This window comes from Streptomyces sp. Ag109_O5-1, from assembly GCF_003814875.1.
Taxonomy (GTDB): domain Bacteria; phylum Actinomycetota; class Actinomycetes; order Streptomycetales; family Streptomycetaceae; genus Streptomyces; species Streptomyces sasae.
The window spans coordinates 57,023-114,693 of sequence record NZ_RKQF01000003.1 but is presented as its reverse complement, the minus strand read 5'-3'; the positions used below and the strand labels follow the sequence as shown (position 1 = coordinate 114,693).

Here is a 57,671-nt window from a genome sequence, read left to right as displayed (position 1 = left end):
TTGCGCTCGATGCTGTGCGGGGGGTGCTCCCAGATCATGCCGAGGGTGTCCAGTGCTGCGATGCGTTCGGGCAGGAGCAGGCCGTTCTTGCGCATGGAGCGCTGTGCGCCGATCCACCAGCCGAGGTAGAAGCGGCCGTCGTGGAGGTAGCGGCTGGGGACGTCCAGGTGGCCGTTTTGGAGGTAGAAGTCTGTGGCGACCTCGAAGGCGGCCTCCCATACGCGGTTGGGGGCCATGACGTCGTTCAGGTCGAGAACGGGGATGATCTCGTCGGCACGTTCCGGGCGCGGGGCGATCTGGGGGGTGGCGGTGGGGTCGCTCGGGTACCGGAAGTGGTCGACGAGGTGGAAGGTGTGCTCGTCGTAGACGTCGAGGTCGATGAGGACCCGGTAGATCAGGTGGAAGGCGGTTTTCTTGACGGCCTCTTCGAGGGTTTCACCGGGTGCCATGTAGATGGGGATGACGATGGTGGAGATCTTGTTGTCGCCTGGGGTCTGGCGCAGTGCGCGTCCGATGGACTGGATGATGTCGATGCTGCTGGTCTTGGGGTGGGCGAAGAGCAGGGAGTCGATGGCGGGGATGTCGACGCCTTCGGCGCAGCAGCGGCAGTTGGTGAGGACGGCCCGGCGGGGCGGCTGCTGTGAGGCGGGAGTGTTGAGGGGCGCGGAGGCGAAGTCGGTGTAGTTCTTGTGGCGTTCGAAGGGGGTCTGCCTGGAGCTGACGGTGCCGACCTGCAGGGGCGCGTGGTAGGCCGGGGGCATCAGGGCCGCGGTCTCGTGGAGTGTTTCGGCGAAGACGTCCGCTGCGGCGATGCAGGGGTGGAAGGTCAGCGTGCGTCGCAGGTCGTAGCGGTGCTGCGCGACCAGCAGGGCCACTTGAGCGGCTGCGGCACGCAAGGCTTCGCCGGTCCAGGTGTTCGCGGGAAGCCGGTTCAGGAGGCCCCGCAGGTCTTCGTCTCTGATCACGACGCCGGCGATGCGGTAGTCGGCGAGGAGCCCCTCGTCGATCGCCTCTCTCAGGGAGATGCGGTAGACGACGGGTCCGTAGATGTTCACGTCGTCCATGGAGGCGATGACGGTGTCCGCGTTGATGCCCTTTTCGCGGGCTTTCTTCTCGTCGAAGACACGGGGCGTCGCGGTCATGTAGAGACGGTGGCGGGCGGGCAGCTTGTCGTCGTGGTGGATGCGGGCCCAGGGCTTGTCGTAGTCACCGGCGGTGCGGTGAGCTTCGTCGGCGACCACGACGTCCCAACGGGGCAGATGGAAGTCGCGGTGGGCTTCGACGACCTTGTCCAGGGAGTCGTAGGTGCAGAACACGTTGAGCGGTCCTGGGGTGTCGGCTGCCTGCCAGGCCAGGTCATCGGCGGTGTCCACCATGGTGAGGACGTCGGCCAGGTACGGGTCTGCCGGGTGGCTTGAGGAACAGACACCGAGGTAGCGGCCGGGACGTCCTTCGCTGTGCCATTTCGCGGCGGTCTGCTCAAGCAGTCGCAGGGAGGGGACTGCCACCAGGGAGGTGCCTTCGGGTGCGGTTTCCTGGACGACGTGCAGGGCCACCAGGGTCTTTCCGGTGCCGGTGGCCATGTAGACGCTGACACGGCGGTAGCCCTCGATGAAGCTGCTCGCGGAGGTGTCGACGGCGATTTGCTGGCCTCCGCGCAGGCGGGTCTTCAGGCGCGAGGCGGTCGCGGGGGCGGTTGTGTCCGGGCGGATGCGTGTCGTCGTGGCCATGGTCCTCCCCCCGGGTGACGGTGTGCACAGGCACCTGGTTCACAGGGTGGAAGGAGTGTGCGAGGCCGTGGCTGGGCGTTCGCCTGGGTTCACCTGAACGAGTGTCGGTGCTCTTGACCGCCTGCTGGCGGGCCGGTCACGGTGACCCGTGGTGACGGCTTCGGCGGAAGGGCAGCGGTGCTGGACGATCCCGGTCTGTACGGGCCTCGCCGGCCGCTGCCGCTGCGTGTGCGGCCGGTGCCGGGTGAGTCGACGGGGTCGTTCGTGAACCGGCTCGCGCACGCCAACGGCCTGAGCCTGGCGGCGTTCCTCGACCGCGTCGGGCAGGGCGAGGCATCCGCGTACCCCGAGCGGGTGGAGAAGTACCCGCAGTCCACCGAGATGTATGTGAACGAGGCGGGGCTGCGCTATCTGGCGGTCCTTGCTGACCGGGCGGCTGGTCTTCTGCAGCAGGATCTGCCCAGTCTGGGCGCGGAGCACCTGCTGCCAGGCCAGGAGGCGGCGGAGTGGAGGTGGCGCTGGGAGCCCGTGGCGGGGTACCTCGTGCGGTACTGCCCGCTGTGCGCTGGTGCCCTGGGTGTCGGCGAGGCGGTGTGGCTGATGTCGCCGGACAGCTGGCAGGTCTGTCTGCGGCACGGTTACTGGTCGGACGACTCCCGCGGCCGCGGTCCGGACTTCGTGCAGCTGGCCGAGCTGCCCGAGACGGTGACGGCGCACCAGGTGCGGCGGCAGCTGGCCGAACGGTGGGGGCCGGCCGGCGAGGAGTTGTTCGCCGATGCCTTCCAGGTGGCGGTGTACTGGTGGACGCGGATGCCGGACACCGTATGTTGGGTGCGCCGGGCCTGGACGGCTGGACTGGACGCGCGGGAGATGCGGGCGGCCCCACTGGTGATCTACCCGGAGGCCGCGGAACTCGCGCACGCCATGGTGGACTTCGAATGCGCGGGGCGGCGGGATACGGCGGACCGGTCCCGATGGCTTGCGGGCGTGGAGCAGTTGATGGCCGGGTGGGGGGTGGACGTGACTGAAGGGCGTCAGGCGCTGCTGATGTGGCTGGGGCGCCACCGCAGGGGGATGCCCGCGCCGTCCGGCCCGGCGGGCGGAAACGGGCTGGTGCTTGGGGCGGGACACAGCCGGATCGCGTCCCCGACCGGTGCGGTGAGCCAACGCTCTTGCCTGACCTGGCAGTTGGGCATGGCAGCCGCCGACATGTAGGGGTCATGAGAGTGGAGAGCCGAAGCGGCCCGTTTCCGGTACGGAGCCTATTGGCCTGGCAGTGGCGTACGGTCTGGCCATGACACTGGCTCATGCCGCCGACGGTCGGCCTGTCGTGGATGTAGACGACCCCGCCACGTGGCCCCGGTCGCTGGCGGACCTCATCTACACGATCGCCGACGAAGCCGACCTGGACGAGCCGGATCTGTACGTCGACCTGGAGTTGACGGACAGGGAGGAGCAGGTCCGCGACCTACTGCGTGGCCGCCTTCTGCGGGCGCAGCACGCCACCAGGCTGCTCGACCACGAGGCCGATGCGATTCGTGCGCATGGCCTGCGCCCCTTGGATGCCGCTCTCGTTGACGATCGTCTGGAGCAGGCCCATGAGCGGGGCTGCCTGAGCGACGCTGAGCGGGAGGTGCTGCGCTCCCAGAGCATGGTCGTCGCGGGCAGGCAGAGGGTGGCCAGCCGGGAGGGCCAGGTCTGCCTGACCCTCTCCGCCGAGGCCACCTCCCACGGCATCAATGGGGTGTGGCGGCTGCTGTCCTTCTGGGGTGGCGAGGCGATCTACTGGCAGCACTGCGACGACGCTGACGGCATGGCTCAGAGACTGCGTTGCCTGGGCCGGCCCGCACTGGTCACCGCTTACGTGGACCTCGCCAGTCCCGGCAGGCACCTCGTCTTCAAATCGGTGGTACACACCTTCGTTGGCAAGGCCATCGGCTACGCCCCCGCCAACGCCGACGTCCTCTACCGCAACGCGATCCCGCCACAGCACATCGAGTCCATCGCCTTCCCCGGCGATCCCGCCTACGACCGGCTTCCGGGCCTGCCCAGCGCGTGATTGACCGCTCCGATCGCCCCGGTGGAACGTCCGGCGTCCGTCCCCTGGGCCGAGGGGGCGGCTTCTACGCGGCGAAGCCGATGTTTTTGACGTACTCGTACTGGCCCCACTGGGAGCCCAGGTCGGGCAGGACATCGGCGGTCCAGGCGTCGTCCAGGCCCTGATGATCACCGGCCGCCCAGGACGCGACGATCTTGTCCCAGCGGCGCACGTTCATCGTCCGGTGTGCCACCACCCGCTGGAGCTGGCGCGCCACGCCGGACTGGTCGAGGGGGTGGATCTCCACGCGAGTGCCGCGGCCCTTGCGGTTGAGGCGGGCGGTGAGGTGGCGGGCGACGTTGCGGCGCCGCACCGCCCGGTAGGCGGCGTCGATGCGTTCCAGGTTGGCCTTCGAGGGACGGCGGGTGCCCTGCATCCATGCCTTCAGCGTCCGGTCGCTCACGGTCAGTCCGGCGTCCTTGGCCGCCTGCCAGGCCCTGTCCGACGTCGTCAGGTAGTGCAGGCGTGCCATCAGGCCACGCCTGGCGGTCACCGGGGTGGCGATGTGAGCGGCGAGCCAGTCGAGCTGGCGAGCGACGGCTTCGCTGCCCTTGATCCCGCTCGCGCCGAACTTCCCGAAGTCGATGTTCTTCTCCGGCATCTACTGCATCTCCCCCGTGCTGGCTTCGGCATCGATTCCGGCGGTGTACGTGTCCTTGACCTTGACCTCGGTAACACCGCGGCCTTCAGGGAAGACACGGCGCCAGTCTCCGACGACGTGGAGCTCGTCGGTGCCCATCGCCCGTACGACCGTCAGTGACGCGTCGTGGGCCTTGAGTGCCTTCATCCAGAGGTTGGCGAAGGCCTGGGAGCGGATGATGTGCATCCAGTCCGGGCGGTAGAGCTCCCGGTTGTAGTTCGACTCCCCCATCGTGGAGACGAACTTGGAGTACATCGCCTTCACGTACTCCAGCGTCAGCTCGTCGCCGTCTGCGATCGCGGTGTCGCGGGCGTCTTTGAGGGCGATCCGGAACTTCTCCAGGAGGTTCTCGGTGGCACCCGAGGTGTATGACTCGTGGATCTCGGGCGGCTCGCACAGGCGGCGCTTCGGGCCGGACAGGCGCAGCAGCAGGCGCAGGGTCGGTTCGGTGACCCACAGGGGGCCTGGTTCGTCGCGCTGGCCGATCGGGTTGGGCAACACCGCGTCGTGGTCCCAGGCGGGCGGGGTGATCAGGTGGACTCCGGCGCGGCGCCGGTCGTGTGCGAAGCCCGTGGAGTGTTCCAGCTGGCCGAGCGGGAGGTGGGTCTTGAGGGCCGAGAGGTAGGCACCGTTGATGTCGAGCGCGGTGACCTCGTGCCGGCCGGGCGGCAGTTCCGGCCGCGTCCACTTTGGGCGTGCCTCCCAGATCTGGTCGGCGCCCCTGGAGGTCTGCTTCTTGAGGATGTCGGGGATCCAGGGGTGGGCGATCACGTCGTAGCGGGCGCCCTTGCGGGTCTCGTCCAGCAGGCGCATCGCGTCCGGGATGGCCCGCTTCAGCAGTACGGCGCTCGCGGCTTCGACGTCGCCCTGGTGCTCGGCGAGCACGGCGTGCACCGCTTCGTGGATCAAGTCGGCGGGTCCGGACGGTTCCTGGAACGCCCGCCCGCGCGGGGCCGTGTCTTTACGGCCGGCCGGACGGGGCGGGCGGCCCGTACGCGGCACTTGGGCTCGGGCAGATGGGGCGGTGGGCGAGGGCTTCGGGGTTTGTGCAGGGTCTGCCTGACAGCCGGAGGGGTCCAGATGCTGAGCGAACCCCGCCACACGCTGTTGGGCCGGACGCCCGCACAGCACACATGGCTCGGGCACGGCGAGCAGCTCCACCTCGTCCTCGTCCTGGCCGGGTTCCGTCGAAGGCGGAGAGGCGACGGCCGCAGCAGCAGTGCCTGATGCCACAGGCCCCTCCTCAGCCGGCTCCGCCGTGGTGGTCTCGGTCTCGGTGGTGAGCTTGGCGTTCAGCCCGTCCAGCAGATACGCGTACTTGGTGCGGACCTCACCGGCCGGGTCCCGGCCGCTCTCCCATCCGCTGAGGGTGGAGGGGCTCACCCCGAGCGCACGGGCCACCTGCGCCTTGGACAGCCGGGCTCGCTCCCGCAGCTCGCGGCGTACCCGGCAGGGCGGGAGTTCGGCCTGCGGGCCGACGGCGTCGAGGAGCGAGTCGATCGCGTCGAAGTCACTCACCGGCTGGCCCCCTTCGTATCAACCCGGACGGAACGGCGCCGGTCGGCGGGCAGCGCCTCGCATGCTCTGGTCGGACCCGCAAGCAAGTCCAGGGCGCCGATGCCGTAGTGCTCGGCCAGGACATCCACGTCGCGCAGGCTCCACGAAACGGCACCCGACTGCCGGCGCGACACCTGCGTCTGCGTCAGCCCCAGTACTGCCGCGACCGACCGCTGCGAGTCACCCGTCACCTGCATCAACGCGGCCACCGTCAGCCGCAGCGACTCTTCCAAGGTCAATCCCACGCCCTCATTGTATCCGAGTCGATGCAAATTACGCATGAATATCAGCGAATTGCTTTCAGTGATGCACAGAAGCTTCATCACCTTGCTCGCGCGGGCCCTTGCTACGGGCCTCTCCTCAGGCCTGCAGGTCAGCGATGGGGACGGTCTTGTTCACGCGGAATCCGGCGGGCCGCGCGCCGCGCGTCCCGCTTCGCCTGGCGTGCCTCTTCGACCGCGCGGTCGGACAGACACCGCGGGCACACGAGGTCCAGGACACGGCGGCGCAGGGCCCGGCGCAGCCGGGGCCCGGGAGGCAGCGGCCACCCGCGGCAGTGACGGTGCACCGTGCGCGCGGGTGCCCAAGAGCGCGGCGACCACGGAGGCGTTGCGGGTGTAGGCGGCCAGGAGGAATGCCATCTGCGCCTGGTGGCCAGCCGGGAACCGTGCGGCAAACTCGGCCTGCTCCTCCGGATGGAGGAAGGCATCGTGGCGCTCGCAGCGCGGCGCCTTCCTGTTGGTGCGGGCGGCGCCCGGCGAGCTGGTGTTCATGACTTCAGGAGCCTGCCCGGGTCCGTCTGTGGACAGCGGGCGGCCGGTGGGGCCGTTCCGCATGCGGTGGTGACAGCGCTTTTGGTGCGTCACTCGGGCTGATGCTGGGTGGCTGTCCGCATGGTGCACAGGTTGGCGTCCGGGTTACGCCTGTGCCGTTGTGGCGCGATGATGGCGTTGCGGTGCGGCAGAGGTGGCCGTGCGTACAGCCCTCTTACGTTTGCGGAGTCACCGGTGTACGAGACTGCGAGAGCCGCTCTGCAGGAGCTCGAGAACGATCAGGTTTTCGAGCGGGTGGCGTTGCATGTGCTGCGGGTTCGTTTTCCGCAACTGCGGATCACCAGTTCCACGGGGGATCTGGGTCGGGATGCGTTCGGCCGTCCCTTGTTCGGCGAGAACGACCAAGTCGTGCTGTGGGCGAGTCTGCAGCAGCGGTGGACGGACAAGCTGAAGTCCGAGCTGGTGAAGAACGCCAAGCACAGCAGGCGGGCCAAAGCGATCTACGTGATGAACCGCTCGACCAACGAGATCACCAAGGAGAGGTGGAGACAGAAAGCACGCACAGAGTACGGCGTTGAGATGGAGATCGTCACTCTGGCTGAACTGGTCACCGAACTGGAAACAGACGGCTTGCGGTGGGTGGCCGAGCTCGAGCTTGGTGTACGTCCACGGGCTCCACGCAGGCTGTCGACGTGGGCGCAGTACATCGACGCTCTGTCCGTGTCGGTGCCCGGGATGACCGCGCCCTTGGTGGGACGCGAGGCGGAGATGCAGGCGCTCAGAGCGGCATTGGCTGACAGGAGTCCGGCGGCGCGGGTCGTGGTGGTGGAGGGTGCGGGCGGGGTCGGAAAGACCCGTCTGGCGATCGAGGCGTCGCGGTCGGTGTCGGCGGTTCTCGTCGCGCCCACGGGTGTGTCGTTGGAGGCCAGCGCGTTCACGGAAGCGCCGGTCGATGCTCCCCTGCTTGTTCTCATTGACGATGCCGACCGTGCCCCGGATCTGAGCGGGCTTCCCGCGCTCCTGCACGACGGCCGTTTCGACCGTGTGCGTCTTGTCCTGACAGTGCGGCCCGGCCGTCACCTGGGGGTGCTGCAGCGCTGGAACATCGAACGCTGGGGCGGTGCTGTCGTCCCGCTTCGTTCCCTGGACAGAGGAGGCATCGACGCGCTTGTCACCGGGCGGGGGATCATGAATCCGGCCTTCCGTGAAACCGTCATCAATATGGCTCAGGGCAACCCGCTCATCGCTCATGCGGCCTGCGAGGCGGGGCTTGCCGCAAACCGGTTCGACTGGCCGAGCGCGGCCGATCTGCTGCGGGTCACCGTCGGGAGGCGTCTACCGGCCGACGACCCCGCACAGGAGCACCGGGCCGCGGCGGTGGCGCTGTCGGTGCTGGGCACGGTCACCAGTGGGGAGGATCTCGCCGTGCTGGCTGGTGCGGTGTCGACGCTTCCGCCGGAGCCGCACCGGTTGTCCGTCCTGCTGGATGAGCTGGCCGATGCCGGGCTGGCCGATTCTTCGCCGTACTCGGTGCGCCCTGCCCTGCTTGCCCCGGTTCTCCTCGCCGACGCGCTCGATCCTCACGCCCGGGTCCGGCTGGACGTGGACCGGGTGCTGCAAGCGGTGCTGGGGATGGCCGGGCTCGAGCTGGACGGGCGGCCCGTCACGTCCGCTGGCCGGCACCTGGAATTCGGGGCGTCCCGGCTCGGTCCTCAGTTGAACGTCCTGGCGCAGGCAGCACACGACCGGGCAGACCATGTGGTGGGTGCCCGGCTGGCTGCGGCTGTCCGCGCGCTGCTGCCGTCCGAGGCGCATCTGGGCGAGTGGGCGGCTGTGGTCGGCCTAGCCGGTGAAGTGGCCGTGGCCGCCCCCACTATCTTCGCGGACCTGCACGAGACGCTGGTGAAGCGGTGGCCGCCGGATCCTGCACCCCGCTTGCTGGACGGCGGAGACCCGGTTGCCCACTACCGGTACGGTCTGCAGCACTTGGGCGAGCGGTTCGCTCAGCTCGCCCACCGCATCGGGCTCGATGCGGTACCCAGTCCGGTCAGCCTGCTGCTCGATGTGGCCTGGTTGATGGAACCGGCCCTCCCCGTAGAAAACTCTGACCGGCGCGAGGGGGTTCTGCGTGCCATCGGGCAGTGGTGCTCCGCGCCGGCCCACGCCCTGCCGCAGCAAATTGACGCACTGTTCGAGCGGCGTCGCGAGGTCCTGCGGGTCATCGCCCAGTGGCACCGGGACCGGGCTGCCTACCCTCCGCAGGAGCTGGACGCCGGGGAGAGCGCCATCCGTGGCCCCCTCAGCCTCGCGCGCGTGCTTGTAGTAGCCCTCCAGCCGCTGCTATGCCTGACCGTGGAAAGCACTGGCGGCACACCCGAGTCAGCGAACACCATCTCCCTGCACGCCGCTGTGCTGCCTGACCGCCCCGAAACCCTCACCCTGCTACGCGAGGCGCTCACGCTGCTCGCCCCGCTGCTGGACGAACCCACAATGCGCAGTGGTGAAGGCTTGCCCGTACTGCACACGCTCGTCTCCCTGCCCGGTCAGTTGCGTGGCGAAGGAGCGCGGCCGATGGCGTTCTCCGGCGTGCCCATGCCCAGCCACGCGGTCGCCGTATTGGACATCGCAGCGGGAGAGTTCACCGAACAGATCGCCGCGCGGTGGGACTCGCTTCCTTTGGCGGTGAGGCGCAGCGCAGCCCAGGCTGTGCTGGGACCTGATCCACGGCCTCGTTCCCTCGCCGGAGCGGCCGAAGCCGGGGATGCGGTGGCAACCGTGGCGCTCGCCGACACCCGACTTGGCCGTCTCCTTGTGCTGCAGCCGCTGCGCAGCCGCGCTCCCTGGCGTAAAGCGCTTGAAGATCAGCAGCGCGCCGCACAGCAACTGGGCAGCGAGATGGATCTGCCGGATGCGCTCCAGCTGCTGGAGGAGACCGGCCCGAATGTCACAGGCGTAGCAGTCAGCGCGCTTCCTGCCTTCACTCGGGCGGTCGGAGCTGCGGCCCCAGATCCCCAGCCCGCGTTCGAGCGGATAGCCCAGGCGCCGATGGCCGGCGAAGATGCTCTGCTGGCGGGACTCGCACAGCGTCACCCCGATGCCCTGTGGTCCTGGATGGAGGAACGGCTGGGCGAGCCGCGCCTGGCCGCTGCGGCGCTGTCCTTCGCCCACGAGCACCCAGCGCGCGAGCCCCGCCTGTTCGACTTGATCCTGCAGGCCGCCTCCGCTGCCTCGGCGGCAGGGGACGAGGGCGCGGCCCGCTTGGCGGGGAACCTGACGTGGCATTTGGTCGCGTGCAATCAGCCGCTCGCCCAACGCATGGCCGTCCTTGCCTTGCTGGCGGAGCAGTGCCCTGCCCCGGCTCTTCCCACCACGCTCGAGGTGATCGGTTTCTTGCTCCAGGAGGCGCGCAAAAGCAGCTTTCGCATCGATACCGCCGTCGCCGCGAAGTACGCGGATGGGCTGCGCCGTCGGTTCAGCGAGTCCGATCAGATTGCCGCAAACGTCGACTTCGACGAGGACACGGCCTACGGTGCCGCCGAGATCGCCTCCTCCCTGCCGGAGGAGTTCGCCGCCGTCGCATCCGGGCAGCTGCTGGCCGTCGACGGCAGATCCGGCCTCCCGCTCGCTTGGAAGCGGTCACTCGAGAAGCTCCCTCCGTCAGCGCGCGAACGGCTCGTCATCGCCTTCCAACGGAGGATGGACGAAGCCCGCGCTGCGGCGGGAGTCAGTGCCCGTGTCGATCTGACGGCCGCTGGGGTTCTGACGGTGCTCGGTAACGGAACGACAGCCTGGGCCGACATCCTGCGGCAGTGGGCGTCCGGGGCACCAGCCCAGCGTCGGCAGGCCGCGGCCGCCCTCCAGCACTCATGGCAGGATCCGCTGTGGGCAGAGATCATCTCGGTGCTTCTGTCCGCAGGCGTCGACGCAGCCACTAAAGACGCCCTGCTGGCGGGTGTCGTCCTGCCCGGTATGACAACCGATCTTCCTGATGCACTTCAGCCCCGCCGGGAGGCATTGTCCCCGCTGCTCACAGACCCGACCGCTGCTGTCCGCGCTTTCGCCGCCGACGCCCTGCACAGCCTCGACGTCCTCGAAGAGGAAGAGCGTCGGCGGGAAGCCGACTTCGACCGCGGATACCGCACCTGAACCATCCTGGGTCGGTGCGGTCCTGCGTCCCGCCTGTAGCTGTCGCGCCCGCCGCTCCGCCCTGCACTCCTCCAGGCGAACCACCAACCGCCAGAGCCCACAGGGCGTGATCACTGCAGCGACCGAGAACTGGCCAGGACTCCTTCCGGATGCTCGTCGATCCAGGACAGGCCTCCCAGGTCAAGGCGTCGGCGGGTGCGCGTGACGGCGACGTAGGCGAGACGGGCCTCGGCGTCGTCGACAGGGTCGGGGGCGAGCGACGGTGTGCTTCCTGCCGGGTCGTCGGCGGTGTCGTTCGGGGAGCGGGCGAAGTCCTCGGCGATGAGGACGCTGGGCCATTCGCGTCCCTTGGCCTTGTGGGCGGTGGAGACGGTGACGTGTGCGTGCGGTTCGGGGGCGAGTTGGGTGATGGCGGCGAGGATGGCGTCGGCGCCGTGGGTGTCGACAAGGTTGACCAGGGGCTGGAGGTCGCGGCCGGCGGGGTCGTGGGCGGCGTAGTCCTGCAGATCGCCCCAGCAGGGGAAGAGGAGCAGTTCGGGGTGGTGAGTGCGGCGGCCTTCCTTGAGGTGGCGGGCCGCGAGGGCCAGGGCGTGCAGGTTGTCTCCTCCCCCGGCCAGGGCGACCCGGTGTCCGGCTGCCATGTGGGTCATGACCTGGGCCATGGCGCCGACGTTGGTGCGGCACAGGACGGCGTCCGGCTGTGTGACGAGGCCGAGTTCGGTGGGCACGGCGGGGGTGCCGGTGAGGCGGATCGGCGCGTCGGCCAGGTGCAGCCAGCGGTTGGCTTCGGCGGCGAGGTCGGGGCCGAAGCGGAAGGACTGGGACAGGGCGAGCTGGGTGCCGTCGAAGCCGGTCATGATGTCCTTGGCGCCGCGCCAGTGGTAGATGGCCTGGGCGGAGTCGCCGACCATGACCAGCTGGGCGTGGTCGCGCTGGGCGAGGAAGATCTGTTCGACGACGGGGTTGGTGTCCTGGGCTTCGTCCAGCAGCAGGAAGTCGGCCTGGATGCGCGGCCGGGTGAGGGCCCAGATCTTCAGGTAGTGGTCGTGGTCGAAGCGGACGGCGCCGTCGTCGGGGTGTTGCAGGTCGGCCCACGCCTTGTGGGCGAACGGCACGATGTGGGCGGCGAGTTGGGTGTGGAGGTCGGTGTCGTCCAGGCCGCGCAGCCGGGGCACGTGATGGGGGGTGATGGCTTCGTCGGCGGTGTGGCAGAAGCGTGCGACGGTGCGCAGGGTGGCGTTGGAGAGGGCTCGTTGCGTCACCTCGCGGTCGCCGATGCGGACGGCTTTGTTGATGCCGAGCATCTGTCCGGTCTGCCAGGCGGGGCGGCGGGGTGCGTTCAGGCGGTGGGTGTAGCGGTGGCCGACGGCCGCGTAGGCCAGGGCGTGGGCGGTTTTGCACTGGACGGTGTTGGGGAAGCGGGTGCGGGCGTCCTGGGCGATGGCCCGGTTGTAGGCGAGGTAGCGGCCGCGGCGTGTAGTGGTGCGGGCGAGCAGGGCCAGGGTGGTGGTCTTGCCCGTGCCGGCGCCGGCCTGCAGGGCGAGGTGCTGGCCGGCATGGAAGGCGTCAGCCGCTGCCGTCTGTTCGTCGGTCGGGTTCATGCGGGGGCTGCTCCGGGGGTGCGGGTCAGGGCGTGGCCGACGGCTGCCAGGAGGTGTGCGGCCGTGGTGTGGGCGAGCAGTTGCTGCACGGCCCGGTCGAGCCGGTGGGCCTCGTCGCTGGCGTGTTGGGCCAGCGCGCGGTGCAGGGCCAGCTTCACGAAGACTTCCGGGCTCTGCCCCGCTTCATGGGCAGCCTGGCGGATCGTGGCATCGACGGCGGGTGGGAAGGCGAGGTTGAGCAGGACCTGTCCTGCGGCATCCGGGTAGTGGGTGGTGATCACGTCCACGGGAAGCCGTGCGGCGAGGCGTTGGCGCAGCCGGTGCGCGGCGCGGTGGGGGGTTTTGGCGCGTACGAGGGTCATGAGGCGGGTGGTGTCGTGGTTGGTGGCGAGCGGCAGCACGCGGACGGCTTCGCGGAGTTCGGCTGAGCTCAGGGGGCGGGTCAGGACGACTTCCAGGGCGTGGTGCGGCATCGTCACCGCTCTCTGCTGTCGTGTGCCGGTGGATAGGGCAGATCGGTACGCAGGTGCTCGGCGTGCAGAAGGGGATCGAAGACCTGCCATCCGGCCAGTGCCAGATCGGCGGTGCCGTGGGGGAAGGCGTGCGCGGAGCAGCGCTGGATGCGCCAGCGTCGTTGTTCGGCGTGAGGCAGCCGGCTGAGGTCGTAGACGGCCATCATCTGTTCGGGCAGAGCAAGCTCGCCGCGCCGGGGGCCGACAGGCAGCAGGCTCCAGGATCCGGCCGGGCCGTCCGGACCGAGGACGGAGCGGGGGCAGCGGCGGCGGTGGTTCGTCTGGGCTACGCAGCGGACGGCCTCCACGGGGCCGTCGGCGAGGTAGAGGCACAGCAGCATCCGTACGACCGGGTGGTCGGGGGAGCCGGTGCCGGTGGGCGCTGTTGTGGTGGGAAAAGCCGTGGGCGTGAAGGCGCCGGTGTCGATCAGGCGGCGGGTCCGTACGGCGAGTTGGCGGCGCGCCGACTCAAGGGGCCGGCTGATCCGGCAGATGGGGGTGCGCTGCGGGCAGAGCACGGCGTGCGGAATGCGGCACCAGGTACGGCCGTCGTCGTGCGGGTGGGCGATGCCGGAACTCAGGTGCCAGCGGCAGGGGGCGGGGACCTGGGCAGTGGCGAGTTCGGCGGGATGCAGGGCGATGGGCCGCCCGTCCGTACGTGGGTAGAGGTCGATGCGGTTGCCGCATTGGGGGCAGCGGCGGCTCTGGCCGGCGCGCAGCAGGCGGCTGGGGCTGGTGGTGGCCACCCGCAGCGGACGGCGCACCGGTGCGGTGCGGGGGCTGCCGTCCCAGTGGCAGCCGGCGGGGGCGGTGTTGGGGCGCATGGCGAGGACCGTGCCAGGCGCCCCCTGCCGGAGGCGGGGCAGGCGGGCCGACAGTCCCCCGGCCAGCCCAGCGGTATCGAACGGCGACGCGGTTCTGCGAGTGTGCGTTCTATACGTGCTCGCCGGTTCGGGTGATTTATGCCGCGCTGCAGGCCTGGCGCGACCGGAGTCAGGCGCCCTTGGATCCGGGCGGGGTGTGGCCTTCACAGAGCGAGCCGAGCAGATGCTCGATGGGGACGTCGAAGGCGTGCGCGAGGGCATGCCAGGTGGTGACGGTGCCGGCGGCTCGGCCGTGTTCGAGGTCGATCAGCGTGCGCCGGGCCAGGCCGCTGCGGCCGGCGAGTTCGTCGAAGGTCCACCCGCGCTCATTCCTCAACCGCGCCAGCGTCACACGCAGGGCGTCGCGGTCCGGGTCGGGGGGCAAGATCGTCACTCCACCATCCGACGGTGCAGACACCTGCCCTGTCAGTGCGGATTTCTGCACTATCAGTGCAGGTGAGCGCACCGGGCCCCCACTTCTGCGCGAGTGCAGGAATCTGCACTACGGTGCGGGCGGCTCCCGCGTGCGCACCGGGAGACCACCGCGCGACGCCGGCGCAGACCAGAGCGGAGGGACAACGAACCGATGCGGCTTGCCAGCACACACGCCACGGTGCAGCGCATCTGGACAGTGCGCCTGCGCCCGCAGACGGGCGGACCGGCCCTGGCCTGCCCCCGCTGCACGCACAGCCCCGTCCTGCAGGCCGTCTCCGCCCGCTCGGCCGCCCTCACTCATCTGGCCCGCCATGCCCGCGCCGACACGTTGCCCGGGCATCTGCGCACCTGCCAGTGCCGGGCGCTGGGCTGCCGCTGGCACCCCCGCCACCGCGGCTGTGCGGGGCCCGTTCTGCTCGCCCTGACCTGCGACCGCGGCGGCCGTACCTGGCGACTGGCCGATGCCTGCGCCGCCTGCGCGGCGGCGATGAGCCGCACCGCCGTCGTACCGCCCACCCTGCTCCGCGCCGACCGCACCCCGACGCACTCCAGTACGTCGCGCTCTGCGCGCATCGCACCGCCATTCGGCCCGGCAGAGCAGCAACGCGTACGCGAAATGCTCACCTACCTCGCCACAGCACTGCCGCGTTTCTCCTCCCCCGCGGCCCGGCTGCTCGCCCTGCAGTGCGCACTGCGCGCTGACCGCCAGGGGCAGATCCGCCTGCCCCACGGCTTCCTGCGCGGCATGCGGCTGCACGGCCGCGCAGAGCTGTGGCTGGAGCTGGAACACGCCGGCTGGCTGCACCGCTTCAGACGCAGATGCTCTCCCATCCAGGCGCAGTTGCTCGATGCCCCCGTCCTCCACCAGGATCCCGGACGCGCCGCGCGCGTCCGCGCCGCCCAATGGGCGCTGCGCCCCGCCCCGCTGATCCTCTCGCCCGCCCTGCCCTCCGCTCTACGGCTGGCCGCACTGGCACTGGCCGCCCACAGCACCGCTGGGGCGGGCGGGGGTGAGCTCGATGCTCTCGCCCGCCAGTGCGGGCAGCCGCCTCAGCAGTTGGAGGACCTCCTCGACCAGTTGGTCCGCGCCCGTCTCGTGACCACCTGGCGCCTCCATCACGACGGTGACGAGGTGCGGTGGGAGCTGCCCGGGCACTCCTGATCGGGCAGAAGTCGTCCAGCGGGCCGAAGTCGGCTTCTTGGCAGGCGAGTTCAGCAGCCGCTCCGCCGCGCGGGATGGCGACCGGGCAGCGCCCGGCGTCCTTCGTTGTCGCCGACTTGTTCACCCTTTCAGGTGTATCCGGCAGGCGGGAAAGTCCTCGCAGCGCGGAGCGGAGCAGCATGGGCATGCCGGGCTACGGCAGCAGTCATCACCGAAAGAGGCAGGGGCGGGTGAACAGGTGACGGGAGCTTGGCTGTCCGGCTCCTGCCAACCCGTGCCGGTGCGGGGGCAGTCGACGGCGGGCGGGTTTCGTGGGGCGGCCGGTGCAGGTCAGGGACTGGGCCCAAAGGGGCTGCCGACCGGACAGGTATGCGGGACCCTGCGGCGGCACGGCAAGGGGTGGGCGGCGTGAACGCGGCGGAGGGTCCCGGCGGCCTGATGGAAGGCGAGGCCGCGCCGAAGGCGGGGCAGGGTGTCGTGGTTTTGTACCGCGAGCCCTACGGGCCGGTGCGCCTGCGCAGCGCGGCCGGGCTTCGGGGCGTGGCACTGGAGGAGTTCGGGCCGGTGAGCGAACCGGTGCCCTACCGGGGCCGCAAGGGCATCATCACCTACTGGCCGGTGGCGACCCGGGAGCAGACCGTGGTGTGCGGCAGCCTGCGGCAGTGGCGGCTGGCGATAGAGCTGGACTTCGAGCCGGCCTGGGCGGCGTTCAGCGCCGGCCCGGTGGAACTGCGGTGGCGGGCCGGAGGACGCCTTCGCCGCTGGCGCCCCGACTTCGTGGCGCGCACGGCCGAGGGCGAGCGTGAGGTGCTGGTGCTGAAGCCGCCCCGACAGGAGAGCCTGCCCGCGGTGAGACTCGAGGTGCTTCAGGAGGTGGCGCAGGCGGCCGGGTGGCGGGTGCGGCAGGTGCGTGAACCGTCGGGGCTGCGCGCGCGGAACCTGGGCTGGCTGGCCGGTTACCGGTTTGCCGTGGGCGACGAGGAGGGCCTGGGGCGGGCGCTGCTGGAGGCGTTCAGGGCGCCGACCGGTCTGCGGGCGGGGGTGGCGGCCAGCGGGCTGGACGAGCTGACCGGGCTGGACCTCGCCTACCGGATGCTTTGGCAGCGGCGGCTGCTGTTCGATGCCGCGTATCCGCTGCTGCCCGACGCCGTGGCCTGGACGGCCTGAACGACCAGGAGGGGGCACATGGCGGGAGCAGACGAGGGCCGGTCTGCGGGGTCGCTGTCCATCGGGGCGCTGGTGCGCTGGCACAGGCACGAATGGGAGGTGGCGGAGTGGCAGGGACCGCTGGTCACGCTGGTGCCTCGGGACGGCGCCGAGGCGCCCCGGGCGGTGTCGTTCCGGTGGCTGGTGGGCGCGGAGGACTTCGCTGTCCTCAGTGGCGGTGCGGCACCGGCCGCGGGTGGGACGGCTCTCGGCGGGTGGGGCCGGCCGGAGGGGCGGGAGGAGGAGGCCGCGCTGTGGCAGGCCCGCATGGTGGAGATCGACACCGGTCTGGCGCCGGGCCGAAGCGAGCATGCGTGGGGATTCGGGCCGGAAACGACGCTGGCCCAGCGGTGCGCCGCGATGTCGGCGCGGCTGGCCGCCGACGGCATCCGCTGCTCCGCCCACACCCTCGCCGACAAGCGGCGCAAGTGGAAAGCGGCCGGGGAGAACCCGGTCGTCCTGCTGCCTCAGCCGCGGGAGGGGCGGCCGGGGGGCTTCACTGATCCGCGGTGCCTGGCCGCCATGCAGGAGGTGGTGGCCCGGCGTGCGCATGCGTCGGACGTGACCATCGACGTGATCCGCGAGGAAGTCGAGGACCTGCTGCACTCGCGGTACGCCGAGGAACTCGGCTCGGCGGCCGTGGCGGCCCTGCTGCCCTCCCGTTCCACCTTCTACCTGCGGATGAAGGAGTCCGGCCTGGCCGATGCGCTGGGCCAGCCGACACGGGCCCGGGCCGCCCTGGCCTCCACCCCGCCGCTGCCCCATGGCGGGCGCGAGGTCGTGCTGCGGCCGGGACAGGTGACCCAGACCGACACCACGCCGCTGCGGATCCTGGCCCGCGGCGACGACGGCCGGCCCACCGCAACGGAGCTGTCCACGCTCATCGATGTGGCCAACCACAACGTGTGCGCGCTGATGATCACGCCCAGCCGCCCCCGGGACGCCGAGAACGGGCAGGTGGGCCAGGCGACCCGGGCGATCGACCTGACCCTGATGCTGGCTCAGGCCTTCGCGCCCTGGCCGGTGATGCCCGGCTGGGACCCGCTCAGTGGGGCCGCCGCCTCCAGTCTGCCGTTCGGAGCGCTGCGGGCGGCGGACGAGCGGTTCACCGAGGCCACCGCCGCCCGCCCGGTCATCCGCCCCGAGCTGATCATCTACGACCAGGGCAGCCCCTATGTGAGCGAGCACTTCACCGAGGTCTGCGACCGGCTGCGCATCGCCCGCCGCCCGGCGCGCAAGAAGACCCCGACCGACAAGCCGCTGCCCGAGCACTTCTTCGTCACCCTCGCGCACCGCTTCAGTCAGCACGTCACGCACGGCTGGCAGGGCCGCAGCCACAAGAAACGCGGCCGCGGCATCGACCGGATGCCGCTGTACACGATTGCCGAGCTCCAGCAGATGGCCCAGGAGTGGGTGGCGCTGGAGTACCAGCAGACCCCCGACGCGGGGCTGCGCGACCCGTTCCGGCCAGGCGTCGTGCTGTCGCCCAACGAGATGTACGCGGTCCAAGTGGCCCGCAGCGGCTACCGGGCGGTGCCGCTCTCCCCCGCCCAGAACCGCTTCTTCCTGCTGCGGCAGTGGGTCCGCCCCGGCAAGGGCGGCTTCATGATCGACTATCGGACCTATCAGCCCATCGCGCAGGACGCCGGGCACTACCGGGAGATCCTCCTGCGTGGCGGCTCGAAGCTGCCCGGCCGGGAGAAGCAGTGGGAATGCCGCTTCAACCCCTACCGTCCCGAGCGGGTGTGGTTGTACGACCACACGGCCGACACCTGGGTGACCTGCGATTTCCGGCTCCGGCACCTGCTGCACGATCCGTGGACCGCGGACATGTGGCAGGAGCACGCCGAGCGGCACCAGGCGGCCGGCGGCAGCAAGCAGGACGAGGAGGCGATCGCCCTGTCCCTGGCGCAGCGCGACCGGCGTCGACGCAGTCGCAGGCCGCCACCGAAGCGCACCGGGTCCGACCGCCTTTCCAGGGGCTGGAGTTGGAGACGGAGCAGCCGTCCCAGGACCCGTACGCGGGTCTGGAGGAGTTCGACCTGTCGACCCTGCGGCCCTACCCGGCGCTGCCCATCTCGCCCATGGCACCCCCCTCTGCACCCGCCAGGTCGTCGCTGCCCGTGGGCAGCGACGACGTGGGGCGGACTTCGGGCAGCGGGCCGGCTCCGCATCCGCTCGCAGCGCTCTTCCCCGACGACGGCGACGGCCGCGGGCCGCAGGCCCTCACGGCCGAAGCATCGGCATCTGTAGACGAGGTCGTCGACGCAGAGCTCCTCGACGACCCCGATCCGGACGATGACGAGGCCGAGAACGACGTATGGGATGTGTAGGCGACCTGGGGGCAGGGGCCGTGAACGACGCAGCCGCAGTCCGGCACCCCTGGGGGCGGACGCGTCCTCCGGCCCGGGGCCGGTCTGCCGGTGCCGAGGCAGGAACCGCGATGAGGGAGAAGCGTGATGAAGGCATCCGTTGAACTGCGTGATAAGCGTGAAGCCCGCCTGCGCCAGCAGCTGAGGGACACCCCGATGCGGCCTCTGCCGCTGTTCCAGCTCACCGGCTGGACCCACTTCGTCGACGAGGAGGTGAACCCGCCCGTCCTGGCGCCAGGCACCAGTCCCACCGAGGACAGGAAGACGGACGAACAGGCCATCGCCTACCACCGGCACCTGCGGATGGTGCCCACCGACGCGATGACGCACATGCAGAAGACGGTCGTCGAGGCGGTCCACCGCAACAGCGGGAGCCGTGAGGGCCTGATGGACCATGTCATCGACGGGCCCGCGGGCACCGGCAAGACCTGCCTGCTGCGAGCGATCGGACGCACCGCCCAGCAGGAGATCGAAGTCGCCACGAACGGCCGGCAGCCCAACACGATCCCGGTGGTGCACATCACCACCCCCGCGGACCCGGAGCCGAGGGTGAACTGGATCTGGGAGATCGGCTCCTACCTGGGTCTCAACCCCGAGCCGAAGAGCCTCACGGAAGTCCTGGAGATGCGCAAGCACCAGGATGTGACCCTGCCGGTCAACTACGTCCTGGAGACGGCGCAGACCCGTCTGCTGCTCGTCGACGACATCGACCGGTCCTCGCCACAGCAACTGGCCAACGTGCTGCCCTACTTCGACTACCTGCGCGACAAGCTGGGCATCTCGCTCATCTTCTGCGGCACCGGCGCCAGCCACCTCCTGCACCAGGCCCGCATCCTGGCCCAGGACCTGACCCGGGTCAGCGCGGAGAACCGAGTACGGCTCGCACAGGCGGGCCGCCCGGCGGATCCCGTCTCGCCCTCCCCCACCGCGCTGCTGCCCGTTACCTGGCTGCACCCCCTGCCCCTGGGCCCCAAGGCCGAGGAACAGGAGATGTTCCGGCGCGTACTGGCTAGCTTCGAGGCCGACTTGAGCCTGTACCGGCTCGAGGAAAACGCCCTCAGCAAACACGCCGCCACACTGCACCAACGCACCGGCGGCTACTTCAAAGCCCTCACCTACGTCATCTCCACCGCCGCCGTCATCGCGATCCACAGCGGCAGCGAGAACATCACCGAGAAAGAGCTCAAAGCCGCGACAGCCCAGCTCGGCCCCTGGCAACCAGCCGCAAACCAGCCATGAAGCCGGGCCGGCCTCCACCGCCGCCACCGTCACCGCGACCCGAAAGCGCTGCAGCTGCTTGCGGATCGCGCTGGAGGAGATCGACGCCGCAACGGCCCCGCTCGCCCCTGAAACATGGCGGGCAGCGGGCCGTTCGCCTCGTGGCATGAACTACCCAGTGGATCCGGTTTCACCGTCGCCCGCACGAGCGCCGTCTGTCGGCACGTTGGCGTAATCGACCCCGGGAAAGAGCCGGATGCGGCTCTCATCGACGCGGACCCTGGCCGGCCGCGGAGCGTCGTCCGAGAGGCGGCACAGCACGTCCGCTTCACGGCGGCCGTCCCTGGTGGTGTGCCAGGATCGCAACTGGCCGAAGCGACGTTTCCCGTCGGCGGCCTCTACGAACACAGGCGGGTCCGGGGCGCGTCCCGGCCCCTCGGTGACCTGGGCGAAGAAGCCTTCCTGGCGCAGCCGGGTGCACAGGTCCACCAGTGAGGAAGCCTGGGTGCTTCCCAGTTCCATGCCGATCTCGAAGTGCTCTTGAAGACCGAGGGAGGACAGGTTCGCGCTGCCGAAGTAGCCGGTGGCGCGGTCGGCGACCACGAACTTGGCGTGCATGATGCCGGGGTTGGCCCCGGTCCACCAGTACAAGGACGTTCTTCCGTAGTCGGCGCAGTCTTTGACAAGGTCGTTCAGGGGTTGGGCCCGGCTGCTCGGGTCGTGGGCGTAGAAGTGGACGGCGACCTGGCGCTCGGCGACGGCGGGCAGCAGGACCTCGCGCAGTAGGTCGCAGCCGTGGCGGTTCCAGAAGGGGCCGCCGATGTGGAGTTCGCTGTTGGCCCCGGCGATGACGTCCTGGACTAGGAGGTCCAGGCGTCGGACGGGGGGCGCTACCAGGTGGGCGGCGGCTCGGGGGGTGGTGAACACCAGGGGGCGCTCGGATGGTGGTGCTGCGGGCGGTGGGTCAAGGCCGTCCAGGACGTCCAGGAGGACCTGGAGTTGGGAGAGGCGGGCGGGGACGAGCCCTGCGTGTCGGCCTGAGCCCAGTAGGCCGCACTCGGCGGCGAGCTGGCGTACGGCGGTAGCGTGATCGTCTGCGACCCCGTGGACGCGGAGGGCGTCAAGGGTGTCGGCTCTGGCGATCTGCCGTGTCCATTCGGCGGCTGCCGCGTAGCTGCCCGCGAGGCGCTCCAGTAGCTGGGCTAGCGGGACCAGCGGTCGCAGGTCGTCGGTCATGTGTGGCTCGAGGCGGCGGTGTGGCGGAGGAATTCAGCGGCGAGGCCCCGGTCGAGGTCGTCGTTGAACAGCTGGCAGCCGAACGTGAGGTAGACGCAGCGTTCGCAGCAGCGTGGCGAGGACTGATGGCACAGCGGGTCGTTCTCGCAGCTGAGCACCGAGTCGGCGGTGCTCTCCAGCCAGCTGAGCACGCGGTTGCTGAGCAGGGTCCACAGTGATCCGAGGGTGAACTCGCGGACGTTGTCGGCGTAGATGGCTACGGTGAGTGCCTTCGTGACGACCCATTCGGCGAGCGTGTTCTCGGCCAGTCCTACTTGGCCGTCGTCCAGGGACCGAAGCAGGAGGTGGCCGAGGGTGTGGATGACCGTGTGCACGGTTGCTGCCGCGCGGGCGGCTTCCGGGTCGTCCTGGTGTGTGAACAGTTGCAGCAGCCGCCGGCGGGCCGCCGATTCGTCTTCGGCCGTCCCGGCGGTGAGTCCTTTGGCGTTCAGGAACGACAGGACGGAACGTGCGGAGAAGGTGACCAGGAGGGCTTCGGTGTCCGATGCTGCGACGTAGACCGGGTACTTTCCGTCGTGGTGGTACTTGTTGTGGAAGCCGGTCAGGACGCCCCGCTCGGGCTCGTGCTCTTCTCTGGTGTAGCCGAAGGCGACTCGGGCTACGGGGAACTCCCAGGTGACGGCGATCTCTGCGATCCCCAGGGTGCGGGCCTGCTCGCGGGCGCGTTCCGTGGTCTGCTGGGCGAGGCGGTCCTGGAGCTCGGCGAAGCGTGCACACTGGTCGTCGAGGGTGATGCGCTGGATCTGGGCGGGGTCGAAGACGGCTGCGCGTTCCACGAAGGGGCGGTCCGCGCCGAGCAGTTCCCACCGCGCGTTGTCGGCGTCCGTACTGGGCAGAGCAGCCAGGCCGCTCTCCTCGGGGCCCATCATTCTGCGGAACTGCTCGATCGCCTCCTCCCCCATGTGGATCTGGCGCAGTTGCTGTTCCCTCTGCTGCCATTCCTGTGGGGACAGGCGCGGCACCGTGACGCTCTGGGAGGCGTCGCCAAGGCCCTGGGCCAGGGAGTCGATCAGGTTCAGGTAGTGGGCGGCCGCGATCCGGCCGCGCTGGGGGTGGCGCTGGTACTGCCGGAACTCGGAGTTGTCGATGTTGACGAGCTGGAGGGCGTGGACCTGGTAGGCGCGGGTGTCGTTGAACGTCCTTGCCCGCATCATGGCGCGGCCGGCTGGATCCTTCCATTCGCAGCCGCAGGGGGACTGCGAGGTCCCCTGGAGCTTCACGCCGCCGCAGCCTGGGCCGACGCAGCGCCAGAGGGCGGTGACGAAACTTCCCGTGTTCTCAAACACGATGTGGTCGTAGCCGTGCGCGGGAACACGACACTTGGGCACGTACATGGGGCGGACGCGTCCGCAGTTGTGCGCGTTGAAGTACGGGAGTTGCCGCAGCGGTGCGCCGCAGGTGCGGCACCGGGGGTCGGCCGCGAGTTGCTGGGGCTTCACGTAGGTGCGCACCCGGCGGCAGGAGCGGCGGACGCATTCGAGGACGAGCGGGAACACCTCGAAGCGGACGAGGTCGGGGCTGACCAGGACGAAGTTCTGCCGCAGTCTGCCCTGCGGCACGGGCAGAGCGGCTCTGGCGTCTTCGCTCCAGCGCTCCAGGTAGCGGGAGATCTCGTCGTAGATGACGTCCTCGTTGAGCTTTTTAACCACGTCCCCGTCGACTGCCTGGACTCTGCCTCGCAGCCGCTGTTCGTGGCGGAAGACGGCACCGGGCAGGAAGGCGGTCATGGCCTGGCTACGGCTGCGGTTCATCCTCGCCCCCCTTACTGTCGGCGGTGTTGGTGGCGAGCGCTTTGAAGGCGTCCTGGCTGCTGGTCAGTGACTGGAACGAAGTGCTCTTGTCGATGTCGCGGAAGCTGGTGAGCGGCTGCTGGAGGAACAGGTAGGCGGTGCGCCTTTCCTCTGCGCCCTTGTTGAGGTTGGGCCGTTCCTCCTGCCGCCAGGTCTCCATGATCCGCTCAACGAGGTCGTTCTCCAGTCCGCGCCCGTTGACGCCCTCCACGCGCTCGCGGTAGCAGGCTGGGATGCGTCGTTCCAGCCAGGGGTCGAGAAGTGGTCGTTGGGCGCTCCACCAGCGCTTGAAGTCTTTGGAGTAGTCGGCTCCTTCCGGTGGTGGCTTCAGCGCGGGGTCGCGGGCGGCGTCGTGAAGCAGCGCCAGCACGATGCCAGGCAGGGTGCGTCGGGCTGCGAAGTAGGCGTACTTGTTGACGGGCACGGGGGTGACCATGCGGTCGAGCAGGCGGTGGTAGCTCAGGAAGTTGGAGAACATGGAGCGTTCGCGGCGCGAGATGGGGTCGTAGACGGTGACGACGAGGCCTGCGTGGGTTCGCCCGGCCCGGGCGGTGACCTGGATGTAGTCGGCGGCGGTCGGCGGCATGCCGGCCAGGACCAGGAGGTTGAGGCGCTCGAGGTCCACCCCGTGGCTGAGCACGCTGGTGCCGACCAGGGCGCGCAGCCGCTCTCCTCGCGGGGTGTCCAGGTGCTCGCGTTGGACCCGGGCGATGGCCGCGGCCAGGTCGGGGACCGGGACTTCGCCGGTGAGCACCGCGTGCTCGACGCGGTCGAGTCCGGCGTGCTGCAGGTCGTCGGAGAGCTGGCCTAGCTCCTCGTCGAGCTGGGTGCCGTGCTGCTTGCTGTTCACATAGGCCAAGGAGACCTCGTAGGGGAAGAGGAGCCGTGGGAGGTCCGAGTCAGGCAGCCCGTGCAGAGCGAGGCGCTCGCGCAGGGCCTTGGGCTCCTCCTGGAGCCGGGCGATCTCGGTGAGGAGCTCGCCCTGGACGATCGCGGCGACGTCGGCTTTGCGGCGCTTGTGCGGGAGCACTCCGATGTGAACGCGCCGGAAGTCGGGCCGGGTGGTGGTGTAAAAGCTCTCGCCGAGTGTCCATCCCGGTGCGGGGAAGGCGCGGGGGCGGCGGCCGTAGAGCTGGCGGAGCTGGTCCTGGTACTGCTCGATGGTGGCGGAGGCGCCCAGTATCTTGCTGGGCAGGCCGCTGCCTGCTCCTGACTGGAGTTCGGCGATCATGCCTTCGTAGTGCGCGTTGAACGCGCCGAGCTCCTCCTTGAGGAGGTGCATCTCGTCCTGCACCGTCAGTGCCGGTACCGGGTCCTTGATCGGGCGGGCCGCCGGGTAGCCGCCCTTCGGCGCGGTGCAGTGGTCCGGCCCGGCCGAGCAGACTCCGAAACGCGGGAAGGAGAAGTAGCCGTGCTCGGCGCAGCGGTGCTTCGGTCCGTGCTGGAACGCGGTGAACTCGGGGAACCAGCTGTGCCCGGTGAGCTTGTCGACGGTGGAGATGACGATCGCCGGCAGGGTGCGGTAGACCTCGACGTCGCTCACGTGCAGAGGCAGGATCCGCTGGCAGGCGGCGCACTCGTGATGCAGGCGGACCGCATCGATGTCCAGGCGCAGCCGTACGCTGTCGCGCTCGCAGTAGGGGCAGGTGATCACGAGCCGGTCGCGCAGGTGGTCTTCGGCGAAGGTCCCCGCCCGGGTGGCGGCGGCCTCGGTCTCCCAGCCGCGCCACCAGCCCCCATCCCAGTGGAGATCGTTGGGGCTGCCCGTGCCGCCGGCGAGGTAGCCGAGCGCGAACGGGTCGTCGTGGGGGGATCCGATCCGGCATTCGACGCGGAGCTCCTCGGCGGCGATCAGCATGCGCAGGGTGCGGTCGAGTTGCTGCACGCTGAGCATGCGCAGCGGGAAGCGCAGCCAGGCGGTGACCCCTGCGTGCTTGCCTCGCAGCCGGTCGTAGAACAGGGCTGTGAGGATCAGTCCCAGGTACGCCTCGGTCTTCCCCCCGCCCGCGGGGAACCACAGCACGTCGGTGTGGTCGAGTTCAGCGCGCAGGTCCGTCCGCTGCGGGTGCTCGCGCACGGCGAGGGCCGGCAGGTGGGAGACGATGTAGACCAGTTGGAAGAGCCGCCAACTGTCGTACGGGCGGCCGTCGTTGACGCGGGCGAAGACCTCGTTGGCGAGCCGGAAGGCATGCTTGAGGTCCGGGTCCAGGTCCAGGCACTCGCGGCCGAGGCCGAACCGCCTGGCCTCGTCGTCGAACTGGGCGCGGTCGGCTTCGATGGCCTTGTGGTGCGGCAGCTGCTGGGCGTCACGGCAGGCGGCGGCGAACTCCCGAGCGTAGCGGGCCATCGCGACCTCGACGGAGTCCAGGATCGGGGTCGGGTCGTCGGCCAGCTCACGCCACCTCGGGTGTCGCACCCCGGCTTGGCGGGGCACGACGGTGCGTTGGACATGGATGGGCAGGGTCTCGGTCCGCAGGCCGCTGCCGTGGGGAACGGCTGCGCAGCCGGTGCCGCGACCGATCACCTCCGCCAGCTCCTCCAGGCGGTAGTCGCGGGGGGCGAGGTGGAAGCGCTGGGGCACGATGCTGATGCCGTCTCCGGGCAGGACCGCGAAGCGGCAGTCGTAAACGGAGAGGTCCTGCCAGTCGCTCTGCGCCGTGTCGCTTTGGTTGTGCAGGGAGACACGTATGAGGTGGTCGCCGCCGTCCAGGGCCTGGGCGTGCGCGGACAGCACCAGCTGGGGTGCGCAGGGGGCCGCGTCGCGGTCCAGTAGTGCCGCGACGTGGTGGTGGAATGCCTCCTCGTCGGCCATGGCCTCCGCGGGGAGCACATTGCGCCTGCGCCGCCCCTGGCGGCTCTGCGGCCCCGCGGTGAGCGGGCGACGGGCCTCGGGGCGGGCGAAGTGTGCGTCCACCGCGCGGCGGACCGCCCGGTCCAGCACCTGCTGGGCCTCGCTGAGCGCGTGCGGATCGAGGTCGCCTTCCCCGAGCGGCACTTCGATGACCAGGTCGGGCACGTGGACGTCGCGGCGGCGCCAGACGCCCAGCAGCTCTCCCGGCCGGGCCTGTGCGCCGGAGGGGTCTTCGTCGCCGCGCAGGTACTCCATGTGCTCGGCGTAGCTGGCGATGTCCTCCAGGTACAGGGCGAATCGGCAGTGGACGGCGAGCTGTGCGGTCCTGCGGCCGGGGGCGGTGCGCACCCGGAAGTCGAGTGCCAGGACCGGGGGCGCCTGCGTGCCGCGCAGGGATTCGACGGGCCGGCGGCCCGGGTCGGCCGTCGCCTCGTCTGGTGCCGGGGGTTGCTGCGGCGGTACCACGACGGCGGGCAGCACGCCGACGACGACGTGGTCGCGTGGTGTCCACGGGGGTTTGTGCGGCGCTCCGCTGCGGTCGGCGAGCCTGTCGGCGAGGACCTGCGTCAGGTGGTCGATCAGCACCGTCTCCCGCTGGTTGTCCGCAGCGCTATCGGGGTGCGGCGCCAGCGGGTTGTTGCGGGCATCGTTCACGGCGCCTCCTGTGGTGAGCTGCTTGCGCTGCGGGGGCCTGGCACGCGGCCCAGGACGGTTGTGGACACGCTCTTCTGGCCGCCGACCCTGCGGACGACGACCAGGTCGAACTCCTCAAGGACCTCCGAGACGTCGATCCCGGAGCACAGTGTCTTCAGCTGGCGCAGCGCGGGACCTTCCGTGCCCCGTGCGGCCTCGGTCATCGCCGCCGCCGCGGTGTGGCCCAGCGCCCGGTGTAAGCGGCGTAGTTCCTCCGCCATGCGGGCCAGGCGCTGCCAGGTGCCTCCTGCGGTCAGGCGGGTGTCCCGAGCCAGCAGGGCAACCCGGTGGATGTCTTGCGGGTCTTCCGGCGCGATGACGCTGCCGTCGGCCCATTTGCTCACCGCCTGCCATGACGAGACCTCGCTCCCGAGGTTCTTCAGGGCGGTGAGCACGTTTGGCCACGACCCTCGTTGCTCGTGCACGGTGGTGATGGCCTGGCGGAAGAAGCCGATCATCGTGTCCATAGCGGTCACTTCGGCGCTGTCGTGCATCACCATGACGAGCCGGTCGTGGAGTCTGGACTGCCCGTCGCCGCGTGCGCGCAGGAGCCGGCTGCCGGGGGTGAGTGCGGTCACGGGCACCCTGGCGTAGCGCTGGCCGATGAGGACGTCGACCTGCTCGTCGCTGCGCAGCCAGAGCACTGCCCCTTCGGGTTCGGTGAGCACGGCCGTGGCCGACACTGGGTCGTCCGCGGCCGCCACCGCTGTGGCACCGCGGCCGGGGTCCGCCGGGGTGCCGATGGCCCTGGCCGGGGCGTCGTAGTCCTCGAAGAGCGCCGAGAGGTCGAGGGCGAGCCGGCTGTCGTGCTGGGGCGGCTCTTCTGGTGCGGTGGACGGTCTGGAGAGGTCGACGGGGCCGTACGCGACGGGCAGCGGGGGCGTCGCCGGCTCTGGTACCTCGCCCAGCCTCAGCACCGCGGCGGTCTGGCGTATCTGCTCGTGCCAGCCGTGCAGCGCGCGGTCGGCTGAACGCTCCAGCCAGGTGTACTCGCTCTGCTCTACAACGGCGAGGTGTTCATCGGCAGCACCGGAGAACAGCACGCCGGTGCGTGAGGCCGCGGGGACACCGAGGTGGAGCTCGAGCCTCGGCGAGGCATCCCAGGGCAGGCGTTCCGTATAGGGCATCACATGCAGCGTTCCGGCTCCCCTGCTGGCGGCGGACCCGGGCCGGGGAGCGAGCAGCAGGGAGTCGGCGTCACCGCCGAGCGTGTCGGCCAACTCCTCGGCGACAGCGGCGGCGGCAGAGCGGGAGCGGGTGCGGACGAGAACGGGGACGCCTGCCCGGTCGGCCCGTGCCCAGGCGATCAGCGCAAGCAGCAGGTCTCGGCGGGGGTTGTCGTCGTAGAGCAGTTCATACAGGTCCAACACGCTGCGCCGGAGGTCGGGCCATTGGGTTTCGCGGAACAGCCCCCACGGCCCGGCCCGGCCCTCCAATGTCCCGCGGGACACCGACCGGGCCAGCGCCCGTGCGCCGCTGCCGCGCCCCATCAGCACCTGCCAGGCGTCTTGCTTTCCGATCGAACCCCAGCTGCACCACAGTAGGTTGAGCAGGCGCACGGCGTCGGCGATCGGCTGCGGCCAGGGCTCAGACGTGTGGATACGCCGTGCTGCAACCACACCCGCCACGACGGTCCGGTGCAGCTCGGCGAGCTGCTCGTGGCGGTATACCGCCACGCTTGGTGCGGCTGCCGGGCGGTGGGCGAGGAGGGCGTTGCTGGTCAGGGGGCCGTATGCGGGGCGGTGTCCGAGGGTGTGCCGCACGTCGGTGCGCAGCGCGGGAGTCCACGGCCATTGGGTCCAGGCCCGGCTGCTGCCCGGCTGGGTGCCCAGGTCGCCGACGCCTACGACGCGAGCGGCGTCGTGCTCGCTCGCCCAGGCCAACGCGCGCTCCCAGGACTGGTCGTTGGCCATGCTGGTGCGGTCGATGACGACGGTGCCGACGCGGGTCCCCAGCGAGGGCCTGCCGAGTGCGGTGTTGAGGTAGAACAGTCCCGAGGGCGAGTCGACAGCCCTGGTGATCTTTCCTTGGAGGTCAACAACCCGTCCGTCACCGCGGATTCTCTGCATGCGCAGGGCTCGCGAGAGGTTCTGTCGGCCGATCGCGAGCTGTGCCAGCCGTACGGTGACGTTGGTACGCAATCCGACGACAACCACCGGTCCGTCAGGGACCGGACAGGGCGATCCGCCAGTCAGCTCTGCACCGCGCCGTATGAGCTGGAGGTAGATCCCGATCAGCACGGCCAGGTCGTGCCGCCCGCGCGGGAGTCCCAGGTACACGCTGTGTTGGTCGCTCGATAATGCGCGGGACAGCAGGGTCAGGGTGGCGCGGTCCAGTGGACCGAGATCGACGGTGCGGCCGCGGTCCGTCATGCGAAGAGCCTGCACGCGCTCGAAGAAGTCGGCCGGGTCTGCGTCGGGAGGGACGAGACAGTCCAGATACGTCACGCGCGCCATCACCCACCTGGTATCCCCCCACTACCTGCCGTTACAGTAACGCACGTTGACAGGCCGTCACCTGCTCCTGCCCAATCCGAGGGCGGTGGATCCGGGTTCGGACCACCGGGGGCGTACACATGAACGAGAAGCCAGGGGCGGGCCTTCCCCCGGTGTCACTTCTCGAGGCCGGGCCGGCGCCAGTGGAGTGGAGCCGGATCGCCGAGCACGAGTCGTGGCGCAAGGAGGTGCACCGGCCCGCGACCTACGTGCACAAGTGGTGGGCGAGGCGCCTGGGCAGCGTCGCACGCCACTTACTGTTGGCTGCGGTGTCCGGGCCGGACGACTCTGTAGCGGACGCCGAGGCCAGGCTGCGAGGGCTCGTCGTCTATGATCCTTTCGCCGGATCGGGCACCACCCTCGTCGAGGCGGCCAAACTCGGGGCCGCTGTTGTCGGCCGCGACATCAACCCCGTCGCGACGCTCACCCAGCGGCAGGCGCTGCAACCATGGGATCTAGAGGTGCTCGCGGACCTCTTCGGGCAGGTCGTCAGGAAGTGCGCCCGTCCCGTCCAGGAATTACACCGCACCGCCTCCAACGAGCCGGTCCTGCACTACTTCTGGGTCGCCCTCGCGTACTGCCCGGAGTGCGGCGAGGACGTGGAGCTCTTCACCACCCGAGTGTTCGCCCGCCACGCATACCCGCGCAGGCACCCGCGCGCCCAGGCCGTATGCCCGGGCTGCCGGGGCGTCTGCGTCACCGACCTGAGCAAGGACGAGAGGGGGCACTGTCCCGCCTGCGGCATGGCCTTCTCGTTCCAAGGGGCCGCCCGTGGACGGTTCATGACGTGCCGCCACGGTCACCGCACCCCTGTCATTGCCGCGCTGAACGGCGCCGTCCCGGAGCGGCGCATGTACGCGAAGCTGGTGCTGCGCGCCGACGGCCAGCGTGAGTACCGGGCGATCGACGACTTCGACCTCTGCCTGTACGACAAGGCAGCGAAGTCCCTCGCCGACACCTCCCCCGATGAGCTCGTACGCCCGCTCGGCGCGCTGGAGGAAGGCGTCAGCACCATCCAGGCGCTGCGCTGGGGGTACGACTCCTGGGAGCGGTTCTTCAACGAGCGCCAGCGTTACAGCCTGGGACTGATCGGCGCGGCCCTGCGCGATCTCCCCGGGGCGTCCGCGGAACGCGAGGCGCTCATCGCATCGTTCGGCAGAACCGTCGAACACCACAACCTGTTCTGCTCTTACAAGGGGGAGGGCACCGGCCCGGTCCGCTCGGTCTTCCACAACCACGTACTGCGACCGGAGCGGTGCAGCGTCGAGGGAGACCCCTGGGGCGCCCAGGGGGGATCGGCCGGGTTCTCCGGGGTGCTCACCCGGCTGCACAAAGCGGCCCAGTACAAGAGCACCCCGTTGGACTTCAGGGCCGAGGCCGGCCGGGTCCTCGCCGTTGACCAGTCCTCGCTGCCCGTCGCCCGCCCCCTGAGCACGACGTGGCAGCAGTTCGTGCGGAATCCCGCAACGGCCTACACCACCACCGGCGACGCCTCACAGACGGATCTCCCCGACAACAGCGTGGACCTCATCGTCACCGACCCCCCCTACGTCGATAACGTCCACTACTCGGAACTTGCGGACTTCTTCCACGCGTGGCTCAGCGCCATGCGCCCCTACCAGGGCTACCCGGACATGCCCAGCACCCGGGCCGTCCAGGAAGTGCAGAACGCCTCCCCTGATGGATTCCAAGCCACCGCAGCCCGTGTCTGGCGCGAGTGCCGGCGCGTCCTCAAGCCCGGCGGCTGCCTCCTGTTCAGCTTCCACCAGTCGCAGACCACGGGCTGGTGCGCTCTGATGCGGTCGCTGTCCGACGCCGGCTTCACCGTTACCACCACCCGCGCCGTGATCGCCGAAGTGGCGACCAGTCTCTCCAAGACCGCAGCGGCGGAGCCCAACCGCATCGACGTCATCGTGCTGTGCCGGGATGCTGCCAGCACGTCTGCCGGGGCAGCCCCCGACCTCGACCAGGCCGCCGCGCAGGCGCTGTCGGAAATCCAGGGCCTTAGGGGAGCCGGGCTACGGGTGGGTCCCGGCGATGTCCGCACCGCCGTACGCGCCGCGGTCTTGGCTACAGGAACACGCCAGGTGGCCGCCGACTGGGAGACCCTGCAAGCAGAGGCAGACCAGCGAGCCACGGCGGCGGTAGCGGAATTCAACACCACCTGACTCCCCCGGTGCCGGTGCCTGCCACCTCCCGGCCTGGCCCTGGCCAGAGAGGAGGACCGAGTACGGCACCAGCACGCGGACCACCCGCCGGCGACTGCCCTCGCACTGCTGCCAGTCACCTGCCGAGGAACAGCGGGCCGCGTCGTACTGCTCACGACCGGCGCTGTGGTCCGGCTCAGAGCCCGAGGCGGTCCTGCGGCGGCGTTGCGCGGAAGAAGGCACGCAGGGGTTCGTCGATGGCGCGTTCGCGGCCGGTGCCGGCAGCAGCCGCGTCGAGGAGGGGTGCGAGGTCTTCAGTGTCGCAGGGGGTGAGGACGAGCCAGCGCAGAACAACCTGCCGCACGATCAGCCTGAGGTCACGCAGGGCGGCCAGTTTCTCGCTCTCCTCCTGGTCCTTGAGGACGTCCCCGTGCACGTACTTGGAGCGCGCGCTGTACGCCTCCTGCACAATCGTCTCGACCTGCTGGCGCAGGGACGGGGTAAGGAACAGGGCGGCTGCACGGGACCGGATCCTTTCGCTGACACCCTCGTGCTTGTCGTCGGGGCTAGCCATCAGGGCTTCCAGCGTGATGACGTAGTCCAGGTGCAGCTCGTCAGCCTCCTGCTCCCACACGCCGTAGTCGCTGTGGGTGCGCTGGTGGGCCTGCAGCAGGTGCCGGGCCGCGCGCTCCAAGCGCAGGGCGCGCCTCCTGGGCAGCCTTCGGCTGCTGATGGCGCCGTCCATGACGGCGTCGATCTTTGCGGTCACGGCGGCGCAGAAGGCTTGCAGGCGCGGGAGTTGCGCCTGGGGGACGTGGAAGGTGCCAGTCTCGCGGACCTCCACTTCCTCCTGCCTGCCGTCATGGTCCTCGTAGATCTGGAGGGTGGTGGGCACGTGGTTTGGGTGCAGCCCGAACTCGCGACCGCGCTCAACGTCGAACACCGCGTCGACATGCAGGAGTTCGGGACTCCACAGGATCAGCGGCAGCAGCGCCCTCCAGTGCCCGGCCTCCGGCCGCGGGCCGGTGAAATCGAACCAGGGCGCGCCACTGCGGTCCGAGGCACGGTCCGGATCGGGGGCGTGGACGAACGGCGCACCAGCCAGGAGACGGAGGTCGAGCCCGCCCGGCTGAAGGCCGTAAAGGGCGGGCATCGGACCCAACTGCCTCAGTTCGTCGACGGAGAAGGTCTGCAGGGTGTACCGGCCCAGCGGGATCCGTGCCCCCTCGGGGAGGTCGCCAGTCAGCAACAGCCAGTCCTCCACTGCCGGCGCGGGCGCCGTGCAGAAGGCGACGAAGCTGTCCGCAACCTCTTCCACCGGCACCGTCGCCCCCTGGGCAACCAGACGGGTTGCGTCCCCCAGCCCTGATCCGCTCAGGAGCGTGGACCATCGGGGCGCCCAGTCGTCATCGGCCTTGCCGTACAGGTCGCGGTGTTCGGATTTCGGCGCGGCGCCCGCCACCGCGTTGATCACGGCATCGAACTCTGGCTGCGTCGACAGTGCTACATCGGTGATTGCCTGGGGTATCGAGGGCAGGTTCCGTGCCTGTTCAAGCCAGGCGAGGACGGCCTGACGCAGTGGGGAGGTGACTTCCATACGGTACGAAAATAGCGCACCCTCGCCGCCCGCCAGACCCAACACCAGGCCACAGCTCCCGGCCTGAGTGGCCGTTCCCACGTTGTTCTGCAACTCGGACCGCTGCGCTGATCGGTGGCTGGCCCGCTGCGATCAGTTGATCTTCTCGCATGGGTGACCTGCGGAGAACGGGTCTAGCACCGGGCTGGGCCGACACCCGCTCGACCTTCCAACGGCATCGAGCTCTGGGGCACCCGTCCGCCAGTGGCACTACCCGCAGTACGCCCTCACTCAGCAGTCGTAGCTCTTGAGCGTCTTCGAGGCACCGGTGGCCGACTTCAGGTAGTCGTTCTCCGACTTCAGGCTCTCGTTCTCCGCCGTCGACTCCGCCAACTGCACGACCAGTCCCGCAGCCATGGACAAGAGCCCCTGGTGCTTCGTCTGGAGCTCCTCGTGCTCTTCCTGAAGCCCCTTGTACTTCCAGGTGAGGACCCCGATGGTGGTGGCGGCCAGAACGCTGGCGCCGACCTTAACCACGCCCTTGGCTTTGCCGAACTTACCTCCGGCTGGCCCGGCACCGTCCTTGCCGATGCAAACATGGCCCGTCTGGTGCGAGTGCTGTTGAGCCTCGCCGAGATGGTCGCTCTGATACGAGCACGATCCGCATTGGTAACGGGTCATCAGTCGTTCCTCTCCCCCAGGGAGATGAGCTTGCCACAGGTCACGTGCATCCGGCGGCCACTTGGTCATCCTCCGTACGCCCACCGACACTGAGGGAAGGACGCGCACCTGCACGGGCGGCGCGCCCCTGGTTGTGGGCTATGCCGTCAACGCCCCCAGGATGGCCCATGGCACGCCACGGGTAACTCGTTCAGCTCTGGCCAGCGGGATGCGTCGGTTCCAGGCAGAGGAGGTCGAGGAAATGGAGCTGGACGCCGCGGCTGATGACGATGGTGGTCGGGTCGGTGGCGCCGACGACGCGTAGCCGCAGGCTGGAGAGATGGTAGAAGATCATCCGGTCAGTGGGCCGGACCTGCTGGTTGCCGGGATAGCGCCCGGGCATCCTCTGGTCGCCCCCGAGGGCCCGGTAGGCCTGACGCTCGATCAGGCAGAACACGAACAGGGCCAGGCCGATCACCGTCACCAGTGCGGCAACCCTCTTGTTGTCCTGCACGAAGACGGGGGTGGCTGCCAGGAGGCCCTTGAAGTCGCCGTAGCGGCGCTCGACGGTGCCTTGGCCCTTGTAACACCGCAGTACCTCTGCGGTGTCGGCATGTTCGGGGGTGAGGGTGGTCAGCCGCGTGTAACCAGCCGTCGACGGCGGCTTCGGCCTGGAGGACGTCTTGGTCAAAGTGCCAGTCGAAGGTGGGCCGTCCGGTGGCGTCGGTGGTGATGGAGGTACGCAGGCAGCCAGTGACGCGGCGGGCTTTGGCGATCACGCCGATGCGGGCGGCGATCTTCTCTGCAGTGTTGCAGTAGCGGCCGCTGGCCCTGCGCTGCAGCTGTCGAGCTCTTCCCGGGCCGTGACCAGGCGTTTGTCCCGAGCCCGCTGCTACTGTAACCACCCTGATGATCAACCCGTCAGGCGTCGTGCACGCCCTGACCATGTGCCTCACCCCTGAAATCGCCGCGTCGCCACCTGGCTGGAGTCGGTACTCACCGAACAGGCCGACACCGGGGAGGGGCTGCTGCGGCTGCCCGGGGCCGAACAGAGCGGGGCGGAGGTGTTCATGCATGGCTGGATCGACCACCTCCACCAGCTCACCGCCCGGGCACGCGCCCGCCGCATTCGGAGGCGAGCTCGGCAACCATCGACCGTGCTCAATCGTCCCTTCGGGTATGCCACACCCGAGCCCTGAACCGTCCCCGACTCCGCCTGACTGGCCGCACTGTGGCCACGGCACTACCCCGGAGGACACGGTCGGCTGCCGCGGCATTCACGCCCCTGGTCACACCGTCTGCCTCGCCCATCTGGCCGACGCCGACCGCGACGCCTACCTGGATGGCCTGACACCCGGCGCCGACATCGACCATCGCGGCACCTCCTTCACCGAACCCCTTCTCGATGCCCTCCTCGACGCCCTCATCGACCCCGCCACCGGACACCCCCGCCTCGGCGAAGCCCGGTTCGACTCGGCGACCTTCCAAGACGATGCCCAATTCGTAAGGGCGACCTTCCAGGGCCACGCGTGGTTCGACTCAGCGACCTTCGAGGGCCTTGCGTGGTTCGACTCGGCGACCTTCCAGGGCCTCGCCCGCTTCGAGTCGGCGAGCTTCCAGGGCTACGCCCATTTCGACACGGCGAGCTTCCAGGGCTACGCCGGGTTCAGATCGGCGACCTTCCACGACCTCGCATGGTTCGACTCGGCGACCTTCCAGGGCATTACCAAATTCGACTCGGCGACCTTCGAGCACCTCGCCCAGTTCGACTCGGCGACCTTCCAGGACGCCTCTTTTGTGCGGGCGGCCTTCCAGGGCACCGGCCAGTTCGGGCAGGTGACCTTCGAGGGTCACGCCTCATTCGGGTACGCAACCTTCCAGGGCGCCGCCCACTTCCGGTCGGCAGTTTTCGAGGGCGACGCTAGGTTCGATGAGGCGACCTTCGAGCGGTTGGTCACCCTCGGCCCCTTGGTGTGCGCCGGGCGGTTTGTGCTCTCCGAGGCGACGTTCAGCAGCCCAGCGAACCTCTCGTTCGCTGCGCGCCGGCTGGAGTGCTTGCGAACCCGCTGGACATCAACGGCCGAGTTACGTCTGCGCTACGCCACAGTGGACTTCGCCCACGCTGTCTTCGAATACCCCCTCACGATCGCCGCGGAGGCCAACCCCTTCGTACTCCCCGACGGACAGACGGTGGACGAACAGGTTCTTGCCGATGCGCCCGACGCCGCGGTGCGGATGGCCTCGTTGCGCGGGGTGGACGCGGCCCACCTGGTCCTCGCCGACGTCGACCTCGTGGGTTGCCTGTTCACCGGAACCGTGCACCTGGACCAGCTGCGATTGGAGGGTGCCTGCATCTTCGACACGGTGCCGCCCTCAGTGCATTGGCGGGGCTGGCGCCCCGTACGGTTCACCCAGCGCCGCACCCTCGCCGAAGAACACCACTGGCGCGCGAGCGAGCCAGCGGCTGCCCGGGGCTGGAACGTGGCAGTGTTCGGCGCCGGGCGCGTCGGGCCGTTGCAACTGGCACCGGTGTACCGCGCGCTGCGCAAAGCGTTCGAGGATGGCAAGCATGAGCCTGGGGCCGCCGACTTCTATTACGGAGAGATGGAGATGCGCCGCCACGCCGACGACATCCCCCGAAGCGAGCGAAGCCTTCTGACCGCTTACTGGGCGCTGTCCGGCTACGGCCTGCGCGCCTCCCGGGCTCTGGGCTGGCTCGCCGCCGCTATGCTCGTCACCATCGTGCTCCTGATGAGCGTCGGCCTCCCCAAGGACGCCCCGAAGCAGGAAGCGACCGGCACCGTCCCCGTCGGCGGAGGCACGGTCACCTTCGAGATCGACAAGGACGAACCGCACAACCCCACGGGGAACCGGTTCACCGACGAGCGTTTCGAGAAGGCCCTGAACGTCACGCTCAACTCGGTGGTCTTCCGCTCCGCCGACCAGGACCTGACCACCGCCGGCACCTACATCGAGATGACCTCCCGCCTGGCCGAGCCCGTCCTTCTGGGCCTCGCGGTCCTCGCCGTCCGCAACCGCGTCAAACGCTGACCCACTGCCACCCGACACTGAAGCAATCGCTGCACCCGAACCCACATGAGCCATCGCGCGGAAGATTTCTGCCTATTACGCGGGGTCGCTGCACCGGTGGACCCGCTCATGTACAAACAGCGGCGAGGGCTGCAGTCATGGCTGCGGCAACAGTGATGACTGCAGCAAACGTAGTGGCGGCCTGCTTGAGGGCGGTGGGGTAGCTGGCGCCGTCCAGGCGGGCGAGTACGGCGACACCGACGGCGGCCAGCAGCGAGATCACGACGACCAGGGCGGTGGTGAGCAGTACGACGGCGACGTTCACGGCAGGCTCCCTGCGCACGGTGAGGTGTTGACATGGTTGAAGGTCGCGGAATCGGTGTGCGCCGGGGTTCGCCGGGAGGAAGATGAACAGCGGCGAACACATCACGGCCCGGGGGCGAGCACGTGCACGACGAGCAGAGCGAACACCATCCGGCACTGACCGAGCTGCGCAGGAGACTGAACGGTGGACTGGCCCGGGCCCGGTTCGACAAGACGCAACTCGCCACCCGGGCACAGCTGGGGCGTACGACCGTGTCGGAGGCGTTCGGGGCCGACGGGCGGGTGCCGTCCGAAAAGACGGTGGCGGCACTGGCCCGCGCACTGAAACTCCCCGTGCAGGAGCTGCTGGAGCTGCAGCGGACCGCGGCGGCCTCGGATGCGGGGTCCGGGTCGGGGCCGGGCAGGCCGATCGGTGAGTGGGAGCCGCACGCTCTGGAAGTCCACCCGGCCGGTCCCGCCCCGGCCGGTCCCGGATCCGGCTCGCCGGAAGAGCGAGCCCTGCCCGGCTATGTGCCCCGCGAACACGACCGGACCCTGGCGGACGCCGTGCGCGAGGCCGGGGAGGGCCACAGCCGGATGCTGGTTTTGGTCGGCACATCCTCCACCGGGAAGACACGGGCCTGCTGGGAAGCCGTCCAGTCACTGGCCGAGAAGGGGTGGCGGCTGTGGCATCCCTTCGACCCGACCCGCGCCGAGGCCGCGCTCGACGACCTGCACCGCGTCCGGCCACGGACCGTGGTCTGGCTGAACGAGGCCCAGCACTACCTCGGCGACCCGAGGACCGGCGAACGGATCGCGGCCGCCGTGCACAGTCTGCTCGTCCAACCGGAGCGTGGGCCGGTGCTGGTGCTGGGCACGCTGTGGCCCGAGTACGCCGCCCAGTACACCGCGCTGCCCACCCCAAACGGGCCGGACCCGCATAGCCGGGTCCGGGAACTGCTTACCGGCCGCACCCTCACGGTCCCCGACACGTTCGACGCTCCGGCTCTGGCCGCTGCGAACGTCCTCGCCAAGGGCGGCGATCGGCTGCTCGCCGACGCCCTCAACCGCGCCAGTGCCGACGGACGCCTGACACAGGACCTGGCCGGAGCCCCCGAACTCCTGCACCGCTACCAGAGCGGCACCCCGGCCGCCAAAGCCGTACTAGAAGCGGCGATGGACGCACGCCGCCTCGGCGTCGCCCTCCACCTCCCCCAGGCATTCCTCACCGACGCCGCCCTCGACTACCTCTCCGACATCGACCACGACCAGCTCACCGACGACTGGGCAGAAGCTGCCTTCGCTGAACTCGCACACCTGGTTCATGGGAAGCAAGCCCCCCTACGCCGCGCCAGCCCCCGCCCCCAGCGCCGCACGCCCGGAACCCCACCGATCGCCACGCCCTCCCACCCGACAGCCGGGCCGGTATTCCGACTTGCTGACTACCTCGAACAACACGGCCGCGCCACCCGCCGACGCCTGTGCCCACCCGCCTCTTTCTGGCAAGCTGCCCACACCCATCTCACCGACATGGACGACTTGCTAAATCTCGCTGAAGCAGCGCGATTCCGTTACCGCAACCATTGGGCATTGCACCTCCGACATCAGGCCCGCAGGCACGGGCCTGCTCTCGCTGAACGAGCCGAGAATCTCGCCAGCATCGTGGTGGCACCTGAACGGAGAAGGCCACACGAAGAGAGCACAGCCGAAAGCTCCGGTGGACAGGTCGCGGACGCCAGCGAGGTGCCTCTCTTTTTGCTCGCGCAGCTGCACGAGAGGGTCGAGAACCAGGAATCGGCCGAGGTTTTACTTCTACAGGCCGCCGACGACGGCGCCCCGGAGGCACTGTTTGCCTTGGCAAGACGGCGAGAGCGTATCGGGGATATAGGCGCTGCCGAGGCCTTCTACCAGCGCGCCGCGGATGCCGGCTACAGAGTCGCACTGGTGGCGCTGGGGTGGATCCGCGAGAGTTCTAACGACCTTGTCACAGCTGAAGCCCTCTATCAGAGGGCGAGCGACGCTGGCATTCCGGACGGCCGAATGAACTTGGCACGGATGCGGGAGCAAGCCGGAGACCGGGACTCGGCCGAAGCCCTGGCCCGACAAGCCGCAGACGCTGGCGACACCAGCGTTCTGGTCGCCCTGGCACGCATGCGCGAACAGGCTGGAGACAAAAAGACCGCCGAGGCCCTCGCTGTGCAGGCCGCCGAGGCTGGGAACACCAGCGCTCTGGTCGCTGTGGCGCAGATGCGCGAGGCTTCAGGAAACCAAGACGCCGCAGAAGTCCTCTATCGATGCGTTGCCGACTTCGGCGGGCTCTGGCAGTTTCTGCAGGATCGATGGCCACATGGGTTGGACCCGGATGGCACGCCCGCACAGCCGTGGGAATGAACAGCTGGGGCCTCGGCCTCGCCGGAGGTGGGTTTCCGGCTGCCCACGGAGGTGAACGGGTGCTCGCGGCGCTCACCCCGGGATATCTCCCCGCAACCGTGGTAGGTGAGCTGCTGGCGCAGGTCCAGGTAGCAGCGCAACCGAACGCCGGGCTCGCCCGCGTTCCGGGTCGTGTGCTCCGCTGCTCGCCGTCGCCCACCGGTCGGCGAGCAGCTGCTGGAAGGCAAGCGCGGTGGCGTCGTCAGCGGCCGCGACGTCGACCAGGCCAGCCGGCTTACGCGCACTTCGTTCATGTACGGCACTACGCCGTGTGTCCCCGGGAGGGTTCCGCCGCAGTGTGTCTTCACCCGACCGAGTGGCAGGCCGTCAGGGGCCGTCGCCGCCCCAGTCCAGCCACGCAGACATAAGAAAATCCCGCGCCGATCACTGCATTCCGAGACGATCACTGAAATCGCACTTCAGGACCTCTCCAGCTTCTGCAGCTCCACAAACCCCCAGCTCAGAGCCGCGCCACACCACGGTCAAAAATCCGGAAATGATCACCAGACCCCAAGGTCAGCGCTTCGCTCAGGAGTCCCGCCGCGCGCTTGGTGCCGTCCGGGCTGGCGCTGTCTGATTCCCTGTACTCGGGCCGGTCCGGCGGATCGCTCAGCGCTCGCTTGATCTACGTACGCGGTCCTCAGTACGAGGTGGCTGACCAGGAGCGGAGCACAAGTCGGGCGGTGCAGCCGCAGCCACACCGCCCATGACGAGCGCTAGGCTCGTCTCGTAACCTCCTCACCTCAGTGACGGGGGCGCGGCTCCTGACTCCTGTGGCTCGGGCGACCAACCAGGGGTCACAGGGTCAGGCAGCCAGCACGGGGACCACGAGGGTCAGCGTCCAGAACAGCAGGTGTCCGCAGACGGCGGCCAAGACATGGACCGCGAAGGCTCGCCAAGGGTTCACTCGTTCACCTCCTCGACGAGTAGGGGCGAGGGCTTGGATATCCGGAGAAGCGGTGCGGTTGTACATGGGCCTCCTTAGGCAGGACGTGCACCTTCACCTCTCAGGCCCCAAAAACGGGTCAACCGGCAAAAAATCTTGAGCCCGGCTACATCGCATCCGCCACGGGTCTTCAAAGCTATCCGCGGGTCGGGGCAGCACGACGTCACCGGCCCGGTTCCGTCTTACGGACGGCTGCGGCGCGCTGGGTGTACCGGTCGCCGAGCCGCTTGAGCTTGCGCCGGACCCGTTCACCGAACGCCTCCGGATCGGCGGCACCCGCGAGCCGGGCCGCCTCGGTCCAGGTGTCCGCGTAGGGGTGGGCCCAGGCCATCGCCACCCGCCGTTCGTCCTCCGTCAGACCCCTCAGCACGGCATCGACCCGCGGGTCGTCGAAAGCCGTCTCGAAGACCAGATCCTCCATCCGCAGCTCGCCGGCCACCACATCCAGCAGCGTCAGACCGCTGCCTCCCAGCGGAGCCTCCAACTGCAGCACCCGCAACCGGCTCACCTTGTGCTCCCACACTGGCATCAGTTGTCGATGAATCGTTTGCACATCGGGCTTGATCGAGCGGACGAACGTCTCGTCGATGGTTCTGGACTCGGGTAGTTCGACGAACCAGTCCTCGGCGAGGGCAGTGGAAGCCGCCTCCCGCCACTTCGGCCCCCCGTGCAGCACCAGATGTCGCTGAAGGAAGTCATCCAGGGGATTGCTCGTCCCCCCTTGCCGCAAGAGGCCCTCGGACGGCTCGGGGATCTGCAGCGCGAAGTCACGAGCGCGCAGCGCGGCGGAGACAGCCGGCGTGATGGCCTCGGGATAAGGCATGTAGGTGTAGCTGTCAGTAGTTACGGCAAGCGGTCGGTCACCGAAATGGAAGGCGTCATGCCCAAAGGGGTTCCTACCTGACGTCTCGGCGTCGCGTACTTCCGTTTCGGGGACGCCCCACGAGAGGCTGAGTTCTTGCTGTCGGCGGGCTCGGGCATCCGGGGAGGGAGAGTAGTTCGACCTGGACTGTGGAGCCGGAGGTGGTGCCGCCGCGTCCGCGTCCGCGACGGTGATGACGACCGTTCCGACAGCCACCGTCTCGCCTTCCGCGCACCGCAGCTCATGCACCACCCCGTTGAATGGGATCGGAAGTTCCGCTGCGAATTTGAGCGTGTCGATTTCGCAGACGATCTGGCCGTCGACGACCGTGTCGCCGGGCCTTACGTACCAGCGAACGATCTCAGCCTCCGTGATTCCCTCGTTCATATCGGGCAACCGGAACTCGCGTAGTCGGCTGGCAGTGTGAGTCATGGGAGGTCCTTAAAGGGCGTGCACCTGATCTCAGTCCTGGGGGAAGAGGCGAACCCGCTAACGCTCTTCATCGCCGGCAGGGGCGCGCCTACGGGCGTACTCGATGCCAAGCCGCTTGAGCTTGCGGCGCACCCGTTCCCCCAATGCCTCCGGATCGGTGGCCCCGGCGAACCGCGCCGCCTCGGTCCAGCTGTCCGTATAGGGGTGGGCCCAGGCCATCGTCACCCGCCGCTCCTCCACGGTGAGCCTGGCCAGCACAGCGCCGATGCGCGGATCGTCGAAGCCGGCCTCGAAAACTAGATCGTCCGTCCGCAGCTCGCCGGCCACCACGTCCAGCAGCGTCAGACCGCTGCCTCCCAGCGGAGCCTCCAGCTGCAGCACCCGCGCACTGCTCGCCTTGTGCCTCCACAGCGGCACCAGCTGCCGGTGAACCGTGCGCACGTCATTCCGGACGATGCGGGTGTACACCTCCTCGATGCTCATGCCCGGATCCAACGCAACAGACCAGCTCTCGGCGAGTGCGGTGGAAGCTGCCTCTCGCCACTGCGGTCCTCCTGGCACCATCAGATGCCGCTGGTTGAAATCATCGAGAAAGTTCCTCCCGCTGGCCATGTCCGAGACGTCCTCCAGCAACAGCGGCCGCACCCTCAACTCGCAGCGGGTGGCACGCATGGCGGCGGTGATGGCGGGCGGGCCGGGGTGGTCGCCGGTGAAGTCGTATCCATAGCCTTCGGCGACCACCACATACGGGTTGTAGCCGTTCCACTCCAAGCGGTCGACGGCGTATCGTGCGGGCCCCGTCACTTCGACCTCGGCATACACGCCCTGGGCGTGAAGCTCCCGGGCGTCTCGCGTACAACGGATCTCCCGCGGTTCACCGTTCCGGGCCTTCGGGGAGGAGACGTTATCGGACATGTCCTGCCTCCTTAGGCCACCGTCTTCTGGAGGGCCGAGGTGCGCCGCCGGGTGTACTCGCTGCCGAGCCGCTTGAGCTTGCGCCGGACCCGTTCACCGAAGGCCTCCGGATCGGCGGCACCCGCGAGCCGGGCCGCCTCGGTCCAGGTGTCCGCGTAGGGGTGGGCCCAGGCCATCGCCACCCGCCGTTCGTCCTCCGTCAGACCCCTCAGCACGGCATCGACCCGCGGGTCGTCGAAAGCCGTCTCGAAGACCAGGCCCTCCATCCGCAGCTCGCCGGCCACCACATCCAGCAGCGTCAGACCACCCGCCCACAGCGGAGCCTCCAACTGCAGCACCCGCAATCCGTTGATCTTGTGCCTCCACACCGGCACCAGTTGCCGGTGAATCATTCGTACTTCGGCCCTCATCAGGGCGACGAACTGCTCGTCAATGGTTCTGGTTCCGTCCATGCCGGTGGTCCAGAAGGGCTCGCAGACCGCGGTTGAGGCGGCCTCCCGCCACTGGGGGCCCCCGGGGACTACGAGGTGCTGTTGGTTGAATGCGTCGAACGGATTGCGAGCGCTGATCTCCTCCGGGGTGCCCTCCGCCACGGGCATCACCGCTCCGCGCGGCATTTCCTTGCGCCCGAGAGCGAAGTGGCGAGCGTGGATGGCCGCGGAGACGGCCGGTGGGGTGTAGCTGCTGTGCTCATAGAAGACGTGTCCGTAACCGTCAGGACCAACGATCAGCGGGCGCTCACCAAAAACGAACTGGTCCACGTTCGCGCGCTGGATCCGCTCCATAGCGGCGCCGGCAGTATGGAGGGACTTCACCCGCCGCTCGGTATCTGGCTCTTTCCCAAGCTCCGTGATATCCCGCGCGCTGCGGAACCATGACGGTTGAGGGGTTCGGGCGTCCGGGGAAGGGGTGCAGTCGGACACGGGGACCTCCTTAGGGGGCCGGGGCTCGTGCCTACGCCTCTCGGTCCCGAGACGGGGGTGTACCGGCAAAGAATCTTGAACGCGTCAGGTCGCGATTCCGCACAGACCTCACTTCAAGGCTACGAACGTCCGTGCAGTGCCTCCAGCCTGTCTGCCCGGCTACGACACGAAGACGGTGACGAGCGTGTTGTAGGTCGCCCCCTTCTTCCAGGCCCCTTACATCAAGCCCCTCCCCTGTGCGATCCCGCACCGGCAGAGCACACTGCGGCTGGAGCGCAGCTGGCGGGCGGGCCAGAATGTCAGCGAGCGTGGGCTGGCCGAGCTGCCGGGAGCCGTCTCTCAGGACGTGGTAGAAATTCGCCCGTCCCAGGTCGGCCAGTTCCCCGCCATCGGTGAGAAACAGGAGTTGCCCCCCAGGGAAACGCGGTGAGTTCCTCCTCGAACTGTGGCCATGCCTGCCCGATGTGGGGGAAGCGTCGCGGCACGTCGTCGATGTCCGGTCTGACCTGTGCCTCGGAGACGACGCCTCCCCCGCTCCTGGCCCCCGCCTCCACCAGGGCGCGGTACAGCCCGGTGCGGGCGGCACGAAACCACCGGACCAGCGATGCCCCAGGACTGCCCGGCACAGCAGCATCGAACGAGGCTTCGACACATACGTTCATCCCGCGCACCCTACTGGTGCCCGGCAATAGGAAATCCTGCGACGATCACCACATTCCGAAGCGATCACTGAACTCGCACTTCAGAAGCCTCTCTGGCTCCTGAACCTCTGCCGAAACCCCAGCTCAGGTCGACACGTCACAACAACCAGAAATCCTGTAACGATCACTAGACCAACAGCTCAGCGTATCGATCATGCAGTGATCCTTAGCGGATTTGTCACACGGTGACGCTCGCGGTAGCGGGCGACCGCCATCGGGTTGATCGAGTACACCTTGCGGCCAGTGGCGCGAAGGCAAGCGAACAGCAGACCGCGGGCGGTCTCGGCCGCGACGGGGATGGGCTCCTGCGGGCTGTCTCCCGCCTCGGCCAGCATGCCGAGCAGCTGGCGGTAGCCCTCCGCATCGTCGTTGATGCGACGCTTGGCGACGAGCTGTCCGGCCTCGTCCACCAAGGCCACGTCGTGGTGGGGTCGGCGCGGAGCGCGGTACTGGGATTCCTCCCAGCCCGTTTCTCCACGCCGCCCTCCCGAACCGGACGTGCGAGTTGGCCCCGCATCCGGCTCTCCACAAGCCCCGTTGAGCAGTTGCTTTCCTCAGATCGTGCTGGGCCAGGGCGACGGGATGACCGTCCCTCTGGGCCGGTATCGCGTGGTGACTACCGAGCCCGGGTTGAACAGGACGACGTCCCCGTCGTGTGGCCACCATCCGCCGTCGCAGTAACGCCGACGGAGCTCCTTCCATCCAGTGCCGAGGTGCTTGCGACGGAGCCATCCGAAGACCTGACGCCAGACGATCATGCGCAGGTATTGGAAGGCCCGGGCCGACACTCCCGGGCGGAAGTAGGCGGTCCAGCCCCGCAGCACCTGGTTGAGCTTGTGCAGCAGGACTGCCAGCGGCAGGCTGACGTTCATACGGCAGAGCGTCTTCGTCTTGGCCTTGATGGACCGAAGTGCCTTCTTGGCCGGGTAGTTGTAGACGTACTGCCGGGCGGTTCCCCGCTTCTCGTGGCGCTGGATGCGCCAGCCGAGGAAGTCGAGGCCCTCGTCGATGTGCGTGATCAGTGTCTTCTCCTCCGAGAGCCGCAGGCCCACGGTAGAGAGGACCTCCGCCAGTTCGGGAAGCAGTGCTTCCGCGTGAGCGCGGGTGCCCGAGACCAGAATGACGAAGTCGTCCGCGTACCGGATCAGCCGGTAGTTGGCCAACCCCTTCTGGCGCCGGGTGAACCGTCGCTTCGGGCTGGTCTGTGGTCCGCCCTCGATCTGGATGAAGTGCTCATCCAGGACCGAGAGGGCCACGTTGGCCAGCAGCGGCGAGAGGATCCCGCCTTGTGGGGTGCCGGTGACGGTCTCCTTGGAGGTGCCAACCTCGGTGAGGATGCCCGCCTTCAGAAACGCCTTCACCAGCGCGAGCACGCGTTTGTCTCCGATCCGAGCCCTCACCCGGTCCATCAGAGCCGAGTGCGAGATCTCGTCGAAGCAGGCCGTGATGTCACCCTCCAGCACCCACTCATAAGTCTTGGATGCCAGGAAACGGGTCTCGGCCATCGCGTCGTGCGCCCGCCGGTTGGGGCGGAAGCCGTACGAGCACGGCGCGAAGTCCGCCTCGAATATCGGCTCCAGCACCAGTTTCAAGGACGCCTGGACCACCCGGTCGGCCACGGTCGGGATCCCGAGGCGGCGCCGCTTGTGCGACCCTGGCTTGGGGATCATCCGTTCCCTGACCGGCACCGGCCGGAAGCTACGGGACTTCAACTGCTCCCGCAGCTCGGCGAGGAACTGCACCTCGCCGAACCGTTCCCGAACGTAGGTGACGGTCATGCCGTCCACTCCGGCCGAGCGCGCGCCCTTGTTCCCCGCAACCCGCTCCCAGGCCATGGCCAGGAAAGCGGGATCACAGACGAGGTTGTACAGATCGTCGAACCGACGATGAGGCTCGTCGGTCGCCCAACGGTGCAGCTTGGTCTGGATCTCCAGTACCCGTCGCTCAGCCCGGAACGAGCCGAGCGGCAGATCACTCGTATTCACCAGCGGCCTCCTGGTCTTCCAGCACTTCCACTACTGACTTGCTGGCCCCCTTCGCCATGCGGCCGGCTTTCCCGGCCTCGGACTACTACGGAGCCTCCGCCCCGCCCGGCGCCGTCGGCAGACGACGTGCCTGTCCTTCCGTCGCACCGGCTGTGCATGGCGAGGACGACACCGGACGGTTCCCACGTTCACTTGAAAGTCGATCGACGGGCGAGGCGCCCAGCTCTACCCCTGCGGCATCGCCACGGCTACGCCGCAGACATTCACCGTGGCCTCCTGGCCGTGGATCACATGGCGACCAGGAGTTACCCGCTCTCGCACAAGAAGCAGGTACGCACCGCGACCAGCCCATATCCGCCAGATTTGAGCTGGTGGGCCGTTAAGGGGCGTCAGACACCGGTTCCTCTCGTACACCTTCCCGTCTCGCTGACCGGACCCGCACCATCTGGCAGTACTGGCACGTCCCAGCGTTGTCAGGGCTGCTCCCACCCTCCCCGGCGTCTCCCGGATCAGGCTGCCCTCAGCTTCACCCGGCCGCTGCGACGGCCAGGAGGCGAAGTAGGGGTCGGACCGGGGCGCGGTACTGGCCTTGTGACCAGCCCGTTTCCCCGGCCCGCCCTCCGCACCGGACATGCGACTCTCACCGCATCCGGCGCTCCACGGACTCCCTTGGGGCCGCGCGGTTCACACCGTCGCGGTCTTCGCCCACGGTGTCGGGATGCTGTATCCACGCCAGCGATAGCGGGTCACCTTCACCCGCTGCGGGACGAACAGCGTGATCCCGTCCTCCGCGGGCCGCCAACCGGGCTCGCCGGTCAAGTAGCGGCGCCGCAGAGTCCTCCAGTCGATCCCGGGATGCTGCTTCCTCAGCCACAACGTCACTCGACGCCAGCAGAAGTCGTCGAGATAGTGGAACGTGGCTGTGGACGACCCGAACCGGAAGTAGTAACACCATCCCCGCACCGCCGAGTTGAGCTGGCGGAGCAGGTTGGCGAGAGTGCGTTGACCTCTCTTGTTCGTCATCGCCCGCACCTTGCCCGTGACGGAGGCCAGCGCCTTCTTCGACGGATAGGTGTAGACGTAGTGCTCGCTGGTGCCCTTCTTGCGCCTCCGCTGGATGTGAAAGCCGAGAAAGTCCAGCCCCTCGTCGATATGGCAGACGCGGGTCTTGGCCTCGGACAGGCGGAGCCCCAGAGGGGCGAGCACGGCCGTGACCTCCTCCCACAGCGCGTCCGCGTGAGCTCGGGCGCCGCACACCATGATCAGAAAATCGTCCGCGTAGCGGACAATCCGGTATGTGGCACCTCCGCGTCGGCGGTGTGCTGTCCGCTTGCCGCCGTTGCCGTGAGCGTCCCACTTGGCGCAGAAGTATTCATCCAGCGCTGAGAGGGCGATGTTCGCCAACAGCGGCGAGGCGATGCCGCCTTGGGGTGTGCCGGTGTTCGTGTCCCTGGTCTCGCCATCGGCGGACATGATGCCCGCCTTCAGAAACACCTTGACCAGGGCAAGAACCCGCTTGTCTCCGACTCGTCGGCGCATCCGCTCAAGGAGAGCGGAGTGTGCGATGTTGTCGAAGCACGCTTCGATGTCCGCATCCAACACCCAGTGGTAGCCCTTGGTGCCGAAATGGTGCACCTCAGCGATCGCGTCATGGGCTCGTCGTTCGGGGCGAAAGCCGTAGCTGACCGGCTTGAAGGACGCCTCGAAAATCGGCTCCAGGACCAGCACGAGCGCGGCTTGCACGAGCCTGTCCATCGCGGTGGGAATCCCCAGCCTCCTGAGCTTTCCCCCGCTGCCCGGCTTGGGGATCACGCGCTCCCGCACCGGCAGAGGGGTGAACGTGCGGGCCTTCAACTGCTCCCGCGTGTTCTTCAAGAAGGCCACGATGTCGGCGTCGTCGGCGATGAAGGCCGGGATGACCCGGTCCACGCCGGCGGTGCGCGCGCCCTTGTTGCCCCTCACCCTCTCCCACGCGACGGTGAGGAAGTCGGGGTGATGGACAAGGTTGTAGAGATCATCGAACCTGCGGTCGGGATCATCGACCGCCCATTGGTGCAGCTTGGTCTGCATCCGTCGTACCCGCAGCCAGGCCCCATCGGGGTCGGGCCACAGATCACCGGTATTCACCAGCGTCTCCGTCCCTTGCAGTTCCTCAACTACCTGAATCCGCTGGGCTGCTTCGCCATGTGGACGGCTTTCCCGCCCTCGGACTACTACCAGCCCTCCGCCCCACCTCGGGCCGTCGGCGGACGTCGCGCCTTCCCGCCCCATCGCACCTGGAGAGCGCACTGAGACGAAAGCTTCGAGGTGGTTCCCACGTTCACTGTGATCCGCTCGTCGGGTGAGGCGGCCAGCTTTGCCCCTGCGGCATCGCCACGGTTACGCCGCAGTCCTTTCACCGTGGCCTCCCGACCGGCAAGATCAATCCGATCCAGGAGTTCCTGCCCGTACGGGCAGTGCGCACCGCGATCCAGCCCAGATCCACCGGGTTTGAGCTGGCGGAGGTCTTAAGGGGCTTTACACCGCTGGTTCCTCGCGTCCACCTTCCCGTCTCGCTTGCCGGACCCGCACCGTCCGGTAGTTCCGGTGCGTCCCGTCGTTGTCGGGGCTGCTCTCCATCAGATCCGGCCGACTCGCCGGGACCGACTGCCCCCTGCTTCTGCCGTCCCGCTGCGACGGGACGCCGATGCGGGTCTCACACCCGCACGCGGATCACAGCGCCTCGTGGCGCACGGTCTTTCACCTCCGCTCGACTTCAAGCGCCTCGTGGCGCACATGGTTCTCTGCCCAGTCGATTCCGCAGGTGATTGCCAACTCTGGCCCGTTCTCCCGGAGTTTGCCCAGCGTGTGAGCCTGTGCGGGGTCACGCAGCGACCTAATAGGAGGGCTCGGCGGCCCGACATCCGATGAGCTGTTCGTGGCCCCAGCCGGCCGCACGGTCCCGGTCTTCGGAGAGAGCTCTGGGGCTCGCGTGTTGAGGAGCGGGTGGTCGTACGGACGGCTCGGGTCACGATCATGAATGCCCTGGTGGAGGCGATCGATACTCACTCGCAAGAGTGCACGGCGACGGAGCCCTCTGCCTGTGGAAAGGAGTCAGGGCTCCGGGTATTGAGTAGGGGTCATCCGGCGCCGTGCACTGCTATTAGGTCTTGAGCATTGCTCGCAAAAGGTCAACAAGCTCATCAGTGCAACGCTCGTGAGGACAGGACTGACAGATCGCGCGGGACAGCCCTTGCGCTACACGCCACACGACTTCCGGAGGATGTTCATCACCGATGCCGTCACCGGCGGCCTGCCTGTACACATCGCCGCCCGCATCCTCGGACACCGCAGTCTGAACACCACTTCAGGCATACCTCGCGGTCTTCCAGGACGACTTGATCCGTTCCTACCGGACGTATCTGGACACCCGACGAGCAAACCGGCCGGCCGCCGAATACCGCGAGCCCACCGAGGAAGAGTGGGACGAGTTCCAAAAGCACTTCGAACTGCGCAAGGTCGAGCTCGGAACATGCGGCCGCCCCTACGGAACCCCCTGCGCGCATGAGCACGCCTGCATCCGATGCCCGATGCTCCGAGTCGACCCGGCACAGCGACGGCGTCTGGAAGAGATCATCCGCAACCTCACTGACCGCATCGACGAAGCGCGCGCCAACGGCTGGCTCGGCGAGGTCCAAGGTCTCCAAGTCAGCGCCGAGGCCGCACGCAACAAGCTCGCCTCCCTCGATCGAATGGCCCGAAACCGGCCCCGTGCCTCGGTCGACCTCGGCATGCCGATGATCCCCGGGGAGCGCTGATGAACACTTCACCCAGCACAGGAAGACCGCTACGCATTGATCCAATCGTCGGTGACGCAGGCAGTCTCGAAGTGCCACCAGCCCTCGGCCACTCCATGAACCAGCAGCGACTTTATGGCTGCGAGGTCCGAGCTCGCAGGCACGTTGAACGCCACCAGCGGGAACTCGTCGCTGAAGACCTCGCCGCCCAACCCGAACGGCGACAACCGCTCATGCACAGCCTGCGCGCTCCGGCCGAGCGGTCCGGCGGGCACCGGAAGGACTCGGATCGTGCAGTTGCCGGAGGCTTCCACGCGTTCCACGGCCCAGTGCCGGCCCTCGGTGTCCGTGGTGAATCGGACGACATCGCCCTCGGCCACCCCCTCCTGGAGCAGTGGGACGTTCTGCACCCGCGCGGTGTCCTCGCTGAGCAAGGCGGCCCACAGTCCCTCGGTGTCCTGAGGGAGCCAGCCTTCGCGCGGCATGAACCGGAACCAGACCTTGATCCGAAAGTCCTCAGCTCCGTCGGGTTCGGTCAACGTCGACAAAGTCATGGGCGACATGATCGCTCATCAGTGCCCCCCATCGCCATCGCGCGCGGAGGCCCCCGCTCAGGGCTACCTTGATCGCGTTGTTTGGCCGACTACTGGTACCACTCGTCTCCGCCCTCGCGGAGCGAGCGTTCCAGGTAGTCCTTGAGGTGTCCGGCCACCCACCTGCGGCTGTCGGTCTCGTGCTCCCAGACGAAGATGTCCGGGCGTTCTGGCGACTGCACGAAGGCGAACTGGTCGCCGCCGCCGTTGTCTCCGAAGAACAGCAGGGGGTCAAAGGGCATGTACAACCCGGCGAAGGAAGCGTCGGTTCGGAAGAATAGGTTCTGCTCGATGATCTGGCCAATGGACCACACGGTGTCTACGCCGCTGTGGCCGATCACGCCGTTGGCCTCACATTGTCACTGGGCCTGGACGGGGTGGTCGATCTGGCGGGCAACTTCCTCTGAGTATGCCTGCAGGAGTTGGAGGAACTGGTGGCCTGCAGGGTGGCCGCGCCCGTCTCGGATGAGCACGTCACTGTCCATCGGCACGGCCTCGCTCGGTGGATCCATCCCGGCGGCCGGAGCCGCCGGGATGGATCCAGTAGCCGCGGCGCAGGGCGGCGATGAAGGCGGCGCCGTTCGGGGTGCCGATGCCGGTCATGGTGTCGTAGCCCTTGGCGGTCACCTGCTGGGTGTCGGAGCGTTTCTGAGTGTCGAAGACGTCGACGTTCGCGCTGGTGGAGGTGTCGTCGGGCGCGATGTACGCGGCCCGGTTGCGCTGCGGCGTGGACGTGCTAATCGGCAGGGCGTCGTGGAACGCATGGGTGCGGGCCAGGCGGTAGAGCAGCGGGTTGATGAAGCCGTAGGGCGACTTCTGCCCTTGCTGGGCGTCGGCGACGAGGCCCGCGACCAGCGGGGTGGCCAGGCTGGTGCCGGCGCTCGACACGGTGCGGTAGCGCCCTGGGTTCCCGTGGCTGTCCGTGTCGGTGTAGCCGGTCAGCATGCCGGTGTCGGGGTCGGCGTCGGCGGCGATGTCGGGCACGGCCCGGCCGAGCACCGTCTTGTGGGCCACCTTGACCCGAGCCATCGACGCCGGGACGACGCCCTTCTGGTACGACGGCTGCCGGTAGACGTCGCTGACGCCCCCGCCGCCTCCGCTGACGCCGAGGTCGGTCCACTTGCCGCTGCTCAGCGAGCCGAGGTCGTCGGACCAGCCGGTCTCGAACACGCGGTTCTTCGCGGCCCCGATGCCCAGGGTGGTGCCACCGACCGCCACCGCGTACGCGTCGGAGTCGGTGACGGTGAGACCCGGGGTGTCGCCGGAGGCGAAGTACATGCCGACCCCCTCGGCTGCGGCCCGCACGTCGATGGCGTGCACGATCCGCGGCGACACCGATCCCAGTGGGATCTGCCACGAGTTCGACGCGATGGAGGCCAAGGGGTGGTGGCCGTCCCCGGTCAGCACGGCCGAAGCCGCGTTCAGCAGCGACTGGTCCTCGTCGCAGCCGTCGCCCACCACCATCACCTGGTTCGCGCCCGGCGCCATGGCGTAGACGGCCTCGGAGTCCATCTCCGCCTCGACGTCCACAGAGGGCGACTGCGCCGCGCGGTCCGTCACCGCCGAGGACGCTTGGCAGGCCCCGGTCTGGATCTGCCGGAACTGGGAGCTTTTCGGCAGCGGCAGGTGGTTGCTGCGGGCGTACGCCGTCAGCGTCCAGAACATCGCAGTCGGCGACGCACTCTCGGTCAGCGCCACGGTCTGGCCCCTGCCGGTGTCCCGCGACGTCGCCCCGTAGGCGGCGCGGAGCTGCGCGGCGGAGTACCCGCACACCGGCAGCGAGACCCGGGTCAGCCCCTTGTAAGCGGGGTGCAGGGCATGCGCGTGCTGCGCCCAGTACTGGGAGCACGTCGCCGTCCTGGCCGCCGCGCGGCTCTGAGGGGCCGACGTCGTGGTGCTCCGTGACGTGGCGGCCGCGCTACTCAGCCCCGTCACACCCAGCACGAGGGAGGCCAGCGGGGCGGGCACCGACACCTCGCGGTCGTTCGAGGTGAACACTGCCGGCCCGACGGACGACCCGCTTGCGGCATCCCTGGCCCGGTACCGGCCGATCCGCACCTGGAAGGCCGACTCGACCACCGAGACCGGCCCCGTCGCCGACACGTAGTCGCGGCCGCCGTCGACCTGGACTCCCGTCAGTCCTTTGCCGGTGAGCCACGCTGCCACCGCCCCGGCCTGCGCGGCGGAGGGGCCGAACCTGGCGGTGTAGGCGTCCGGGCTCAGGTAGTGGTGGAAATCAGGGCTGCCCGGCGTCACCACCGCGTCCGCGGACGCTGCAGCGCGCGCCACGTCCGGCCTGAGCCACACCTGGACCGTCAGTCGCTTCGACGCGGGCGCGGCCCCCACCCGCGCGGCAGTGCCCACCGCGGCGGGCACCGACCCGGGCACCACGTCGGCCGACGCCGCCCGCACGGAACCCGATGCCCCTGCGACGCCCCCGGCAGCCACCACCGCCGCACAGACTGCCATCACGGCCCCCGTGCGAAGAATTCCTCCCATTAATGCTTCCTCCCGCCTGCAAGCACAACGGCCCCACAGCCGCCGCTGTCACGCGCGTACGACGCAGTCCGCGAACGCCCGGTTGCGGCCGAACGCAAACTCGTCCCCTCCGGCGAAGCGCGTGGGCCGTATTCATGCCGACCTCGGGCCGACGCCACGGGCGAAGCCCGATCTCGGTCACAACAAGAGCGAAAAGTGGGCGCTAGTGACAGATGGAACGACCAAACGGTGACAACTGCCGCGATCAGAACTGCCCAAACCCCAGGTCGATTGCCGCTCCGAGCTATCCTGTCTCAGGCGATCTGGTCCCTGTCTCAGATGATCTGGTCCGATTCGCTTGCCGTCTCAGATGATCTGGTCCGTGCCACCGGAGCTTGAGCGCGCTGGTCCGAGACCTGGGCAGGACGCCATCAGCACCCCGGTTCCACGGCCGTCATGTCGCCACAGCCATGAGGCACGGCGCGAGCACCACCAGCAGCCGCGTAGCGCGAAGGTGCGGCGGACCGGGCGCAGACGTCATTGCTACGGTCGGTGGATGAAGAGCTGGGACGAGGGCGGTGTCCGCGCTCGGATACGGGACATGGCGGCACGAGACCCGGAGCGGTCGCGTTTCGGGGCGGGCACACACCGGTACGAGCTGGCGCCAGCGCTGCCGGAGGCGGAGATCAGGGCGTTCGAGGAAGTCCACGGCATCAATCTGTCGGCGGAGTACCGGTCCTTTGTCGCGGAGGTGGGCAACGGGCCTGCTGGGCCCGGCCACGGGTTGATGCCGTTGACCGTCCCTCGCCCGGAGGCCAGCGAGGACTGGGCGGTGGACGACGAGTGGGAAGAAGACCGGCTGCCGGGCCGACTCGCCGAGCCGTTCCTTCTCGCCGAACCCCTGCCTGGCCGGATCGGCGCATCGACCGGTGAGCTGACCGGGGGCACGCTCATGCTGGCCGAAGAGGGCTGCGGCATCTACATCAGGCTGGTCTTGAACGGCCCACGAGAGGGCGAGGTCTGGCAGATTGACCCGGACTGGGGTGGCTTCGTCCAAGTGAGCCCCTGCTTTCGCACCTGGTACACCGAGTGGCTGCAGTAGTTGACCCAGCCACTCAAACTTGGATGGCGCAGGCTCAACTTTTGCTGGCACGGGACACTGCTGTCGGTGAGGGGGGCAGGCTGCGCCTATGAGTTATGACCTTGCTGTGTGGGAGGGCGAGCGGCCAGCGGATGACGCCGCTGCGGCCCGGTGTTTCACCGATCTGTACGACCGATACATAGACACGGAGGAGCCAGCGGTTCCTCCAGTGGAGCGAATAGCGACCTTCGTCTCCGCGCTCTTGGAGCGGTGGCCAGATCTCACGAGGACGAGGACGACATCTCGCCGTGGTCGACCGGTCCGCTGATCGGGGAGGCCCGCGGTCCGCTGATCTACTTCCCCATGCGCTGGAGCATGGCGGTGGAGGCATCTGCCTACGCGTCGGGGGTGGCTTCGTCGATGGGCCTCAACTGCTTCGACCCGCAGGCACGGCAACTTCGGCCCTGACGATGGCCCGGGAGCGGCCTAGTGCAGCGCCGCGTTGATCCTTCGGGGGTTCATGCGGCTTTGAGTGGGCTGCCGTCGTAGGTCCAGCCGTAGGGCTTGGCGTCGTGTTCGTCGTAGGCCAAGACGAAGGTGGCGCTCGACGATGCCAGCGAAGGGAACCTCGCCCGCTGGGGATCTCAGGGTGTAGCCAGCACCACCCTCAAGAGGGAAGCCCGCATGATCGAGCGTCAGGGCGGGGCCGGGCAGGATCGTGCCCGTGAACACTACCTCGAACCGCAAGCGCCGTATCAGCGCTGTCGCAATCCTAGGTCTCGCCGCATCAGTGGCCGCGACCGGCACCGGACTCGCTGCCACGACCCCGCCGCCCACATTGCACGCGACCGCCGCCACAACTGCCGCCGCGCCCACGCCGTCCTTCCAGGGCACGCTCCCCGCGCCGACCGGCCCCTACGCCGCCGGCGAGGACGTCATCCACCTCACCGATGCGAGCCGTCCCGACCCGTGGGTGCCGTCATCCGGCCCCCGCCAACTGACCGTCACGATGGTCTACCCGGCCGTCCCCGGGACCGGGACTCCGGCCCCTTACATGACCCTCGCCGAGGCAGCCGGAGCCATCCAGCACCGGAAGTTACCGGCGAGCTCCGGCGTCACCCCACAGAACCTTTCCAGCGTCACCACTCACGCCTTCGACGGCGCGCGGCCGCAACGCGGCAAGCATCCGCTGGTGGTCCTCTCACCCGCGTACGAGGACCCGCGCATGACGCTCACCTCGCTCGCGACCGACCTGGCCAGTCACGGCTACGTCGTCGCGCTCGTCGGCCACACCTACGAGGACAGCGGCGAGACGCTGGCGAACGGCCAGACGCCGCCGTGCGCGATCTGCGATGACCCGGCGCTCGACTTCGACTCCGTCGCCGCCAGCCGCGCGCTGGACGTGTCCTTCGCGATCGACCAGTTGACGCATGGCAATACCGGGTGGCCCCTGGCCCACCTCATCGACAAGCACGAGATCGGCATGGCCGGACACTCCCTCGGCGGAGCGGCGGCCGCCGCCACGATGATCGCCGACCCGCGAGTACGGGCCGGAGTGAACATGGACGGCACCTTCCACCCGGCCCCGATGCCCGGCCAGATCAACCGGCCGTTCCTCATGCTGGGTGCGGCCGTCAACCACGCGCCCGGCGGCGACGACTACACCGTGTGGGAACAGAGCTGGGCTGCCCTCGGCGGCTACAAGAAGTGGCTGACGGTCGCCGGCGCCGACCACTTCAGCTTCACCGACCTGGACCTGCTTCTGGAGGAGGCCGGGTTCCCGACGCCGCCCCTCTCCCCGGAACGCGGGGTGGTGATCACCCGCGAGTACGTGACAGCGTTCTTCGACCAGACGCTGAAGGGGATCCACAGTCCGCTGCTGGACGGCCCCTCGCCGAACAATCCGGAAGTAGCCTTCCAGTACTAGGGTGCGTTTCAGAAGTGGATCTTGATGTGTCAAGATCCACTTCTGAAACGCACCCTAGTTCGCCGGAGGCGGAGGCTTCGGCGAGGCCAGCCGGGGTGCAGTACCAGTAGCTCTGCTGGGCGCGGTTGGTCCGGCCGACCAGAGCTGGGGATTCGGCGAGCAGGTTGCGCAGCGCGCGACGGACGTGGTCGGTGCCCTGCTGGTGCGGCAGCAGCAGCGCCTTGAGCTGGCGGGGTGTGGCCAGGCGCAGCTGAGCGAGGGTGAGCAGGACCTCGCCGCGGATGTCCGCTCCGGCCTTTGTCGCTGCGGCTTTCCGGGCCCGGGACGCTTCTCCAGGCACATCAGTGCTGGGAGAAGAGGAGTTGCAACCGGCCCGGGCGGGCGAATCGGGGGTCTGATCAGCGACAACCGTCAGACGCTGGCTCGCAGCTGCGGGGCTGGGAGCGTGGCTTGCTACAGGGCTCGGTGCGGGGCTCGTAGTCGCAGCGCCGCGGGACCCGGTCGGCGGGGTCGGCGGGACGGGCTGAAGGGGGGCGGTGGTCATCGCGTCCTCGGGATTCTCCGGCCGTACGCGGCCGGATCGGTGACAGGTCCGGCCGCACACGCGAGGCGTACGGGCCGGAGCCACCGTGAGAAAGCACCCCTTGTCCGCGACCTGACGGCCACCTCTCCAGGGTGTCCGTTATGACCCTTGACTACCCCCTTGACGAGACGGTTCGTCCGTGACCGACGTCATGAGCAGTGGCCCGCCCCGGCTCCGGAATCTGTCCACAGGCCAGGGGCTGCACCGTAGGGGTTCGGCCGGGTGCAGCAGGCGCCCAGCGCGCGAACAGTGAGGAAGCGTCATGGAGACGACGACGTCGAAGGTGTCCCAGCTTGCCCCGGAGCAGATCGCGCGGGCCGCCGACTATGTGGAGCTGGTCTGGCGGTACCAGGACAGCGAGCAGGACAAGGCAGCGCTCGCGGAGTTCCACGCCGACGGCCAGGAGCTGGCGGTGCTGGTCGGCGAGTTCGGCGCGCTGCTGCTGGCCGACTACATCAGCGTCGTGCCCGATGAGCACACCGACTGCGAGTCCGGGTACGTCCTCGGGCAGCTGGTGGCCGTGGCGAGCCGGTACCTCAAGCGCTGGTGCCTGGCCGGTGGCGGGGCGCAAGCTGCCTGGATCGCGGCAGGGTTCCTGATCGAGTGCATGCAGGAGGTCGACCAGGTCCACCAGTTCCTGGCCGACGTCCGCGGCAACGTCGGCAGCGGGTACGGACTGGCCACGGCCTGAGGGACCGGTGAGGCGCGCGGTCGATGTCGTCGGCCGCGCGCCTCGGTGCGCATCGGGTGCGCGCGGCGCGGTGAGTTGTGCGCGACGGAGCGCGCCCCTGCCGGATGGTGCGCATGGAGCTTCCGCCAACTTGAAGTCGCAGGTCAAAGGGCTGGCGTGACGGTCGTTCGGGGTACTCGCGCTGGCCGTGGGCG

The 57,671-nt window shown here is 69.0% G+C and carries 40 protein-coding genes and 2 pseudogenes (1 of these 42 cut by a window edge); 16 read left to right on the top strand and 26 right to left on the bottom strand.

Annotation, left to right across the window (positions count from 1 at the left end; translation table 11 throughout):
* On the bottom strand, positions 1–1,730 hold the 5' portion of the coding sequence (locus EDD90_RS54935) for a DEAD/DEAH box helicase (RefSeq protein ID WP_123983009.1). The gene continues 640 nt to the left of window position 1, outside the view; the window shows 1,730 of its 2,370 coding nt (coding positions 1–1,730); it begins with the start codon at positions 1,728–1,730; the stop codon falls past the left edge of the window.
* A gap of 177 nt (positions 1,731–1,907) precedes the next feature.
* Between EDD90_RS54935 and EDD90_RS54930 the strand changes: the two genes are divergently transcribed.
* Both EDD90_RS54930 and EDD90_RS54925 read left to right on the top strand, forming a co-directional pair.
* Positions 1,908–2,945, top strand: a complete 1,038-nt coding sequence (locus tag EDD90_RS54930) for a TniQ family protein (RefSeq protein WP_185149754.1) — start codon at positions 1,908–1,910, stop codon at positions 2,943–2,945.
* A gap of 79 nt (positions 2,946–3,024) precedes the next feature.
* Positions 3,025–3,789 (top strand): hypothetical protein, encoded by a 765-nt coding sequence (locus EDD90_RS54925; protein ID WP_260328891.1) that lies wholly within the window; start codon positions 3,025–3,027, stop codon positions 3,787–3,789.
* Between the two features lie 64 nt (positions 3,790–3,853).
* Here the strand turns inward: EDD90_RS54925 and EDD90_RS54920 are convergent, their stop codons facing one another.
* From EDD90_RS54920 to EDD90_RS54910, 3 genes are read right to left on the bottom strand one after another with little or no spacing between them, the layout of a single operon-like run.
* Entirely contained in the window at positions 3,854–4,429 is a 576-nt protein-coding gene (locus tag EDD90_RS54920) for a transcriptional regulator (protein ID WP_123983007.1), read from the bottom strand.
* The gene (locus EDD90_RS54915; protein WP_123983005.1) at positions 4,430–5,986 is read right to left on the bottom strand and encodes a helix-turn-helix transcriptional regulator; all 1,557 of its coding nucleotides are present in this window, start codon (positions 5,984–5,986) and stop codon (positions 4,430–4,432) included.
* Entirely contained in the window at positions 5,983–6,270 is a 288-nt protein-coding gene (locus EDD90_RS54910; RefSeq protein ID WP_123983027.1) for a helix-turn-helix domain-containing protein, read from the bottom strand. The genes EDD90_RS54915 and EDD90_RS54910 overlap by 4 nt, the downstream gene beginning before the upstream one ends.
* A 762-nt stretch (positions 6,271–7,032) precedes the next feature.
* Here EDD90_RS54910 and EDD90_RS54900 point away from each other — a divergent pair.
* On the top strand, positions 7,033–10,944 hold the full coding sequence (locus EDD90_RS54900; protein WP_123983003.1) for a hypothetical protein: 3,912 nt from the start codon (positions 7,033–7,035) through the stop codon (positions 10,942–10,944).
* Positions 10,945–11,054: 110 nt separating this feature from the next.
* Here EDD90_RS54900 and EDD90_RS54895 read toward each other — a convergent pair whose 3' ends face one another.
* The 4 genes from EDD90_RS54895 to EDD90_RS54880 form a co-directional block, all read right to left on the bottom strand.
* Positions 11,055–12,545: a UvrD-helicase domain-containing protein gene (locus tag EDD90_RS54895; RefSeq protein ID WP_123983001.1), complete on the bottom strand. Its 1,491-nt coding sequence runs from the start codon at positions 12,543–12,545 to the stop codon at positions 11,055–11,057.
* Entirely contained in the window at positions 12,542–13,024 is a 483-nt protein-coding gene (locus EDD90_RS54890; RefSeq protein WP_123982999.1) for a hypothetical protein, read from the bottom strand. The genes EDD90_RS54895 and EDD90_RS54890 overlap by 4 nt, the downstream gene beginning before the upstream one ends.
* On the bottom strand, positions 13,021–13,881 hold the full coding sequence (locus EDD90_RS54885) for a DUF6083 domain-containing protein (RefSeq protein WP_123982997.1): 861 nt from the start codon (positions 13,879–13,881) through the stop codon (positions 13,021–13,023). Before EDD90_RS54885 ends, EDD90_RS54890 begins: the two co-directional genes overlap by 4 nt.
* Positions 13,882–14,050: 169 nt before the next feature.
* Positions 14,051–14,314: a helix-turn-helix transcriptional regulator gene (locus EDD90_RS54880; protein WP_123982995.1), complete on the bottom strand. Its 264-nt coding sequence runs from the start codon at positions 14,312–14,314 to the stop codon at positions 14,051–14,053.
* A 192-nt stretch (positions 14,315–14,506) separates the two neighbouring features.
* On the opposite strand from EDD90_RS54880, the gene EDD90_RS54875 reads away from it, so the two are divergent.
* From EDD90_RS54875 to EDD90_RS54860, 4 genes are all read left to right on the top strand, one after another.
* Positions 14,507–15,517 (top strand): hypothetical protein, encoded by a 1,011-nt coding sequence (locus EDD90_RS54875; RefSeq protein WP_123982993.1) that lies wholly within the window; start codon positions 14,507–14,509, stop codon positions 15,515–15,517.
* A 408-nt stretch (positions 15,518–15,925) separates the two neighbouring features.
* Positions 15,926–16,684 (top strand): TnsA-like heteromeric transposase endonuclease subunit, encoded by a 759-nt coding sequence (locus tag EDD90_RS54870; RefSeq protein WP_260328890.1) that lies wholly within the window; start codon positions 15,926–15,928, stop codon positions 16,682–16,684.
* 18 nt (positions 16,685–16,702) lie between these two features.
* Positions 16,703–18,976, top strand: coding sequence for a transposase family protein (locus EDD90_RS54865; protein WP_260328889.1), 2,274 nt, complete (start codon positions 16,703–16,705; stop codon positions 18,974–18,976).
* Between the two features lie 206 nt (positions 18,977–19,182).
* Positions 19,183–20,334: an ATP-binding protein gene (locus EDD90_RS54860; protein ID WP_185149753.1), complete on the top strand. Its 1,152-nt coding sequence runs from the start codon at positions 19,183–19,185 to the stop codon at positions 20,332–20,334.
* Positions 20,335–20,484: 150 nt separating this feature from the next.
* On the opposite strand, the gene EDD90_RS54855 is transcribed toward EDD90_RS54860, so the two are convergent.
* From EDD90_RS54855 to EDD90_RS54840, 4 genes are read right to left on the bottom strand one after another with little or no spacing between them, the layout of a single operon-like run.
* Positions 20,485–21,549, bottom strand: coding sequence for a phospholipase D-like domain-containing protein (locus EDD90_RS54855; RefSeq protein ID WP_123982989.1), 1,065 nt, complete (start codon positions 21,547–21,549; stop codon positions 20,485–20,487).
* A complete protein-coding gene (locus tag EDD90_RS54850) occupies positions 21,546–23,360 on the bottom strand; it encodes a hypothetical protein (protein ID WP_123982987.1) in 1,815 nt (604 codons plus the stop codon). The genes EDD90_RS54855 and EDD90_RS54850 overlap by 4 nt, the downstream gene beginning before the upstream one ends.
* On the bottom strand, positions 23,344–26,904 hold the full coding sequence (locus EDD90_RS54845) for a helicase-related protein (protein WP_123982985.1): 3,561 nt from the start codon (positions 26,902–26,904) through the stop codon (positions 23,344–23,346). Before EDD90_RS54845 ends, EDD90_RS54850 begins: the two co-directional genes overlap by 17 nt.
* On the bottom strand, positions 26,901–29,399 hold the full coding sequence (locus tag EDD90_RS54840) for a hypothetical protein (RefSeq protein ID WP_123982983.1): 2,499 nt from the start codon (positions 29,397–29,399) through the stop codon (positions 26,901–26,903). The genes EDD90_RS54845 and EDD90_RS54840 overlap by 4 nt, the downstream gene beginning before the upstream one ends.
* Positions 29,400–29,518: 119 nt before the next feature.
* Between EDD90_RS54840 and EDD90_RS54835 the strand changes: the two genes are divergently transcribed.
* Entirely contained in the window at positions 29,519–31,606 is a 2,088-nt protein-coding gene (locus EDD90_RS54835) for a DNA methyltransferase (protein WP_123982981.1), read from the top strand.
* A gap of 175 nt (positions 31,607–31,781) precedes the next feature.
* Here EDD90_RS54835 and EDD90_RS54830 read toward each other — a convergent pair whose 3' ends face one another.
* The 3 genes from EDD90_RS54830 to EDD90_RS54820 form a co-directional block, all read right to left on the bottom strand.
* Entirely contained in the window at positions 31,782–33,275 is a 1,494-nt protein-coding gene (locus tag EDD90_RS54830; RefSeq protein WP_148098585.1) for a HEPN domain-containing protein, read from the bottom strand.
* 177 nt (positions 33,276–33,452) lie between these two features.
* A complete protein-coding gene (locus EDD90_RS54825; protein ID WP_123982977.1) occupies positions 33,453–33,842 on the bottom strand; it encodes a hypothetical protein in 390 nt (129 codons plus the stop codon).
* A 190-nt stretch (positions 33,843–34,032) separates the two neighbouring features.
* A complete protein-coding gene (locus tag EDD90_RS54820) occupies positions 34,033–34,512 on the bottom strand; it encodes a hypothetical protein (RefSeq protein ID WP_123982975.1) in 480 nt (159 codons plus the stop codon).
* A 488-nt stretch (positions 34,513–35,000) separates the two neighbouring features.
* On the opposite strand from EDD90_RS54820, the gene EDD90_RS54815 reads away from it, so the two are divergent.
* Positions 35,001–36,872, top strand: a complete 1,872-nt coding sequence (locus EDD90_RS54815) for a pentapeptide repeat-containing protein (RefSeq protein ID WP_123982973.1) — start codon at positions 35,001–35,003, stop codon at positions 36,870–36,872.
* Positions 36,873–36,978: 106 nt separating this feature from the next.
* Here EDD90_RS54815 and EDD90_RS54810 read toward each other — a convergent pair whose 3' ends face one another.
* A complete protein-coding gene (locus tag EDD90_RS54810; RefSeq protein WP_123982971.1) occupies positions 36,979–37,176 on the bottom strand; it encodes a hypothetical protein in 198 nt (65 codons plus the stop codon).
* A gap of 122 nt (positions 37,177–37,298) precedes the next feature.
* Between EDD90_RS54810 and EDD90_RS54805 the strand changes: the two genes are divergently transcribed.
* Positions 37,299–39,545 carry a sel1 repeat family protein gene (locus tag EDD90_RS54805; RefSeq protein WP_123982969.1) on the top strand — a complete coding sequence of 749 codons (2,247 nt, stop codon included), beginning with the start codon at positions 37,299–37,301 and terminating at the stop codon, positions 39,543–39,545.
* Here EDD90_RS54805 and EDD90_RS58460 read toward each other — a convergent pair.
* The 7 genes and pseudogenes from EDD90_RS58460 to ltrA (EDD90_RS54775) form a co-directional block, all read right to left on the bottom strand.
* Positions 39,443–39,772, bottom strand: a complete 330-nt coding sequence (locus EDD90_RS58460; RefSeq protein ID WP_260328895.1) for a DUF6207 family protein — start codon at positions 39,770–39,772, stop codon at positions 39,443–39,445. The genes EDD90_RS54805 and EDD90_RS58460 overlap by 103 nt on opposite strands.
* Positions 39,773–40,693: 921 nt before the next feature.
* Positions 40,694–41,824, bottom strand: coding sequence for a biotin/lipoyl-containing protein (locus EDD90_RS58455; protein WP_123982967.1), 1,131 nt, complete (start codon positions 41,822–41,824; stop codon positions 40,694–40,696).
* A gap of 57 nt (positions 41,825–41,881) precedes the next feature.
* Positions 41,882–42,739, bottom strand: a complete 858-nt coding sequence (locus tag EDD90_RS54795) for a hypothetical protein (RefSeq protein WP_123980707.1) — start codon at positions 42,737–42,739, stop codon at positions 41,882–41,884.
* Between the two features lie 11 nt (positions 42,740–42,750).
* A complete protein-coding gene (locus EDD90_RS54790) occupies positions 42,751–43,554 on the bottom strand; it encodes a hypothetical protein (protein ID WP_123980705.1) in 804 nt (267 codons plus the stop codon).
* Between the two features lie 985 nt (positions 43,555–44,539).
* Positions 44,540–44,782, bottom strand: a pseudogene (locus EDD90_RS54785) (transposase); the annotation flags it as partial.
* A gap of 135 nt (positions 44,783–44,917) precedes the next feature.
* Positions 44,918–46,348 (bottom strand): group II intron reverse transcriptase/maturase, encoded by a 1,431-nt coding sequence (gene ltrA, locus EDD90_RS54780; RefSeq protein ID WP_123982965.1) that lies wholly within the window; start codon positions 46,346–46,348, stop codon positions 44,918–44,920.
* 684 nt (positions 46,349–47,032) lie between these two features.
* On the bottom strand, positions 47,033–48,418 hold the full coding sequence (ltrA, locus tag EDD90_RS54775) for a group II intron reverse transcriptase/maturase (RefSeq protein WP_123981104.1): 1,386 nt from the start codon (positions 48,416–48,418) through the stop codon (positions 47,033–47,035).
* A 1,126-nt stretch (positions 48,419–49,544) separates the two neighbouring features.
* On the opposite strand from ltrA (EDD90_RS54775), the pseudogene EDD90_RS58450 reads away from it, so the two are divergent.
* Together EDD90_RS58450 and EDD90_RS58445 are read left to right on the top strand one after the other, a co-directional pair.
* A pseudogene (locus EDD90_RS58450) lies at positions 49,545–49,637 on the top strand (hypothetical protein); the annotation flags it as partial.
* Positions 49,638–49,725: 88 nt separating this feature from the next.
* Positions 49,726–50,145 carry an integrase gene (locus tag EDD90_RS58445; protein ID WP_260328896.1) on the top strand — a complete coding sequence of 140 codons (420 nt, stop codon included), beginning with the start codon at positions 49,726–49,728 and terminating at the stop codon, positions 50,143–50,145.
* A gap of 29 nt (positions 50,146–50,174) precedes the next feature.
* Here EDD90_RS58445 and EDD90_RS54765 read toward each other — a convergent pair whose 3' ends face one another.
* From EDD90_RS54765 to EDD90_RS54755, 3 genes are all read right to left on the bottom strand, one after another.
* Entirely contained in the window at positions 50,175–50,678 is a 504-nt protein-coding gene (locus EDD90_RS54765; RefSeq protein WP_123982963.1) for a DUF4265 domain-containing protein, read from the bottom strand.
* Positions 50,679–50,767: 89 nt separating this feature from the next.
* Positions 50,768–51,058, bottom strand: coding sequence for an SMI1/KNR4 family protein (locus EDD90_RS54760; protein WP_221305246.1), 291 nt, complete (start codon positions 51,056–51,058; stop codon positions 50,768–50,770).
* 133 nt (positions 51,059–51,191) lie between these two features.
* Positions 51,192–53,186, bottom strand: a complete 1,995-nt coding sequence (locus tag EDD90_RS54755; RefSeq protein WP_260328888.1) for a protease pro-enzyme activation domain-containing protein — start codon at positions 53,184–53,186, stop codon at positions 51,192–51,194.
* A gap of 565 nt (positions 53,187–53,751) precedes the next feature.
* Here EDD90_RS54755 and EDD90_RS54750 point away from each other — a divergent pair.
* From EDD90_RS54750 to EDD90_RS54730, 4 genes are all read left to right on the top strand, one after another.
* Entirely contained in the window at positions 53,752–54,297 is a 546-nt protein-coding gene (locus EDD90_RS54750) for an SMI1/KNR4 family protein (protein WP_123982957.1), read from the top strand.
* Between the two features lie 249 nt (positions 54,298–54,546).
* A complete protein-coding gene (locus tag EDD90_RS58440) occupies positions 54,547–54,744 on the top strand; it encodes a hypothetical protein (protein ID WP_260328887.1) in 198 nt (65 codons plus the stop codon).
* 256 nt (positions 54,745–55,000) lie between these two features.
* On the top strand, positions 55,001–56,203 hold the full coding sequence (locus EDD90_RS54740) for an alpha/beta hydrolase (protein ID WP_185149752.1): 1,203 nt from the start codon (positions 55,001–55,003) through the stop codon (positions 56,201–56,203).
* 845 nt (positions 56,204–57,048) lie between these two features.
* Entirely contained in the window at positions 57,049–57,477 is a 429-nt protein-coding gene (locus tag EDD90_RS54730) for a hypothetical protein (protein ID WP_123982955.1), read from the top strand.
* Positions 57,478–57,671 lie beyond the last annotated feature (194 nt).

Bases quoted from the DNA above. Each gene is read 5' to 3' on its own strand.
- EDD90_RS54795 (WP_123980707.1), bottom strand. From the start codon at position 42,739: ATGTCCGATAACGTCTCCTCCCCGAAGGCCCGGAACGGTGAACCGCGG.
- EDD90_RS54765 (WP_123982963.1), bottom strand. From the start codon at position 50,678: ATGACTTTGTCGACGTTGACCGAACCCGACGGAGCTGAGGACTTTCGG.
- EDD90_RS54835 (WP_123982981.1), top strand. From the start codon at position 29,519: ATGAACGAGAAGCCAGGGGCGGGCCTTCCCCCGGTGTCACTTCTCGAG.
- EDD90_RS54895 (WP_123983001.1), bottom strand. From the start codon at position 12,545: ATGAACCCGACCGACGAACAGACGGCAGCGGCTGACGCCTTCCATGCC.
- EDD90_RS54825 (WP_123982977.1), bottom strand. From the start codon at position 33,842: ATGACCCGTTACCAATGCGGATCGTGCTCGTATCAGAGCGACCATCTC.
- EDD90_RS54855 (WP_123982989.1), bottom strand. From the start codon at position 21,549: ATGACCGACGACCTGCGACCGCTGGTCCCGCTAGCCCAGCTACTGGAG.
- EDD90_RS54815 (WP_123982973.1), top strand. From the start codon at position 35,001: ATGCCACACCCGAGCCCTGAACCGTCCCCGACTCCGCCTGACTGGCCG.
- EDD90_RS54885 (WP_123982997.1), bottom strand. From the start codon at position 13,881: ATGCGCCCCAACACCGCCCCCGCCGGCTGCCACTGGGACGGCAGCCCC.
- EDD90_RS54755 (WP_260328888.1), bottom strand. From the start codon at position 53,186: ATGGCAGTCTGTGCGGCGGTGGTGGCTGCCGGGGGCGTCGCAGGGGCA.
- EDD90_RS54850 (WP_123982987.1), bottom strand. From the start codon at position 23,360: ATGAACCGCAGCCGTAGCCAGGCCATGACCGCCTTCCTGCCCGGTGCC.
- EDD90_RS54925 (WP_260328891.1), top strand. From the start codon at position 3,025: ATGACACTGGCTCATGCCGCCGACGGTCGGCCTGTCGTGGATGTAGAC.
- EDD90_RS54875 (WP_123982993.1), top strand. From the start codon at position 14,507: ATGCGGCTTGCCAGCACACACGCCACGGTGCAGCGCATCTGGACAGTG.
- EDD90_RS54920 (WP_123983007.1), bottom strand. From the start codon at position 4,429: ATGCCGGAGAAGAACATCGACTTCGGGAAGTTCGGCGCGAGCGGGATC.
- ltrA (WP_123981104.1), bottom strand. From the start codon at position 48,418: ATGCAGACCAAGCTGCACCAATGGGCGGTCGATGATCCCGACCGCAGG.
- EDD90_RS54865 (WP_260328889.1), top strand. From the start codon at position 16,703: ATGGCGGGAGCAGACGAGGGCCGGTCTGCGGGGTCGCTGTCCATCGGG.
- EDD90_RS54840 (WP_123982983.1), bottom strand. From the start codon at position 29,399: ATGGCGCGCGTGACGTATCTGGACTGTCTCGTCCCTCCCGACGCAGAC.
- EDD90_RS58455 (WP_123982967.1), bottom strand. From the start codon at position 41,824: ATGACTCACACTGCCAGCCGACTACGCGAGTTCCGGTTGCCCGATATG.
- EDD90_RS54750 (WP_123982957.1), top strand. From the start codon at position 53,752: ATGAAGAGCTGGGACGAGGGCGGTGTCCGCGCTCGGATACGGGACATG.
- EDD90_RS54860 (WP_185149753.1), top strand. From the start codon at position 19,183: ATGAAGGCATCCGTTGAACTGCGTGATAAGCGTGAAGCCCGCCTGCGC.
- EDD90_RS54730 (WP_123982955.1), top strand. From the start codon at position 57,049: ATGGAGACGACGACGTCGAAGGTGTCCCAGCTTGCCCCGGAGCAGATC.